The following is a 56,490-nucleotide window of genomic DNA, read 5'->3' on the forward strand; positions in this document are numbered from 1 at the left end:
ACTTGTCGCCGACCTTGGCGACGAGTGCCGGGTCCGCGACGAGATCCATGCCGAGTGCCATCGCGTATCCGGTCTGGGAGTTGCCCTTCACCGTGCCGTCGGCTGCGACGTAGGCCTGGGTGAAGGCGTGACGGATGTCGGCGGAGAGCTTGCGGTAGTCGGACGCCGCCGATTCGTCGCCCAGGGCGTCTGCGACTTCCGCCATCATGCGGGCGTTCTCGGCGTAGTAGGCGGTGCCCAGGACGCCCTGCTCGGTCGGGTCGTCCAGATGCAGCCAGTCGTTGGTGAAGAACGTCGTGCGGCCGGGCTCAAGGAGGTCCGCTCCGGCACTCTCGCGCACGAACTGGAAGAACTTCCGCATGGCGGGGTAGTTGTCGCGCAGGATGCGTGTGTCGCCGTAGGAGCGCCACACGTGGTACGGCACGGTGATCATCACATCGGACCAGCCGACGCCGCTCTCGGCGAACTGGCCCTGGGGGGTCGGTACGACCGCCGGGAGGTCGCCGTTGGGGTGCTGGGAGCCGCGGACGTCCGCCATCCAGTGGGAGAGGAACGCGCGGGTGTCGACGAGGTAGTTGGCTGTGGGCGCGAACAGGCTGATGTCTCCGGTCCAGCCCAGGCGTTCGTCGCGGGCCGGCGTGTCGGTGGGGATGGAGAGGAAGTTGCCGCGCTGACTCCAGGAGATGTTGCTGACCAGTCGGTCGAGCATGTTGTCGGAGGTCTTCAGCGTGCCGGTGGACGGGAGGTCGGAGCCCCAGACGACGCCTCGGACGTCGGTGAGCGCCGGAGGTGAGTCCACCCCGGTGATCTCGATGTAGCGGAACCCGTGCTGGGTGAAGGTGGGTTCGTACGTGACCGTTCCGGAGTCGGCGAATACGTAGCGGTCGGTGACCTTGGCGCTGCGGAAGTTGTCGGTGTAGAGAGTGCCGTCCTTGTTGAGCACTTCGGCGTAACGGATCCTGACGGTCTGGCCGGGGGAGCCGGTCAGGGTCAGCCGGGACACGCCGACCATGTTCTGGCCGAGGTCGTAGACATGGGTTCCGGCGGTGGGCTCGGTCATCTTCCGGGCTTTGAGAACCTGGGTCTCGCGCACCGGTTCGTCGCTCTGCGGGACCAGGAGGGCGGTGCGCGACTCCACCCGCGCAGCCGGTTCCCAGCGCGTGTCGTCGAATGCGGCGCGGCTCCAGCCCGTCGGCTTCAGACGGGCGTCATACGTCTCGCCGTCCTGCAGGTCGGCCTTCACATAGGGCCCCTCAGCCGCCTTCCAGGAGCCGTCCGTGGCGATCCACTGGACGGAACCGTCGGTGTAGGTGACGCGCAGCTTCGCCACGAGCGCCGGTGCGTTGCCGTACTGGCGGCTCCAGCCGATCCCGACCTTGCCGGCCCACCAGCCGTTCGCAAGGGACGCGCCGACCGCGTTCTCGCCGCTCCTGAGTAGTTTCGTCACGTCGTAGGTCTGGGACTGGATGCGCTGGTGGTAGTCGGTCCAGCCGGGGGCGAGCACCTGGTCGCCGACCGGCTTGCCGTTGATCTCCAGCTCGTAGAGGCCGAGCGCGGAGGCATAGACCCGTGCGGAGGCGACCTTCTTGCCGGGCTCGGTCGCGAAACCCTTGCGGAGCAGTGGCATCGGCCGGACGTCGGGTCCGTACAGGGCGTCCGTGGTGCCCGAGACGGCGAGGGCGGAGCCGGCGATGTCACCGCCGGAGAAAGGGTTCCGGCCGGAGGTGAAGTCGGTGTCGAGCAGAATGCTGCCGTCGGCTCCGGTCACGACGGCGTCGTACACCGTTCCGTGTTCGTCGCAGCAGGCATGGGTGCGGAAGCCGATGAAGCCCTTCGTGAACGTGGAGTCCGCGAAGGTGCTGACGAGCTTGCCGTCGAGCGTCGTCCTGATCGTGTCGCCCGCCACGTCGTAGCGCACGGTGTGCCGGTCGGCGAGGAGGGAGGCCTTGGTGAAGCCGTGGGGCGCGAGATCCACTTCCTGGACCACGCTGTACGTGCCCTTGACCTGCTTGTGCAGCCTCAACGTGGGGCTCGGCCCGGTGACGTCGAACTGCCACATGTATCCGTTGCTCGTGTCGGGAGCACGCAGGAACATGCCGAAGGCGGCGCTGTCGAGCTTGAACCGGACTGTCGCGGCGTAGTCGGTCCACTTGTCCAGCTCACTCGAAGCCTCGGCGCGCGTGATCCACTGAGCGCCGTCCCAGTCGCCGGCATGCAGCAGGCCGGTCTCGAAGTACGCGTTCGCACTCCACCTGCTCACGGCTCCCTTGTCGTCCCAGGCCCGGACGCGCCAGTAGTAGCGGGTGGCCGACTTCAGATCCGGACCGCCGTACTCGATGTCGACCTGGCGGTCGGACCGCACCTTGCCGGACGACCACACGTCGGCGGCCCCTGGTCTGCGTCCGACCTGGATCTCGTAGGCCTGCTGGGTCGCCGCCCGCCGGGACGAGGCCAACAGCCAGCCGAACACCGGGGCTTCGCCGCCGATACCCAGAGGATTGACCCGGCCGTTGGTGCTCAGGCCCCGCACCTCGAGAGGCACGCCCGAGGCGGACGCCGTGGGAGAGGGGGGAGTCGGCAGTACGGCCGCGGCGCCGAGCACCGCGAGTACGACAAAGCCTCTGAGGAGTCCGAGCATGAAGGGTCGCCGGGGGAGCATGGCCTCTCCGTTCTATTGAATCGTTTCAATCGAGCGGGTCGCCGGGACACTAGCCGGGTGACGCAAACACGTCAATATGCGCGGCGCCGACCGGTGGCAGGGCCGCAGGCCTGCCACCGGTGATGGATGCGGCGCGCTTACGGGGCCATCTCGTACGTGCCGGACAGCGCCTCGACCCGCTGCCAGACTCGTTCCGTGCGCGCCTCGTCGACGACCGGCCGCCGGACCGAGGCCAGCGCCCACTCCTGCTGCCGCTCGGTCGCCGAGTCCTTGCCGTGCAGTTCGACGGCGTGCCCGGAGAAGTCCCTTACGAGGACGGCGAAGAGTTCGTCGAGTACGTCCTCGTCGAGTCCGGTCAGGCCGGCCTGCTCCAGGACGAGCTGCCCGTGCACGACGAGCGCGAAGAGCTGGCCGATCGAGAGGACGAGGTCGAGGTCGCGGCTCTGCTCCGCGTCGGGGGCGGCCGTGCCGACGAACTCGCAGAGCGCGTCGGCCTGTTCGCGCAGGCGAGCGACGTTGGGCAGATGCGCGTACGCCTCGAAGGCCGGGCGCCAGTCGTGGAAGCGCACCGAGCCCAGGCCCCGGGCCGGTCCCTGCCGGAACAGGAAGTCGTCGTCGGCCGCGTCGAGACGGGTCGGCACACTCGGGTACTCGGCCGGGTCGAGAAGATGGTTGCGCATGAACTTCAGGATCAGCGCGAGGTTGACGTGGACCGTGCCCTCCAGCTTCGGCAGGCCGCGGATCTCCACGGCCGCCTGGCTGAAGTAGTTGTCCTTCTCGAAGCCCTTGGCGGCGATGACGTCCCACATCAGGTCGATGACCTTCTCGCCCTCCGTGGTCACCTTCATCTTCGTCATCGGGTTGAAGAGCAGGTAGCGGCGGTCGTCCGGGCCGGCGGAGCGGAAGTAGTCGACAGCGCGGTCGCTGAACAGCTTCATGCCGACGAGCCTGACGTACGCGTCGGTCAGCTCGCGCCGCACGTGCGGGAAGGCGGTGACGGGACGGCCGTACAGGACGCGGTTGTGGGCGTGGGTGACGGCCTCGTACATCGCGTGTTCGCAGATGCCGATCGAGGCGGTGCACAGGTTGAACTTGCCGACGTTGACCGTGTTGAGGGCGGCGTCGAAGGCCGCGCGGCCGGTGTGCAGGACGTCATCGGACGTGACGGGATAGTCCTCCAGGCGGAACTCGCTGACGAACTTGGACGAGTCGACGACGTTCTTGACCAGGTGGTAGGCCGGATGACGGCTGTCGGCGGCGAAGAAGACGTACCCGTCGGGGCCCTCGACGTCGGTACGGCGGCCGAAGACGGAGACGAGTCCGGCGGCGTTGCCGTTGCCTATGTAGTACTTGGAGCCGGTGGCGCGGAAGCCGCCGTCGCCGTCGGGCTCGAGCAGCATGTCGGTGGAGTAGATGTCGGCGCCGTGGGCCTTCTCGGACAGGCCGAACGCGAACACCTCTCCCTGGGCGAGGAGTTCCGCGGCGCGGGCGCGGGCGGCGGTGTTGCCGCTCTGCCAGACCGGGCCGAGGCCGAGGATGGTGACCTGCCAGGCGTACCAGTAGTCCAGACCGTAGAAGCCGAGGATCTCGTTGAGCGCGGCGATACGGGCGGTGTCCCACCGCTTGTCCGGCTCCCCCTCCCCTGCGGCGGACGACGGCGTCAGGAAGGTGGCGAACAGGCTCTCCTTCGCGGCGAAGGCCAGGAAGTCACCGAGCCACGCGCGGGTCCGGTAGTCCTCGATCAGCCGCCGCTTCCCGCGCTCCTCGAACCAGTCGACGGTGGCACGCAGCAAGCGGCGCGTCTCGGGGTCGAAGTGCGCGGGGTCGTAGGTGCGCGGGTTGAAGAGCAGTTGGTCAGCCATGGTGAGGACCCCTTTCGGCTGGTGGACGGATGGGAATCGAGAGGTATGGCGGCCGGAGAGGAGGAGCGGTGTGGCCGGTGCGGTGGCGCGGTCGGTCAGGCCGGTCAGTGGCCCGGGCCGAACCGGGCCAGCGTGGCGAGCACGTCGTCCAGCCAGCCGATCATCATCCGCTCGTACGCGATGCCGCCGCGCAGTACGACGTGCTGGAGCTCCCGCTCCGCGTCCAGCGGCGCTTTCTGGGCGGCCGCACCGGCTCCGGGCCCCGTGAAGTCCCGTTCCTCGCCCGCCAGATAGTGCGCCAGCCGGTCCCGGTGCGCCTGCCGGTGCCGCTCCACCTCGCGGATCAGGGCGGCAGGGTCGTCGAAGGCGGCACCCCGGATCTTCACCGCCAGGTCGTGGCGGACGCTCTCCGGCTCGATCGGATCGTGCAGCCACGAGGACAGCGCGGCCCGGCCGAGGTCGGCGACGGAGTACTCCTTCTTGTCCGGCCGTCCTTGCTGCGGGACGTCCCGGGCTTCGACCCAGCCGTCGTTCTCCATGCGCTTCAGTACGCGATAGATCTGCTGGTGGGTGGCGGTCCAGAAGTAGCCGATGGACCGTTCGAAACGCCGGGCCAGCTCATAGCCGGATCCCGGCTTCTCCAGGAGCGACACCAGGATCGCGTGTTCGAGCGCCATGACGGCGATGGTGCTATGCAACTCGTTGCATAGCAAGTCCCACCCATTTCGATGCGACACGGCTCACGCCCGCAGGTGCTCCCTGCCCCGGGCGGCTGACGGCTCCGTGCTCAGGGCAGGTGCGGGGAGCGGCGGACGGTCAGGACCGCGAAGTCGTCGTGGCGGCTGTCGTGGTCGGTGAAGGCGCGGGCGTCTTCGAACAGGGCCCGGGGGAGCTTGGTGGGGGAGACCCCCAGGTGGCTCGTCAGCCGCTCCTCGACCGGGTAGAACGTGCCGTCGGGCGCACGGGTCTCGGTGAGTCCGTCCGTGCCCAGCAGCAGCGTCGAACCGGCCGGGAAGTCGAACCAGTGCACGGTCGTGGGCTCGGCGGCCAGCCCGGCGAGACCGAGCGGCACACCGGAGTCCAGCGGCGGTGTGGTCACTTCGAGGTCGTCCATCAACCAGGGCGGAACGTGCCCGCAGTTGACGAGCTGCGCCTCGGGGCCGTCGTCGACACCGATGATGAGGGCCGTGACGAACCGTTCGTCGTCACCGGTCTGTTCGGCGTAGGAGTTGTGGCGGACGACCGCGGTGTCCAGGGCGTCGACGAGAGCCGTGAGCGTGGGCTCGCGGTGCGCCGCCTCGCGGAAGGCGCCGATCACGGCGAACGCCGCGCCCACGGCGGCCAGCCCCTTGCCCTGCACGTCCCCGATCAGCACCCGGGTCCCCCAGGGAGAAACCACCACGTCGTAGATGTCGCCGCCGACGAGACGGTCCTCCTGCACGGGTTCGTAGACACCGTTGACCAGAACGTCGTCGGTGACCAGGGGGAGGGGGCGCAGGATGTGCCGCTGCATGGCCGCGGCGGTGGAGCGCAGGCGGAGCATCTCGTCCTCACGCCTGATACGCCGCTCACAGGCGTAGACCGAGGTCGTCCCCAGCGCGAGGGTGAACAGCACCAGCAGCGTCCGGTCGAGCCATCCGCCCCCTTCGTCGTGGCGGAGCAGCACGGTGAGGGTGACGACGAGCGTGGCCCACGCGGAGACGAACCTCGTCTGCCGGACCGTGCACAGGGCCGACGCCGTGCCCGGCAGGAAGACCAGCAGCCCGAGGAGCCACACCGGGGACCGGGACAGGGCGCCGAGGAGCTCGACCAGGACCGTCACCGCCAGCACGCTGACGACCAGCTCGGCGTTCCCCGGTGGCTCGATGGCCTGCGGGGCGTGAGCAGGCCTTCTCCGGCGGGCGCGGAGCAGGTGGGTACCGGTCATGGGGACTCCCGGGCAGGTGGTCCTCTCTCTGTTCTACAGGCCGTGGGGCACACCGGCCTTTCGTGCCGGCGGCGGGAGCCGGGGACGCCGTGCCGGGACGCCGGTCTGCCGGTCGCGGGCGGCACCGTGGGGGGGGGGAAGGTCCCTTCGACAGACGTACGAATCCGGCCGTGAGTCTTCAGACAGCCGGACGAGTCGGCCCCCCGTGGGGGAGTGGTACAAAAAAGACCGCTTCGGCACCCGTACAGGGTTCCTCGACCGTGCCCCACCCCTGCGCACGCCTCGATCAGGCCATCCGCCGCGCCCTTGCCGATCATCGCCGATCACGGGGTACTCCGGGCCCCGGCAGCCGTAGAAAGGCCGAAGGGTTGAGTCCACGGACACCGCACGACGACGCCCACCCGCACGCCCCAGCCTCTGCCGCGGCTGCCGCCCCGGCCCCGGCACCAGGGCAGCGCGTCGTCATCATCGAGGACGACGAGGCCCTGGGCGGCTCGGCCGCCGCGCGCATCAGCCGTTGGGGCAGCACCGCGGACCGGCTGAGCCGCCCCGACGACGACGCCCTGCGCAGGCGCCTGCGGGAGCCGGCCGACGGCATCGTCATCGTCTCCCGGGACGACATCGTCGCCCTGCGCTACGCGCTGCTGGCCGAGCATCTCAAGCCGGGCGTCCGCCTGGTCGTGACCATCTTCGACCGCACGGTCGCGGACGAGGTCTCCCGGACGGTCCCGAACTGCACGGTGCTCAGCACGACCGACGTCATCGTGCCCAGCCTCCTCGCCAGCTGTCTCGCACCGCGGTACGCCGTGCTCCTGCCGGCCGGCGACGACGTGGTCGGGGTCCGCCGCGACGGCCGGACGACCGTCGTCGAGCGGGTCCCCAGGCGAGCCCTCACCGCCGGCGGGCGCTCCCGGCCGCGCAGCACGCTCCCCGCCTGGTTCCGCTCGCTCGGCACCTCGGCCAGGGCACTCGTCGCGAGCTTCGCCGCCCTGCTCACGGTCCTCGCCGTGGATGTCACCCTGGGCGTCCTCGTGCTGCACGAGCACTGGACCGACGCGATCTGGCACGCCGCCCGTACGCTCACCACGATCGGGTCCTCACCGGCCGCCGAGCACGGACCCGGGTGGTACAAGATCTTCTCCGCCGCCTCCATGCTCCTGGCCCTGGTCCTGGCGGCCGTCTTCACCGCCAGTGTCGTCGACCGGTTCACCGGGCACCGCATGACGACCATTCTGGGAGCCCGCTCGATCCCGCGCCGGGGCCATGTCGTGGTGGTCGGACTCGGGCAGGTGGGCCTGCGCCTGTCGGCCCAGCTGCGCCGACTCGGGCTGCGCTTCGTCGCCGTGGAACGCAATCCGCACGCACCCTGTCTGCCCCTGGCCCGCGCCCTCGGCATCCCCGTCGTCCTGGGCCGTGGCGGCGACCGCTTCCTGCTGGAACGTCTCTGTGTCCGGCGGGCCCGCGCACTGGCGGCCGTCGCCTCCGACGGGCTGGAGAACATCGCGGTCGCGGTCACCACCCGCGCGGTCGCCGCCGACCAGCGCATCGTCCTGCGGGCCGGGGGAGACGAGGTCACCACGGAGTCGCGGTCGCTGTTCCGTATCGGTGCCGTCTGCGACGTCACCCACATCGTCGCCACGTCCGTGGCCCTGTCCGTGCTGGACGCCGCCCCGCTCAGCGTCTTCGTGGCCGACGGCCGGACGTGCGCGCTCTTCCCGGACGACCGGGTCGTGGACCTCGCCGCCTGGGACGCCGACCGCGAACGGGAGCTGTCCCTGGACTGACCCCCGGGCGGGCCGCACGCCTCCCCGGCCTCCCTGTCATTCCCGGCCGGGCAGCGCCTGCTCGAACCAGACGACCTTGCCCGTGCTCACCCTGGTCGCCCCCCAGCGTTCCGCCAGCTGGTCGACCAGGAACAGTCCCCGGCCGCCCTCGTCACTCAGCCCGGCGTGCCGCATCCTCGGCACCTGCGGGGAGTCGTCGCCCACTTCGCAGCGGAGGACGTCCGTGCGCAGCAGGCGCAGGGTGATCGGCCGGGACGCGAAGCGTACGGCGTTCGCCACCACCTCGCTGACCAGCAGTTCGGCCGGCTCGACCATCGCGTCCAGACCCCAGTGGTGCAGTGTCCTTCGCGTCAGCCGGCGTGCCTGACCCGCGGTCTGCGGCCGTGGAGCCATGTACCAGTACGCCACCGTCTCCGGCAGGATGCCCTCGAACCGGGCCGCGAGCAGCGCGATGTCGTCGTCCCGGTCACGCGTGCCCAGCGTGCCGAGTGCCTGGTCGCACAGCACTTCCAGCCCCGGGGATTCCGGACCGGCGGTGGCAGCGCGCAAGTGTGCGCACAACCGCTCCACGCCGGACAGCACGTCCGAGTCGCGGGACTCGACGAGCCCGTCGGTGTACAGCAGCAGAGTCGCTCCGGACGGCGCGTGCATCTCGGTGGACTCGAAGACGCCGCTGCCGACGCCGATCGGCGCCCCGGGCGGGATCGGCAGCACCTCCTCCCGGCCGTCCGAGTGGAGGAGCACAGGGGGCGGGTGACCGGCGTTGGCGACCAGCAGCCGATGGAGTACGGGGTCGTACATCGCGTACAGACAGGTCGCGATGTGCTCGCTGCCCAGCCGCTCCGCCTGCTCGTCGAGGTGGTGCAGGACCTCGTCGGGAGGAAGGTCGAGCCCTGCCAGGGTCTGCACGATGGTGCGCAGCTGGCCCATGATGGCGGCCGACGTCATGGAATGACCCATGACGTCGCCGATCACCAGCGCGACACGGTTGCCGGGCAGGGGGATCGCGTCGTACCAGTCGCCGCCCACCTGGGAGGTCCGCGAGGCGGGCAGGTAACGGCTCGCCAGCCGGACTCCGGTCGGCTGGGGCAGCGCGGGAGGGAGCATCGTGCGCTGCAGCGCGGCGGCGACCGATGTCTCGCGGAGGTAGAGGGCGGCCTTGTCGACGCCGAGTGCGGTGTGGGTGGCGAGCTGGGAGGCGACGAGCAGGTCGTCTTCGGTGAAGGCGGGCCGGTCGGGACGGCGTATGAGGACGACGCTGCCCATGACGTGGCGGCGGCCGTGCAGCGGGGCGATGATCAGCCGCGGTCCGGGTCGCGCCGCTCCGGGAACACTCACCGGTCCCAGCAACTCGGTCAGGGCGGGAACGACCCCTGGGGCGTCCCCCGGCACGGGCTGCCCGGCTTGCAGCAACTCGGTCAGCCGGCCGTCGGCGGCCGGACGTATGACGTCCGGCGGTCGCCTGTCCGCCGAGGTCTCCGGGGGGAGCGGGGGCCCGTGGGCGGCCGGATCCCTCGAGGGCGCCCGGTCCGTGCTGTGCAGCCGCAGGATGATGGGGGCGCCAGGACCTTCGTCCCCGACCGGCAGCGGATCGGACAGGTGGACGAAGGCTGTGTCGGCGAAGGCGGGCACGGCCGCCCGGCACAGTTCGTGCAAGGTCTCGTCGAGATCGATGCCGCGGGCGATCCGGCGCGTCGCCTCGTCGAGGTAGCGGAGCCGGTCGGTCTGCGGTCCGAGGAGCTGTGGCCGACGCGCGGGCGTGACATGTTCGCTCGCCCTGGCCTCCCTGCCGGGGTGTTCATGAGCTCCCAGGTGCCTGGTCACAGTGTCGCTTCCGTCTGGGCGGGCTCCTGCCGGTGCGGGCGGAGAGGGAGCCGTCAGCCGTGCCGCCTGCAGCGCAGGAAGATCTGCACTTCGGGTGGTACGTCGGCGCTCGCGGGTGCGTAGGTGTAGGAGGCCTCGTCGACGATCTCGAAGCCGGTCGCCTCGACGGTCTCCCTCAGCTCGTCCCGCAGGTAGCCGGACACCCGGATGGTCCTTCCGAGGAACGGGATCGAGAAGTCGTCCACGTCGGCCTCCACCATCGACAGCACGAACATGCCGTCCGGCACCAGGAGACGGTGGACGGTCCGCAGCGCGACGGGGATCTCGGCGCGCGGCAGCATGAGCAGGGAGAAGAAGGCGGCCACCGCTTCGAACCGGCCGAAGTCGCAGGGTCCTCCCGGCCGCAGGTCGGCGATGTCCACCTGGTGGAAGGTGCCGTCGGGCACGTGCTCGCGGGCAAGGGCGACCATTCCGCCCGACAGGTCGACGCCGATGACCTCGAAGCCCGCCTCCGCCAGCTGCCGGGCGGTCGGGAGCCCGGTGCCGCACCCCAGGTCCAGCACGCGGGACCCGGCCGGCAGGGAGTCCACGAGCCACTCGGCGGCCGCGACCTGCCCTTCCTTGTGCGGGAAGGCCTCGTCGTAGTGGTCGCCGATGGCGTCGAAGGCCTCGGCCTGGCCGGTGCGGTCAGGCAACGCGTCCTCGTAGCCCAGCTTGCCGGGAGGGCTGCTGCTCACAGGCGTTCCCCCTTGCTCATCCTGCGTAATTTTTCCATATATCCTCCCCTGCCGGGTCAGTGTCGACTTCCCGCATGCGCTCGGTGTCCCCGTTCTTCGGTGCGACTGGGGTTGTGGAGCCGGGAGTCGGGGTCGGCCGCGTCGGAACGTGCTCAGGCCAAGACCGGGGGAGGCCCGCGACGTAGGGCTGGCGGCCAGGAAGCTGGTGGACCGACGGCCTGACGGGCTGCCGGCCTGCACAACCATCGCCCGACCGGGCCTGCCCCCGCTGAGCTGTGGTGATGTCTCTCATTCGCTCCGGTTGCCCTGGAGAGCCTCATCGGCAACGTCGCGGCCCTCGCGCACAGCGATCCGGGCCAGCTTGGTCAGCATCATGCCGTTGCGGATCGAGACGATGTAGTCCACCGGGAGCCCGTGCATCCGGATGCCGGGTCCCCGCAGGGGATGCCAGTCGAGGACGAAAAGAGTGTTCTCGCCCCAGGGGATCAACTGCATGGCGATGCGGGCCGCGCCGAAGGGGTCCGCCTTCGCTTCCAGTTCCAGTCGGCGTCGCGGCTCACAGATGCGTACGACACAGATGTCGTCGAGGACCAGTGGGCCGACGCCGACCCGGACCCGCAAGCGGGCGCCCACGTCCGGCCAGTGCGGGTCCGCGGCGATGATCTGCTGCGTTCCGGAGACCCACTCCCCGTAGCGATGGCCGTCGGACAGCAGGTCCCACACCTTGGACGGCGAGCTCAGGATCAACCGGCGACTGCGGGCCACACCGACCACGCTCCTTCTCTCCGTCGGGACGGCGAACGCCCACCACCACACCGTCAGGTGTGGAAAGCCCCCTCGACACTAACCGCGCGGCACACTTCCAGCACCCGCAACGGCGGTCGTTCCCCGCGATCCGCGAAGGGCTGCTCGACATGGCCGGCATGGTGCGGGCGCACATCATCACGTCGCCGCTCAGTGCCACATCTCCGCGGACCGCGAGGACGAGCAGGGCGCCCGCGTCGAGGATGCCGCACAGCACCGCACGGCCCAGCGAGCATCACGGCCAGGGTCTGTCAGACGGGGCACCGACGGCGACGCCGCGGGCGCGGCCCCGGACGGAAACGGGCTTCACGCCGGCCACCGTGAGCCGGCGCGTCGGCGACGGCACCGGCCGAATGGCCGAGGGGACCGGCCCGCGCCCTGACCGTTCGGCCGAGGCGCGTGCCAGGGCCCGCGGGCGAGGGTGGAGCCGCATCCTCACCACGGACCTCAGGAGTACGCGATGCAGCGCAGCAAGTTCCTCGTCGGCGTCGTCGGCGGTGCGACCGCCGTGGTCGCGCTGGGCGGCCTCGGCACGTATCTGCTCTCCGGCACCGAGTCGACCAGCCGCCTGGACGAGTACAGCACGGCCTCGGTGGACGGCCACAGGGCGCTCGCGGCGAACATCGTCGCCGGCCGCACCGAGAGCAAGTACCACCCGCTGCCCTGGGTCGGCGACAAGGTTTCGAACGTCACCTGCCCGACCGGCCTCAAGGCCGTGGCCGGAGCCGCCCTCACCTGCACCGGCGACAAGAGCGGCGGCGGGACCGTCGAGATCCCCGTCCGTGTGACCGATGCCGACGCCAAGAGCGTCACCTGGAAGTTCGAGCGCTGAGAAGGGCCACGACACACCATGAGCACCGTTCTGGCCGGACACGGCCTCGTCAAGAAGTACGGCTCCACCACCGCCCTGGCCGGCGTGGACGTCGAGGTCGGTGAGCACGACTCGCTGGCGATCATGGGCCCGTCCGGATCCGGCAAGTCCACGTTGCTGCACACCCTGGCCGGCATCATCCGCCCCGACGAGGGCCAGGTGCTGCTGCGCGGCGACCGCATCGACACGCTCGGCGAGAACCGGCTCAGCGCACTGCGCCGCAAGCGGTTCGGGTTCGTGTTCCAGTTCGGGCAGCTGCTGCCGGAACTCCCCGCCGAGGAGAACGTCGCCCTGCCGCTGATGCTGGAGGGCGTGCCGCGCAGGCAGGCCGTCGAACGCGCCCGCCGCTGGTTCGCGCCGCTCGGCCTGGAGGGGCTGGAGCACCGCCGCCCCGGCCAGCTCTCCGGCGGACAGGCCCAGCGGGTCGCCATCGCCCGCGCGCTGGCCGTCGAGCCGAACGTGGTCTTCGCCGACGAGCCCACCGGCGCCCTGGACCAGCGCACCAGCACGGAGGTGGTGCAGTTGCTGACTTTCGCCACCCGGGAGACGGGTGCCGCCCTGGTCATGGTCACCCATGACGCCGACGTCGCCGCCCACTGCGGCCGCATCCTCCAGGTCCGCGACGGCCGGATCAGCGGCCATTCCCAGTACACCGTCGCCTGAGCCGCAGGAGCAGCCGCCATGCGTTCCCCCGTCCTTCCCCTGACCTGGCACCTCGCCAGGTCCTCCGGCCGCCGCGGTCTGCAGTCCCAGCTGCTCGCGGCCGGCGCCGCCGCCGTCGGCTCGTTCCTGCTGCTGGTGATGATCGCCGCCTCCCTCGGCGCCGGTGCCCGCGCCGGCCACACCACCTGGCGTACGCCCGACGCCGTACCGGCGCAGCGGGCGACGGCCGTCCAGGTCACGACCACGACGCACGTCCGCCAGGAACCCGTCACCGTCGTGAACCTGGCCCAACTGCCCGGCCGCGAGCAGACCCCCGCGCCGCCCGGCCTGAGCGGCTTCCCGAAGCAGGGGCAGGTGTACGTCTCGCCGGCCCTGGCCGAGCTGCTGCACAAGCTTCCCGCCGGCCAACTCGCCGACCGTTTCCCGAAGGTGACGTCCTACGGCACGATCGGCGCCGCCGGTCTCGCCTCGCCCGACGAACTGGTCGCGGTGGCCGGGCGGGCACCCGGGGACGCGGCCGTCTCCAAGGCCGCCGGGGAGCAGAACTACTACGACAAGGACCTGACCGAGCGCGCACTGGTCTCCGGGTTCACCGCCACCCGGGCGAGCGTGTTCACCGGCATCGACCAGGCGACCGTACTGCTGGGCGTGGTGCTGCTCGTCATGCCGGTCGTCGTACTGGCCTCGGCCGCCGGACGACTCGGCGCGGCCCGGCGCGAACAGCGGCTCGCCGGACTGCGGCTGGCGGGCGCCACCCCGCGGCAGATCCTCGCCATGACCGCCGTCGAGGCGGCGGGAGTCGGCGCGGCCGGGGCCCTGGCGGGCGCGCTCGCCTACGCGACGCTCCTGCCCGTGCTCGCCGAGCTGCCGTACGGCGTGGGCTCCTGGTACACCGGCCGGTTGTGGGTGGGGCTGCCGTGGCTCGCGGCGGTGGTGCTGGCCGTCACCGCGCTGATCACCGTGAGTGCGGTGACGATGCTCCGTCAGGTGGCCACGTCGCCGCTGGGCGTCGCCCAGCAGGCCGACCCGCGGCGAACCCGTGCGATCCGCCTGGTCTTCTTCCTCGCGGTCCTCCTCTACATCTGGATGAGCACGGGCGACGGCGGCCAGCTGAAGACCCGGCAGCTCATCGCCCTGCTGGTGCTCTTCTACGGCGCGTTCTGGCTGTTCGGTCCGTGGGTCGTGGACCGGCTCGGCCGGATCGTGGGCCGCCGCGCCAAGGGCCCGGTCACTTTGCTGGCCGCGCGCCGGCTCAGCGACGACCCGCGCGGGGCCTGGCGTACGGTCAGCGGCCTGGTGCTCGCGGGGTTCGTGGCCGGCTTCTTCTCCGTCAGCACGCTGGGGTCCGACGGCCCGAGTCACCAGGGCCAGGTGGCGGTGATCACCGCGAACGCCGCCGACGCCCGGCACGCCGCCACCGAGGCCCGCACGGCGCTGAACCGGGCGGGAGTCACGGCGACCGTCGCCGTCACGAGCGAGGACGATTACGACAGCCTGCTCGGTGGCGTCGACGGCGTGATCGCCCAGGTCTCCGGCGGACAGAAGGGCATCGACACCGCCGTCACCGCCCTGACGCCCCTCGGGGCGGGCCGGTACCCGTTCACGCAGGAGTACGTCTCCGCGCCGGACGACACGGCCATGGCCCGCGTCGCCACGGTCAGCACCGCCACCCTGGTGCTGAGCTTCCTCGTCGCGGCCGCCTCGGCCGGTCTCACGGCAGCCGCGAACGTCCTCGACCGGCGCCGGGTGTACGGCCTCCTCCGGCTGTCCGGCACCCCGCTCGAGGTGCTGGACCGTGCCCGGATCCGCGAGACCGTCATCCCGTTGGCCGTCCTGGCCGGCGGCACCACCGCGATGGGCGCCTTCGGCGCCACGCAGCTCAACAAGGCCGCCGGCACCACGATCAACACCTCCGGTGCCGTGCAACTGGTGATCTGCGTGGCGATCGGCGCCCTGGCCATGCTCGCCGCGATCGGCGGCAGCAGGCCGCTGCTGCGGAAGGTGACGCAGGGTCCGGCACAGACGGCGGACTGACGTTCTGCGGCGGCCGGACGGGACGGCACCCGGAGAGGTCCGTCTGCGGACAACTGGTGGTACCCGGCCGTTCCTACGCGGGCGGCGTTCCGGCCGATCTCGCTTCCGGCCCGTCGTCCTTGCTGGCCCTCCTCGCCCTGCGATCCGCTGGTGTGGGCGAAGCGGCCCCGGGTGTTATTGAATGAGGTGTGCGGTCAGGAATCTCGGGGCCCTGTCGCCCGGGTTCTGGCACGGCCCCGGCGCTGTGCCGGGGTTGGCGAGCGAGCTGAGAGAGTCGCATGGACTCCACCCCCTCCCCCTCGTCCGCGTCGCCGTTCGACATGGTCAGCGGCGCCTTGGGGCAGTACATCCCACGGGGCGGGGCGGCAGCGGGCGCCGGTTCTGCCGACCCGCAGGGCGACAGCGCCGCTCGCCAACGCATACCCGCCCATCCGGCCCCCGGCCGTCAGGAGCAGATCCTCGGCGCGGTCAATCTGGACCGGGATCTGAGAATCACCCGCTGCAATCTGGGCGCCCCCGTTTTCACGGGGGTGGAGGCCGCGACCGGGAGCTCTTTCGTCGATCTTCTGCCTCCCTGGGACGTACCGACCGTCACGCGGCGGTTGCGGCAGGTCCTGGAGACCGGAGAGCCGCACGTCGCCAGGGTCCAGCGCCTGCGGCGCCGCGACGGGTCGGAGCTGGTGGTCTCGATGAGCATCCTGGCCGCCGCGCCGCCGCAGGAGGGCCTGACCGTCTCCCTGATCGCCATGGCCAGGAGGCTGCACCTGTACGCCGCCGAGACCGCGATCGGCACCTCGCTGGACATCGGCGAGACCGCACAGTCGCTGGCGGAGTCACTGCTGGCCTGGGGAGACGTGGCCGCCATCGACCTCGACCTCGCCGTGTGGACGGGCGAGGTGGTCACCGAGGAGCCGCAGCGGCGCATCCGGCTGCGGCGTGCCGCCCTGGTGCCGGACCGGGCGTGGCCCGACGGCTATGTGATTCCGGGCGACGATCTTCCCAGCGACGCGAGCCGCTTGCTGTCGCAGGCGATACGGCGTGACGATGCCGCGCAGGCCATCGTCATACCCGACCGGGAGGCGATCGAGCGGGCGCTCGGCAGCGCGCGACTGGTCCGTGCCCTGGTGCCAGGCGACCGGGCGGCTGGGGTGGCGTACATACCGCTGGTTCTGAACGGAGCGCCGCCCGTCGTTCTGGGTGTGGCGGAGGTCTGGCGGCGGACGGACCGCCCCTTCCACGAGGGCGAGCTGCTCGACCTGCAGGAGCTGGTCGCCAGGACCTCCCATCACGTGGACCTGGCCCGCCAGCACCAGCGCGAGCACACGCAGGTGCTGGCGCTGCAGCGCCGGCTGCTGCCACGCTCCGGCGGGGACACCATCGAGACCGCCAGCGTCTACCAGCCCGCCACCCCCGACAGCGCGGGCGTCGGCGGTGACTGGGTGAACAGTTTCCCGCTGCCGGACGGCCGCACCGCGCTGGTGGTCGGTGACGTCGTCGGGCACGGCCTGGGAGCGGCGGCGACCATGGGGCAGCTGAGCATGGAGGCCCGCGCGCTGCTGTCCGCGGGGCTGGCGCCCAACGAGGTGCTGGAGCACCTGGACGAGACCGTGACGCTGCTGGACGACTCGGAGTCCGGGCTGGTGGCCGGTTACAGCGCCCTCGGCTCGACCTGCTGCATCGTCGTCTACGACCCGGTCAGCCACCAGGCGGCGCTGTCCAGCGCCGGCCACCTCCCCCCGGTCCTGGTGCCCCCGGACGGGCCCGCCGGCTCCATCGCCGTACGCCCGCACCCCGGGCTGGGCGCCGAGTTCGCGCTGCGGGAGCCGTTCGACGTGCACGTGTTCGACGTCCCCCCGGGCTCGCTGCTCGCCCTCTACACCGACGGCCTGGTGGAGGACCCCGCCCTGTCGATCGACGAGGGCATCGGCAAGCTGGCGGACGTCGTGTCCACCGTGCACCCCTGGGACGCCCTGCAGCAGGCCGCGCGGCGCGTGGTCTCCGAGCTGGCGCCCGTGCGCCGGCGCGACGACGTGACCCTGCTGCTGGCGCGCATGATCGGCTACCGCAAGGGGGACACCGCGACCTGGCGGCTGCCCGCCCGCGGCGACGCGGCCGCCCGGGCCCGTGTGCTGGTCTCCGCGCTGCTGGGGCAATGGCGCATCCGAGCCGACACCCGGGACAGCGTGCTGCTGGTGGTCAGCGAACTGGTCGCCAACGCGGTCCGCTTCGCCGAAGGGCCCCTCACGATACGGCTGATCAGGGCCGGTCACGGTCTGCTGTGCGAGGTGGGCGACACCGGCAACGGCAGGCCCCGGCTGGGCCGGGGCGCGCTCCTCGACGACGGTGGCCGTGGCCTGCACATCGTGCATGGACTCACCACCCGGTGGGGGGTGCGGTGGACCGACACCGGCAAGGTGGTCTGGGCGTCCGTGGCGACGGCCGCGAGGTGACGCGGCTGCGGGTGAGCCGGGTCACTCGCGCCCGTCGAGCGGCGTCACCGGCGGTAGGGGCGCCCCTACCGTCGGTACGGGTTACAGCCACTCCCCTTCCAGAGCGGTGGCCGTGAGGCCCGGGGCCGCCGCGTACAGGACGGCACGGCTGCCGCGTTCCTGCCCGGCGTCGTGCGCTCTGCGCAGGATGTCGAACACGGCGGCGCCTCCGCGGTTGCCGCTGGTGTAGCTCTCCCGGCTGTAATCCAGCAGCCCCGCCGGCCACCCGTCGGGCATCGTCTGCTCCATGTACTCCAGCACGCGCGTCCCGCCCGGGTGCGCGAGCAGGACGTCGGGGTGCCAGGAGCCGGGGTCGTCCTGGTAACGGACGCGCAGCCACTCCCACATCGCGGTGACCGTCTCCTGCACGGCGCGCGGCCCGCGCCGGTCCATCACGAAGTGGGTGCCGTCCTCACGGGTCTCCAGACGGTGCAGGTCCTGGGTGCCGGGCAGAGTGTGGTGCCAGGCGGCGTCCAGTCGCAGCACCGACTCGGGCCTCGGGCGGCCCGTGACCACCGCGGCGACCGCGGTGTCGGCGAACAGCAACCGGACGATCAAGGACTCCAGAGTGTCGTCCGCGGGCTGGTAGGTCGTGCTCAGTGCCTCCGCGATCACGACCAGGACCACCCGGTCGGGGTCGGCGGCCACGAGATCCGCCGCCAGCGCCAGGGAGCGGGTCCCGGCGACGCAGGCCCACTGCGTGGCCGGCAGCAGCATCACGTCGCCGCGGAGCGGGAGCTCGTTGGCCAGGGCGACGTCCAGCCCCGGCAGCGCCGGGGTGGTGGAGTTACTGGTGATCAAGCAGTCGACGTCCGCCGCGTCCAGCCCGGCGATCTGCAGGGCCCCGCGCGCCGCACGCTCCCCGCCGGACCGCACGGCCGCCCAGGCCGGCGCGGTGCGCTCCTGGACGGTCTGCGGCGCGGGTATCGCCTCGAGGGCGGCGATCACGCGATTTACGTCCTGTTCGGTGAAGCCCTCTCCGGCCAGCGCCTCTCGCGCCGGCCCGATCCCGGCAGCCGGCAGGCCGCTCCCGTCGCCGGGCGCGACGGCGGTCTCCAGCGGCAGCATCCATCCGCGGTTCTCGATGCCCGTACTGGCCGCGATGGCGTCGATCCGCGGCGCCCACGCCGCGTGCGGGTGCCGGTCGCGCACCTCCGCCACGATCTGGCTGGTCTTCACGGTGTGCTCGCCGTGGATCACGGCGGGCGGGCACAGGTATGCGGCCATGATGGGCACCTTTCTCGGGGGGAGCGAGGTGGAGCATCACGAACGCTGTGTCCTGGATCACTTGGACGCGGTGTGTCCAAGTCCATTTGGGCGCGCTCCACTTCGGGCTTCGGTAGCCGCTCCGAGAATGGGCGTAAATGGACATTTGTGCTGTGATCTGGGCAACTTAGGCCGCTTTTGCCATGCGTGACATGGCGCACATTGCGCTGCCCGCCCCCTCCCCCCGAAGGCCCCTCAGTCGAGACAGAACTCGTTTCCCTCGATGTCCTGCATCGAGATGCAGGACTCGTTGTCTTCATCGGCGAGCAGGAGCTGCACGCGCACCGCGCCGAGAGCGACCAGTCGTGCGCATTCGGCCTCAAGCGTGGCCAGGCGTTCTTCCCCCACGAGTCCGGTGCCGACCCGTACGTCGAGATGTACCCGATTCTTGACGACCTTGCCTTCGGGAACGCGCTGGAAGTAGAGGCGCGGTCCCACTCCCGAGGGATCGACGCACGCGAACCACGCACCCTGATCCGCAGGAGACAGAGAACTGTTGTATGCGTCCCAAGTGGCGAACCCCTCCGGGGGAGGCGGTACGACGTACCCCAGCACCTCGCACCAGAAGCGAGCGACGCGCTCGGGTTCCGCGCAGTCGAAGGTGACTTGGAACTGCTTGATCGATGACATCGGCGCACCATAGCGCTTTGTCGGCCCGGCCGCCGCGAAATTTGTTGGACATGTCCTCGGCTCTCCATGACCATTCGCGCTGTGACAGACAAAGCCGAGCGCGGCACCCCAGTCCCAGCGAGCACCAAGTCAGTGCGATTCGTCGAGTTGTCGACCACGGCCATGAACGCCTTGCTGAAGGACGACTTGGCGCAGGCCGGTTCGGAGGCCGGTGTCGCCCTCCCCGAGTACTTCGTCACCAACAGGGCGAAGTGGGTGTGGCGGTATCGGGTCGGTCAGCTGAACTCGGACCCGGGCTGCGCGGGGTGGCTCACGCAGATCGTGGTGGCCGAGCCTGAGGGTGCCGTCGTGGGATATGCCGGGTTCCACGGCCCGCCGGACGACGCGGGCATGGTGGAGCTCGGCTACTCGGTGGTCCCCGCCCACCGTCGTCAGGGCTACGCCAGGGCCATATTGACCGCATTGGTGGAGCGGGCCGCCGCCGAAGCCCGCGTCAGGATCGTGCGGGTGACGATCAGTCCGGACAACGCGGCGTCCCTGGCCACGATCTCCGGGTTCGGCTTCGTGGAGGTCGGAGAGCAATGGGACGAGGAAGACGGCCTCGAACTCATCTTTGAGGTTCCCGCCTGATCGCGGTGCTGTGCGGGGAGGTCACACGGCTCGACGAGGTCGGAGTGTGGCGCCCTCGGGCAGCTCGGCGTGGGTGGTGGGGCGCTCGGCGGTGGGGCGCAGTCCCAGCGGCATGGACCGCGCTCCGGTGAGGTAGCCACCGGCTTCCACCGCGGCGAACAGGGCCGACATCAGCGCCTCGGCCACGCCGACGCCCGTGTCGCCACGTTCTCCCGGCCTGCTCTGCACCCCACGTATTCTGCCCGCCCCGTCCCGACAAGCCTCGCCGACAGTCACCACACACCGAGGAGTCCTTCCATGTTCCGCGGCCTCAGCGCCTTCCCCCTCACGCCCACGACGGAAGACGGCATCGACGAGCGGGCGTTCAGCGCCCTCGTCTCCCGCCTCGCCGCCGCCGGCGTCGACTCCATCGGCGCCCTCGGCTCCACCGGCGGCTACGCCTACCTCACACGTGAGGAGCGCGCCCGCGTGGCCAGGCTCGCGGTCCAGGCCGCCGACGGTGTGCCGGTCATGGCCGGCATCGGGGCACTGCGCACCTCACAGGTACTGCGCGTCGCCGAGGACGCGCAGCGGGCGGGCGTGTCCGCGGTCCTGCTCGCCCCGATGACGTATCAGGCCCTCACCGACGACGAGGTGTTCGGCCTGTACGAGAGCGTCACGCGTGAGCTGTCGGTGCCGCTGTGCGTGTACGACAACCCGCGCACCACCCATGTCCACTTCAGCGACGAACTTCACAGCCGTATCGCCGAGTTGCCGAACGTGGCCGCGGTCAAGATCCCGCCGGTGCCCGAGGACCCGGAGGCCGCCCGACAGCGCGTCGCGGCATTGCGGGCGCTGCTCCCGGACACGGTCGGCGTCGGTGTCAGCGGCGACTGGGCAGCGGCGGCCGGACTGAACGCCGGGTGCGACGCGTGGTACTCGGTCGCCGGCGGCCTGTTCCCGGCCACCGCCCTCACCCTCACCCGGGCCGCCCAGGCCGGCGACGCGGCGGGGGCCACGGCTCACTCCGAGCGGCTGGAGCCCCTCTGGGAGCTCTTCCGCCAGTACGGCGGACTGCGCGTGATGTCGGCGGCGGCCTCGCAGCTGGGCCTCGTGACCGAGCCGAATCTCCCGCTGCCCCTGCGGGGCCTGCCCACCGACGCCCGACGCCGGCTGGTCACCGTCCTGGCGGACCTCGCCCTGGATACGAGCGCGTGACCGTCCTGCTTGAGCTCGGCGGGGTGACTCACGCACAATGCCTGGCATGACCGCTGCCGCCGACATCCTCGTGGGACGACTGCACGTCGATCTGTGCCGCCAGTCCAGCGCGACCTGTCGAGGCTGACGACCAAACGCCCGTGAGTTCCCCGGCGGCGTAGGGCCACCGGGTCGTCAGCCTTGGCGCGTCCGCGTCCCCCACAACACCATGCGCACCGGCCGAGGCTGCGGCCATCCCCTTTCACACGCCCTTTGCGTGCCCCGACGCGTCCGCGTCCCCGGACGTACGTCCCCGCGTCGGCATGCCCGCACGCCGTCTCCGCACCCCACTCGGAGCCATATGTACGCGCATGCCCCTTCCCTGCAGGACGCCCCCGCTCCCTCCCGGCTGAGGAGCGTGGCGCTCGCCAGTCTGCTGGGCACCACCGTGGAGTGGTACGACTTCTTCCTCTACAGCACGGCCGCCGGGCTCGTCTTCGACAAGCTGTTCTTCCCCACGTCCAACGGCACGGTCGGCACGATGCTGTCCTTCGCGACGTTCGCCGTGGGCTTCGTCGCCCGCCCCGTGGGCGGTCTGCTCTTCGGGCACATCGGGGACCGGATCGGCCGTAAGCACACCCTCGCCTTCACCATGGGGCTGATGGGCGTTGCCACCGCCCTGATCGGTCTGCTGCCCACGTATCAGCAGGTCGGCATCCTCGCGCCCGCGCTGCTTCTGGTCCTGCGGGTCGCGCAGGGCGTGGCGCTGGGCGGGGAATGGGCCGGGGCGGTGCTGCTGGCCGTGGAATACGGGCCCGACGGCCGCAAGGGCCGGTTCGGCAGCTGCCCGCAGATCGGGCTGGCCCTCGGACTGGCACTGGGGACCGGCGTGTTCGCGCTGCTGAGCGACGCGCTCAGCGACGAGGCGTTCCTCGCCTACGGGTGGCGGATCGCCTTCCTCGTCAGCCTGGTGCTGGTCGTCGTCGGGCTGGCCGTACGGCTGAAGATCGACGAGACGCCGGCCTTCCGTGCCGTACGCCGCCTTCAGGAACTGCCGCGTTCCGCGCCGCTGGTGGAGCTGACACGGGCGCCCGAGGCCCGCCGGCACGTCCTGCTCGGGATGCTCGCCCGCTGGGGTGAGGGGGCCGCCTTCAACACCTGGGCCGTCTTCGCCATCACCTACGCGACCGGAACGCTGAAGCTGGACCGTACGCCGGTGCTGCTCGCGGTCACCGCGGCGGCGCTGGTGATGGCCGTGCTGATACCCGTGTCCGGGGCGGCGGTCGACCACCGCGGGGCCCGCCGGGTCTACCTGACCGGCATGGCAGCCTTCTCCGTCTCGGTCTTCCCGGCGTTCTGGCTCTTCGGCACCGGCGGGTCCTGGGCTTTCGCGGCGGCGCTGATCGTGACACTCGGAGTCGTGCACGCCTGGTTCTACGGCGCCCAGGGCACCTTGTTCGCCGCCCTCTTCGCCACCCCCGTCCGGTACACGGGCATGTCCTTCGTCTATCAGGTGTCCGGCGTCTTCGCGTCCGGCATCACCCCGCTGATCATGACCGCCCTGCTGGCACTCGGTTCGGGCAGTCCGTGGTGGGCCTGTGGCTATCTGGCGCTGACCGGCCTGGTCAGCGTGTGGGCGACCGGCCGGCTGCGGGACGAGGACCTGCGTGTCCCGACCGGACCGGCGTCCCTGACGCGGTCATCGGCCCCAGGGGGAGCGAGGGCCGCCTAGTCCTCCCGTGCCCACGGCCGTAGCTTCTCCGGGTTGCGGATCGCCCAGATCCGGGTGACGCGTCCGTCGGAGACGTCGAACGCGGCCACGGTCATGACGACGCCGTCGCGCCGGGCCACCAGGCCCGGCACACCGTTGACCGACCGCTCCAGGAGTTCGAGCCCGGGAGCCTTGTCGGCGATGGCGACCATGTACTGGGCGATGCGGGCGCCGCCCTCGACCGGGCGCAGGACGGTGCCGACCATGCCGCCGCCGTCGGCGGTCATCACGGCGGCCGGGTCGAGGAGTCCGACGAGGGCCGCGATGTCCTTCGTCTCCCAGGCCTCTTTGACGTGCCTCACCACGTCGGCCCGGCCGGTCGTCGGCACCGGAGCACGCGTGACGCCCACCCGTCGGCGGGCGGAGGCGGCCAGCTGCTTGCAGGCCGCGGGGGTACGGCCGAGAACGCCGGCGATCTCGGCGAACGGGTACCGGAAGACGTCGTGCAGGACGAACGCCACCCGCTCTGCGGGCGTCATCGACTCCAGGACGACGAGGAAGGCCATGGCCACCGACTCGTCCAGGACGATCTGGTCGGCGGGGTCCGCGGGGTCGGCGCCGCCCACGCCGTCCCACTCGGCGCGGTCGGGCAGCGGCTCGGGCAGCCACGCGCCGACATAGCGTTCACGGCGGGCCCGCGCCGAGCCGAGCAGGTCCAGGCAGATGCGGCCGGTCACCGTCGTCAGCCAGGCGCCGGGGGACAGGATCTCCTCCTGCCGGCTCGGTGACAGCCCGTACCAGCGCGCGTAGGCATCCTGTACGGCGTCCTCCGCCTCGGTCACCGAACCGAGCAACCGGTAAGCGACATTGATCAGTTGGCGTCGCTCGCCGGCTATCCCGTCCGTCCTCGTCCCGACACTCCCCATGCCTCCGGCCGCCCCCTCGCCTTACCTTTCGCGGACCCGCGTCGTCGAACCGGTGAGACCTTATCGATCTACCGCCCGACGGCGGGAAAAGGGGATTGCGACATGGCCACTCAGGTGACGGCAGCGGCGGACGCCCGGCGCACTTCCTCGTTCCTGCGGATCGCGATCGCCCTGCAGACCCTGACCATCTTCCTCCAGGCGGTCTCGGCCGGACTGCTGCTGACCTCGTCCTACGGGGCGATGCTGCATGACGTCGGATCCCGGGTGATGTACGGGGCGTCGATGCTGTACGTGCTCGCGGCGGTGCTGGCGTGGAAGCCGGGCGGCGGCTCGCTCCGGCCCGTCCTGCACGCCACGGGCTTCCTCGTACTGGCCTCGGTCCAGGTCGTGGTCGGCATCGCGCACGTCCCGTCGGTCCATCTCCCCCTGGGCGTCCTGATGTTCGGTCTGAGCCTGCTGGCGCTGGCCAGGCGCTGAGGCCCGGCGCGGGGCGGCACCCGGTCACCGGCTACTCGTCGGACAGCGTGAGGTCGGGAACCCGCCAGGCCGCGATCACGAAGGCGACCAGGGACACCGCGGCGCCCGTGAGGAAGACGAGGCGCATGGAGGCGACGTAGCCCTCCAGGAACGGCCACGCCGCGCTCGGGTCGAGGGTGCGCAGGAACGCGGAGTCCTCCAGGTCGACGCCGCCGTCGGGGCGGAGCACTCCCGTCAGGGCGTGCGCGTTGTCGGGCTGGGCCAGCAACCGGCGGTAGGCCGGCTCGTGGCGGGCCTCGGCCAGCCGGTCGGCGATGCTGCCGGCCGCCGTGGTGAACAGGACCGACAGGAACGCGGCGGTGCCGACCGTGCCGCCGTTGGAGCGGAAGAAGTTGACCGACGCCGTCGCCGCGCCCATGTCCGTACGGGGCACCTCGCACTGCGCGAGTGTGGTGAGCGTCTGCATCGACGCACCGAGCCCCGCGCCCATCAGGGCCATGCCGAGCGCCGGGTGCCACAGTGGGCTGTCCGCCCGCAGCGTCGCGAAGACGAGCATCGCCGCGGTGAACGAGCCGACACCGGCGACGAGATGGACCTTGAACCGGCCGGTCCGGGCGATCATCCGGCCTGTCAGCAGCGTCACCGCGAGGTTCGCGGCGACCGTGGGCAGGGTGGCCAGGCCCGCCGCGATGGGGCTCATGCCGCGGACCAGCTGCAAGTAGAGCGGCAGTGTCGTCATCGCGCCGAACATGCCGATGCCGACGACGAAGTGCAGCCCGACCCCCAGCCGGAAGGTCCGGATGCGGAACAGCCGCGGCGGCAGCAGCGCGGCGTCGCCCGTCCGCCGCTCGACCACCAAGAACACGGCCAGACCTGCCACTCCGATCGCGTACATCGACAGGGCCAGGGGCGAGTCCCACCCCCAGGTGCGGCCCTGCTCCGCGACGGTCAGCAGCGGCACGATGCCCACGGCCAGGGCGAGCGCCCCGGCGTAGTCGAGCCGGTGCCCCACCCGCCGGTGCGGGAAGCGCAGCACCCGCATGATCGTCACCGCGGCCGCGGCGGCGAGCGGCACGTTGATCAGGAAGATCCAGCGCCAGCCGGCGATGCCGAGCAGCTCGGCCCGGTCCGCGAACGCACCGCCCACCAGCGGTCCGGCGATGCTGGCGCCGCCGAACACGGCCATGAAATAGCCCTGGTAGCGGCCCCTTTCCCGCGGGGAGGTGATGTCCGCGATGATCGTCATCGCCAGGGACATCAGCCCGCCGCCACCGAGGCCCTGAACGGCGCGGAACGCCGCGAGTTCATAGATGGACGTGGCACAGCCGCACAGCAGTGAGCCGGCGGTGAACAGGGCGATCGCGGCGAGGTAGACGGGTCTGCGGCCGTGGATGTCGGAGAGCTTGCCGTAGAGCGGCGTCGCGAGGGTGGCGGTGATGAGATACGCGGTCGTCACCCACGCCTGGGCCGTCAGCCCGTGCAGGTCGTCGGCGATGGTCCGCAGCGCGGACGAGACCACCGTCTGGTCCAGTGCCCCCAGGAACATGCCGAGGACCAGCCCGGACATGACGGTGGTGATCTGCCGGTGACTGAGCCGCGGGGGTATGTCCCCGGACGCGCCCTGTTCTTGGGTGTCGGAGAAGGTCACGTGTCGTCCTCGGGGTGGGGAGCGGGCAGGGGCCGCCCCGGGTGTTCCGGGGCGGCCCGTACCCGGGGAACCGGGCAGTCAGCCGGCGATCTTCGCCAGGTCGCCGACCGCCTGATCGATCTCGGGCAGCGTCAGCATCGCCAGCTGGGCCGACCGGGCCCGCGCCCGGGGCCCGGGATCGGCGAGGAGCACCCGGCACGCCTCGGCGATACCGCCCGGGCCGCGGTCCGTGATGTGCAGGCCGAGCCCCAGCTCCGCCACCCGGTCCGCGTTGGCGGGCTGGTCCCCGAAGTGCGGCAGCACCGCCAGCGGCGTACCGGTGCGCATGGCCTCGCGGATGCTGTTGAAGCCGCCGTGGGTGATGAACAGGTCGACCGACTCCAGCAGCAGCGGCTGCGGCACCCGCTCGGTGACATGGACGTGCCCGGGAAGGCCCTCGGTGTCCACCGGAATCCCGGACGTCGACACGACCACCGTGCAGTCGTCCAGCTCGGCCGCCGCCCCCACGATCGCCTCCAGGCTCTCGGTGGGGTCCGGCAGCTTCACGGGCAGAGACGTCCCCCGGTCCGCCATGCGCTCCCGCACCACCGGCAGGGCGGTGCCGATCGCCGCGTACACCAGCGGCCGGTCCGTGGGCAGCCGGGCGAGCCAGTCCGGCAGCACACCGCCCCGCTCGACGTCCACCGTCTGCCGGTAGGCCCACGCCTTGCGCAGATGCCGGGCGAAGGAGAAGGCGGAGGGGACGTAGTCCACGCGGCCGTGCGGAACGAGGGACAGCGGGTCGTCCGGCACGGGCAGCCCCAGCTCCTCGCGCCGCTCGTTCAGCCGCGGCAGCACCTCGCCGGGGTCCAGGATGTTGGTGAACCCCGAAGGCGTCGGCAACTGCGGTACGCCCAGCAGCTCGGCGGTCAGCACCGCGCCCATGTCCATGCCGTCCCGCAGGATCACATCCGGCCGGAAGTCCTTGGCGAGGGGAAGCAGGATGTCCAGGTGCGGCTTGACCCCCGGCCCCGCCAGGTGCCGCATCAGCAGCCGGGTCAGTGCGTCCGTCGGCTCCGTGAGGTCGGTCTCCTGGAGCTCGGCGAGGTACGGACCCATCGCGGCGAGCGGATCGAACTCCGGCAGAGCGGCGTTCACTTGGACGTCGTCGTCACGGAAGACGGGCGCGAGGGCTTCGGTGGTGACCACCAGCACCTGATGCCCGGCCTTGGAGAGGGCGCGCAGCAGCGGCAGTTGCGCACGGCCGTGGGAGGGACTGCCGAGCGTGGTGCACAGAACCCGCATGGGGGGTGAGCCTTTCTCTCGGTGTTGGTTCGGTGGCAGGGAGAAGTGGGCAGGGGGGGGGCGGGCGGCACCGGCCCGGGCGTCACGCCACTCGCGTCGGCGCCTCGGCGTGCCCGATGCCCCGCCGGCTCAGTCCGGCCCGCGCGAGGCGGTCCGCGTCCAGCAGGTTGCGGAAGTCGTGGACCTCGTGGCCGGTCATGCGCGCGGCGATCGCCGCCCAGTCGAGGTCCCGCAGCTCCGGCCACTCGGTGAGGACGAGACAGGCCGCCGCGCCCTCCGCCGCCAGCACCGGGTCGTCGGCGAGCTCGAGCAGATCGCTCAGGTCGGGCCGCTCCTCACGCAACGCCGGGTCGTACGCCGTGAGTTCGGCGCCCCGCTCGCGCAGCAGCCGGGCGACGGAGAGCGCGGGCGAGTCGCGCAGGTCGGAGGTGCCGGCCTTGAAGGTCAGTCCGTACAGCGCGAGCCGTACGCCGTGCAGCGAACCGTCCTCGGCGCGCCCGCACGCGGCGGCGACCCGGTCGACGAGCTGCCGCTGATGGGCGACGTTGGTCTCGATGGTGGCGCGCAGCAGGGGGAAGTCGACCCCGGCCAGATCGCACACGGTCAGCAGGGCGTGGGTGTCCTTGGGCAGACAGGAACCGCCCCAGCCGGGGCCCGGCCGCAGGAACGCGGAGCCGATGCGCGGGTCCCGGCCTATGCCCTCGGTGACATCGGCGATGTCGGCGCCGAAGCGTTCGCAGACGGTGGCGAGGTTGTTGGCGAAGGACAGCTTCATCGCGAGGAAGAAGTTCGCCGCGTACTTGGTCAGTTCGGCGCTGGCGGCGTCGGTGAGCACCAGCGGCGCGTCCAGTTCGGCGTACAGCTCGGCCACGCGCCGGGCGGTGTCCCGGTCGTCGGCGCCGATGACGATCCGGTCGGGGTGCAGGAAGTCCTGGACGGCGCGTCCCTCGCGCAGGAACTCCGGGTTGCTCACGACGGCCACGTCGTCCCGGCCGAGCAGCGCGGCCACTCGCTCGCACGTACCGACTGGCACCGTCGACTTGTTGACGACGACACAGCCGGGCGGCAGTACGTCGCGGATCTGCGACGCCACGGCCTCCACCGCGGCGAGATCGGCCGCGCCGCCCGCCCCCATGGGCGTGGGCAGGCACAGGAACACCACCTCCGTCTCGGCGACGGCGGCCGCGGTGTCGCCCGTGAACTCGAGCCGGGCCGCGTCCAGGGCGTCCCGGACGGTCTCGGCCAGCCCGGGCTCCAGGATGTCCACCCGGGCCTCGCGCAGCCGCTCGACCTTGTGCGGGTCGGCGTCCGCGCACACCACAAAGTGCCCGAGAGAGGCCAGACAGGCGCCGGTTGTCAGTCCGACGTAGCCGGTTCCGATGACGGCGACGCGTCGAGCAGGCACAGAAGATCACCTTTTCCGGTCGGTGGGGGTGCCCGGGTGCGCCGGCTTCGGGAGGTGCGCCATGGCGTCCTGCGGGCAGACCTGGAAGGGCCGACTCCGTCGTACGGCCCGGGAACAGCGAGGACTCAAGTCACCAATCGTTGACCTGAGTCAGGTATGTCATGCGGCGAGAAAGCAAGTCAACGATTGATGACATCGGTCGGTGACTTTGAGACAGCCGCCGCAGACTGGAACATGGGCGGAACGGCCGAGGGGCCGTGGACCACGGAGGTGCGGTACGTGACCGGAGCACACAAGGGCGAGGCGTCGAAGACGGCGGCCTGCCGGCCCGCCCACAAGCGCTCGGCGTCGGGGACGCGTACCGCGCTGCGGGCCGCCGCGGCCTTCCGCTTCGGCAAGTACGGCTACGAGGGCACCAGCGTGCGCGACATCGCGGGCGATGTCGGTGTGGACGCGGCCCTCGTCTACCGCTACTTCGGCTCGAAAGAGGCGCTGTTCAACGACGTGTCGGGTACGGGCAAGATATTCGAGCCGCTGCTGAACGAACCGGTCGAGGCGATACCCGACTGGTTCTGCGCGCTGCTCATGGGCCCGCCGAGGGAGGGCGACTTCCCGCATCCGGTGCTGTCCGTGCTGCGCTCTTCCGGCCGGGACGAGGCGGTGGCGCGGCTGCGGGCGGACTTCACGGAGGTGTTCTCCCAGCGCCTGGCCGCCCGGCTCGGCGGCCCCGACGCGGATCTGCGGGCGGAACTCCTGGCGGCCTGGATGCTCGGGACCAGCCTGATGCGATCGGAGATCCGCCCACCCGCCCTGGCCTCGGTGCCGGACGCCACGCTGGAGCGCTACCTCCGAGCGGGCATCGAGGTGCTGCTGGGCCCGGGGCCGGGGGACGGCGTGGGGACGGCCGGAGCCGGAGACGAAGGTCCCTGCACCGGCGGCAACTGCCCCGATGCCGGGTGAGACACGGGGCCTCAGACGGTGGCGTGGGGCCGGTCCGGGGTGAGGTAGCACCCGGCGGTCCCCGTGGCGTGCGGGGTGAGAAGGTCCAGCAGTTGAGCGGCCGCGAGCTTGAGGAGGTCGCCGTCGCGCTCCGCGTGGAGGGTTTCCAGGACGAAGGCCACGTGAGTGGAGTCCTCGGTGACGCGGGTGCGGTGGGCGTCGCGGTGGTTCCAGTGCCGTGTCAGGACCCCGGTGGCGTCCGCGTAGACGATCTCGCCGGGCTTGGGGTGCTCGACGGTGCCGGGTTCGCCCAGCGGGGTGAAGGACTCGGTGCCGTCCGCGTGGCGGATGCCGACGTCGCCGGCGACCTGGTCGAGGTCGAAGGCGCCGGCGGGCATGCCGTGGCGGACCGAGACGGCGTTGTAGGAGTCGACGGCCGCATTGATGCGCGGCAGCGTTCCCTTCTTCGCGAAGCGACGGCCGAGCGCGTCGACGCTGGGGCGGATGCGGCGGGGGTTGGTGCCGAAGGAGCGGTAGGCGGTGTGCCAGGCCTCGATGCGGGGGTCCGTCTCGTCGGCCGGGCGCCAGGCGCCGGCGGCGACCTCCCGCTCCAGCTCCTCCAGCGCCGCGCTGGTGTGCGGCCAGGGCTCCCGGCCGCGCAGGCCGGTGGCGGTGACCAGGGCGATGAGGGTGCCGGGGAAGGCCTCCGCGACGGCGGGGGAGAGGTGGAAGGAGGTCATGGTCGCACTTCCGTTTCCTGCGTAGTGGGAGGGGGAGGGGCTTCAGGGCTGCTCAGGTCAGTGCGGGGAGGCTGACGGCCACGGCGGCGGTGCCCAGGCCGACGAGCTGACCGCGGTGGATGCGCTCGGCGAGTACACCGCGCGCGAGGAGCACCCTGCCGGCCGGGTAGTCATCGGGCCGATCGCCGGTGTGCGGTGGAGCAGGACGAACGCGGCGGCCGAGGCGACCCCGGACGCGGCACCCCAGCCGAGGGCGCCGGTGCCGAACGAGGCGCCGGACACCGGCCACAGGCCGCCGAGGAAATCGGCACAGATAGGCGAGTGAGCTGCCCAGGGCCGGCAGCAGAGCGATCACGGCACATCCCTTACCATTCAGTGGAACGACCAGACCGTACAACGTAACGACCGGCCGATGTCAACCAAACGACCGTACGGTGCATTGAAATGGTCGATGGTCAGGAGGGAGATCGCATGGTCGAGACAGCCGCGGCCCTGCGGACGGTCGCGCACAACGTCCGGGCGGCACGCACCCGGGCCGGCCTGTCCCTGGAGGAGCTCGGCCGCCGGGCCCAGGTGAGCAAGGGGGCCCTGGTCGCCCTGGAGAAGGCCCAGGGCAACCCCAATCTGGCCACCCTGGTCCGACTGGCCGACACCCTCGGCATCTCGGTCTCCGCCCTGATGCAGGGGCCACCCGAAGGCCGCGTCCGTGTCGTGGCCGCCGACGCCGTGACACCCCTGTGGACCGGCGAGCGGGGCAGCGAGGCCCGCCTCATGCTGACGACCTCGGGCCCTGCCCCCGTCGAGGTCTGGCGCTGGCGCCTGGAGCCGGACGAGGAATACCCCAGCCACCCCCACCAGGCGGGAGTCGTGGAAACCGTCAGCGTCACCTCAGGCCGCATGACCCTGATCGTCGACGGCGCGGAACACACCCTGGAAGCCGGCCAGACCGCCACCTTCGACGGCGACGCCTCGCACGCCTACCGCGGCTCCGGCACGGAACCCTGTGACCTGATCATGACGGTCCACCTGCCGCCCGCGCCCTGAACCGCCGCCTCAACTCGGGAGAGCCGCGCCCGATGCCAGGTGTCCCCGCAGCCACTGCTCCGTGTTGCTCACATGCAGCAGGGCGGCCGCCTGGCTGAGGGCGGAGTCACGGGCGGCCAGGGCTTTGAAGATCGCCTCGTGCTCGGCGAGGGTCCGGCCCGCGGCCTGGGCGTCGACCAGTCCGCGCCAGATGCGGGCCCGCAGGGTGCGGCCGGAGATGCCCTCCAGCAGGGTGAGGAGGCTCTCGTTGCCCGTGGCCGAGACGACGGCGCGATGGAAGGCGGCGTCATGGGCGTTGAGCCGTTCGACATCGTCGCGGGCTTCGCGCATGGCATCCAAGTGCCGCTCGACCTCGGCCAGTTGGGCGTCGGTGATCCGGGTGGCGGCCAGCGACGTGGCGACCGGTTCGAGGAGCCGTCGTACCTCCATGAAATCCTGGAGCGCGGCCGAGTCGCCCTGCAGCAGTTCCACCGCGCCGCCGAGCCCTCCGAGGAGCAGGCTCGGCTGCAGGCTGGTCACATAGGTGCCGTCGCCCCGCCGAACCTCCAGGACCCGGGCGACGGCCAGCGCCTTGACGGCTTCGCGCGCCAGATTGCGGGACAGGCCCAGCTGGGCGGCCAGGTCCGCCTCCGGAGGGAGCTTCGAACCGGGAGGCAGGGCGCCGGTCCTGATCAGCTCACGGATCTGCTCGATGGCCTTGTCCGTCAGAGACAACGCGCACTCCTCACCGGCCGGATGGTGCCGGGAAACATACCATGTCTGGTCGATCGGTAAGACCGGTAAATGGCGAAATGCCGGACCCAGTACATGGTTTGCTGGCGTTTTCCATTCCGTCGTACCCGTTGACATCCCATGACTCAGGGTCGATCTTCGTGCGTAACGTCTCCTGCCCCCTCATTCCAGGGATGTCTTCATGCCGAGGTCTTCGATCAACAGACGCCAGTTCCTCGCCAGTGCCACCTGCGTGGCCGCGGCGGCGGGTGCCGGAGGTGTGCTCGGTGCCGGCGGCGCGCAGGCGGCGCCCCGGAGGTACACGCCCGACTGGGGTTCGGTGGACCGGCACCCGCCGGCCCCGGAGTGGTTCCAGGACGCCAAGTTCGGCGTCTACTTCCACTGGGGCGCCTTCAGCGTTCCGGCCTACGACAGCGAGTGGTACCCGCGCAACATGTACGCGGGCGGCAGCAACGCGAACAAGCATCACATCGCGACCTACGGTCAGCCCTCCCAGTGGCCGTTCCACAACTTCATCGACGGCGCGCGGGACCTGGCGGGCAACACCGTGAAGTTCGCGCCGAAGCTGAAGTCGGCGGGCGGGAGCTTCGACCCCGACGAATGGGCACAGCTCTTCGTCGACGCGGGCGCCAGGTTCGCCGGCCCCGTGGCGGAGCACCATGACGGCTTCTCCATGTGGGACAGCCAGGTCAACGAGTGGAACTCCGTGGACAAGGGCCCGGGCCTCGACCTGCTGCGGATCTTCACCACGGCCATCCGCGCCAAGGGCCTCAAGCTGCTGGTGGCGATGCACCACGCGTACAACTACAACGGCTACTACGAGTACGCGCCCGCGCAGACGGACCCCAGCCTGAAGAAGTTCTACGGGCAGTTGAGCGCGACGAAGGAGAACCAGCTCTGGTACGACAAGCTCAAGGAGGTCATCGACCGGGCCGAACCCGACATCCTCTGGCAGGACTTCAAGCTGGACGCCGTCGACGAGACACAACGGCTGAACTTCCTGGCGTACTACTACAACCAGGCCATCGGCTGGGGCCGTGAGGTCGTCGCCACGTACAAGGACGGCATGAACGGCAAGGGCGAGGTCTTCGACTACGAGCGCGGCGGCCCGGCCGACCTCACCGCACCGTACTGGCTCACCGACGACAGCGTCTCCAGCAACAGCTGGTGCCACACCCAGAACATCGGCTACTACAGCACCCGGCAGATGCTGCACTCCTTCATCGACCGGGTCAGCAAGAACGGCAACATGCTGCTGAACATCGCGCCGATGGCCGACGGCACCATTCCCCAGGTCCAGAAGGACATCCTGCTGGGCATCGGAGACCATCTGAAGCGCTTCGGAGAATCGGTGTACGCGACCCGCGCGTGGACCGCGTACGGCGAAGGGCCGACGAAGATGGGCGGCGGCTCCTTCACCCGGCCCACGGCCGGCACCGCACAGGACATCCGCTTCACGCGGAACAAGGCGAGCACCGTCCTCTACGCCACCGTGCTCGGCTGGCCCGGCAGCTCACTCACCATCAAGACGCTGAACTCGGACCGGATCGACCTCTCGTCGCTGACCTCGGTGAAGCTGCTCGGCTCCACCGCCGGCACCTGCACCGACCTGCCGAAGCCGGCACAGAACGCGTCGGGGCTGACGGTCACCCTGCCGTCCACGGCTCCGTACAGCGCCGACGCCTACGTCCTGAAACTCGTGTTCTCCGGCCGCATCCCCGGCCTGCGCCCGCTGGCCGGGGCCGTGGGCTACCGGGATGTGAACCACTCCGGCGTCGTCGCCGTGCTCCCCGTCGGCGACTACACCGCGGACGAGCTGACCGCGGCCGGACTGGGCACCCGCACTCTCTCCTCCCTGCGGCTGGCCCCCGGCTACCAGGTCATCGGCTGGTCCGGCGACGACTTCACCGGCACCTCCTGGACGTTCACCGCCGACAACGCCGACCTCCGGGGCACCGGCGGCAACGACCGGATCACCTCGCTCCAGGTCCAGTTCAGGCCCTCGGCGTACTTCCGCATCACCAACGTCACCGACGGACTGGCCCTCGACAGCGGCGGCGACGTCGCCTCCGGATCCGACCTCAAGCAGTGGAGCTGGGACGGCAGCCACAACCTGCAGTGGCAGGCGGTGGAGGTCAAAGGCGGCTACTACAAGCTGGTCAACCGCGCCAATGGCATGGTCGCCGACGGCTGGGGCGCCACCACCGACGGTTCCGCCGCCCGGCAGGCCGCCTGGAACGGCGGGAACAACCAGCAGTGGACGATCACCCACCGGGGCGACGGCCGCTTCTCGATCGCCAACCGGACCACCGGCCTGGTCCTCGACGGCGGCGGCGACGTCGCCTCGGGATCGGTCACCAAGCAGTGGACGTACAACAGCAGCACCAACCTGCTGTGGACGTTCACGGCCCTCTGACCGCTGCCCGTGCGCCGTCAGGGGCGGCGGCTGATGACATCGGCCAGCCTCGCCAGACGGGACTCGCGCCGGCGGCCGGCGAGTTCCTTGCGGTCCGCACGGCTGTAGGCCAGGTACATGGAGCGCACGCCCAGCCACCGCAGCGGTTCGACCTCCCAGTTCCGTGAGGTGTGGCCCACCCAGGGCAGCCGGGTGAGTTCGGTGTCGTGGCCGAGGACCAGGTCGCGCAGGGTACGGCCGGCCAGGTTGGTGGTGGTGAGGCCCTGGCCGACGTATCCGCCGGCGTGCCCGAGTCCGGTGGCCGGGTCGAACACCGCGCTGGAGCACCAGTCCCGGGGGACGCCGAGGACGCCGCACCAGGCGTGCTCCACCCGGTGGCCGCGCGTGGCGGGGAACCTGCGGTGCAGGATCGAGGTGAGGGACCGGACGGTGGCCTCCTGCGTGGCGCCGTCGCGGTCGGTGGCCGAGCCGAAGCGGTAGGGGACGCCCCGTCCGCCGATCGCGATCCGGCCGTCCGCCGTGCGCTGGCCGTACATGTGGGAGTAGCACTTGTCGCCCAGGGTCTCGCCCCTGCTCCAGCCGATCTCGTCCCACACGGACCGGGGGAGGGGCTCGGTGACGATCATCGAGCTGTTCATCGGGAGCCAGGTGCGCCGTTCCCCCGCCAGGGACGCGGTGTAGCCCTCGGTCGCCCGCAGGACGACGGGGGCCCGGACGACACCCCGGTCGGTGTGCGCCCTGCCGCTCTCGATCCGGGTGACGGTGGTCGACTCCCGGATCGTGACACCGAGGGACTCGACGACGTCCGCCAGGCCGCGGACGTAGCGGGCCGGCTGCATCCGGGCGCAGTGCGGGGTGTAGGCGGCCCTGACCGCTTCCGGGACGCGGAGGCGCTCACGCAGTTCGCCGTCGTCCAGCAGCCGGGACTCGCTGACGCCCCACTTGTGGTCCTCGGTGACTCCGGAGGTCAGCCGCTGCACCTGCGACGGGGAACAGGCGATGCGGAGGGTGCCGCCCTTGACGACATCGGCCTCGATGCCCTCCGCCGCGCCGACGGCGACGATCTCGTCCACGGCCTCGTGCATCAGCCGCTGCTGCGCCTTGGTCGCGTCGACGCCGTACAGCCGCGCGAACCTGTCCCGGGAGCCGGCGAGCAGCCCCGATGCCCAGCCGCCGTTGCGCCCGGAGGCGCCGTAGCCGGCGAACTCCCGCTCCAGGATGACGATCTGGAGCAAGGGGTCGGCCTTCTTGAGGTAGTAGGCGGTCCACAGCCCGGTGAACCCGGCGCCGACGATGCACACATCAGCGGTGGTGTCGCCGGGCAGCGCGGGGCGCAGCGGGGGCCGGCCGCCGATGGCCTCGAACCAGAACGAGACGTTTCCGTTGACGGGTTCCGCCCGTGGTGTGGTGGCAGCGTCCATGGCCGTGTTCACATCCCCAGCAGCGCGGGGAGTTCGGACAGGTCGCGGATCTCGTCGTAGGGCTGGTAGGCGTCGCTGCCCTTGAGGCCGTAGCGGTTCACCCAGACCCGCCGGGCGATGCCGAGGTCCTTGGTGGGCATGATGTCGTAGTCCCAGCCCTGCGCGGCATGGGTGATCTGGTCCCTGCTCTGCGGAAGCACCTCGAAGAGCTTCTCGAAGGCCTGGCGGCGGGGCTTGTAGGCGCCTGCCTGCTGGGCGGTGACCACATGGTCGAAGGGGACGCCGATGGTCTCCAGGTGATACGGGATCAGGTCGTCGTCGCTGTTGGTGAGGATGGCGATGTCGTAGCGCTCTTTGAGCCGGCGGAGCGCGTCGGGGACGTCGGGGAAGACCGGGAACCTCTCGGCGGCGGCGATCAGCCGGTCGTAGTCCTCGTCGCGGTACTCGATGCCGTGCAGCAGCATGCAGTTCTCGAGGCTGTCCCGCACGATCTCGCGGTAGCGGCGGTAGGGCTGGACGACACCCTGGAAGCGCATGACGCGCAGGTTGTCGAGGAAGACCTCATGGTCGACGCCGACCTCGTCGAGGCGGTCCCGGACGATGGGCAGGGTGGCGCGGTTGAGGTCGAAGTCGATCAGGGTGCGGTAGCAGTCGAAGGAGACGACGGGCCTCGGAGCCATGGGCGTTCCTCAGTGTCGTGCCGCGTGCGAGCGGCGGCGGGACGTGGTCTTCGCTCTGATGTCCTCACTCTGCGCCGGGGCGTCCCGGGGAGACAGGAACAGACTGTCAGCGCATCGCCGTTCCGCTTGACACGGCGTCGTGCGGCCGGGGACCGGCGGACCCGCTGAGCAGCGCGTACGCTCACCAGACGAGCGGTTCCCGGTCCCGGAAGAAGCCGCCCGTGGGCCCGTCGCCGGGCAGCATCGCCAGCCAGATGGGGGTGTCGGCCCCCTCGGCCGGGCCGCGTGTCGCGGTCGGGCTCATGTCGGTGCGCACCCAGCCGGGCGACGCGGCGTTGACCAGGACCCCGGTACCGGCGAGCTCCGCGGCGAGCAGCCGGGTCAGCGCGTTCAGCGCGGCCTTGGAGACGCGGTAGCCGGGTTCGGACGGCCGGTCCATCAGGGCGAGGGAGCCGAGCGTGCTGCCGATGTTCACGATGCGGCCGTAACCGGCGGCGACCATGCCCGGGACGACCGCCTGCGCGCACCGCCAGGCACCGAGCACATTGGTGTCCCACACCCGGGCCGCGACAGCGAGGTCGGCCGTCGCCGACGCCTGCTTGCCGTCGGTGATACCGGCGTTGTTGACGAGGATGTCGACGCGCCCGTCCTCGTCCGTGATCCGCCGCACCGCCGCGGTGACGCTGTCCTCGTCCCGTACGTCCAGCCGCACCTCGCGTGCCGTGCCTCCGCCTTCTCGTACGCCGCGCCACACGCGGACACCCTGGCCGGCCAGGCCTTCGGCGATGGCGGCACCCAGTCCTCGGTTCGCGCCCGTGACCAGCGCGGTTCTCTGTTCCATGGCGACCAGATGTACCGCAGCCGACAGGCCGCGCGATACCGGCGGGCGAGGAACGGAACGCCGTGTCAACCGGGCCCGGGACCACCTGACACTCTGTATCTGTCGGCCCCGGGTGACCTGTCCCACAGTGTCTGCACCCGGCCGTTGCCGACGAGAGGCGCACCACCATGACAACCACCCTGGACGACGTTCCCGTCAATCGGTTCCATCGCCGCCTGGTCGCGGTGGCGATGGGCGGCCCGTTCTGCGACGGCTATCTGCTCGGCATCATCGCCATCGCACTGAGCCAGATCACCCCCCAGCTGCACCTGGGCTCCGTCTGGTCCGGACTGCTCGCCAGTTCCGCGCTGATCGGCGTGTTCGTCGGAGCGATGGTCTTCGGCGCGATCACCGACCGGGTCGGGCGACGGCTGATGTACGTCCTCAACCTCGTGGTGTTCGTCGCCGCGTCGATCCCGCAGTTCTTCGTGAACGAGGCCTGGCAGCTCTTCGTACTGCGCCTGATCATCGGGATCGCCGTCGGCGCGGACTATCCGATCGCCTCGGCCCTCACCGCCGAGCTGGTCCCGAGGAAACTGCGCGGCAGCGCGTTGTCCGGGCTGGTGCTGTCCTGGTGGATCGGCTACGGGGTGAGCTACTGGATCGGGCTGGCCCTGATGGGTGTCGGCGACGACGCATGGCGCTGGATGCTGGCCTCCGGGGCGGTCCCGGCGGCGATCTTCCTGCTCATGCGGGCGGGACTCCCGGAGTCACCGCGCTGGCTGGCCAGCCGGGGCCGGGTGGACGAGGCGACCGCGATCGTACGGCGCTACATCGGACCCGACGTCCGGGTCGACGAACTCGTCGAGGAGAGCAGGGTGCCGCGGCGCACCGGGTCGGGCCTGGGCAACATCGGCGAGGTGTTCCGCCGCGGCTACACGAAGCAGGTGGTGTTCTGCTCGACGTTCTTCCTGTGCCAGGTGGCGACGGGCTACGCGATCCGGACCTTCCAGCCGCAGATCCTCACCTCGATGGGTGTCGGCAACGCGACCACCAGCGCCGCCGTCATGATGCTGATCCCGATCCTGGGCGTGTCGACCGGTCTGTTCCTGGTCAACCGCGTCGGCAGGAGGCCGTTGCTGATCGGCAGCTTCGTCGCGATCTTCGTCTCGCTGTTCTGTCTGGCGGTGCTGCCGCTGCACCTCGCCCTGCCGATCATCGTCCTGTTCCTGGTGTTCCACTTCGCCGAGGCCGCCGGCAGCGCCCTGCAGTTCCTCTATCCCAGCGAGCTCTTCCCCACCGATCTGCGGGCGACCGGGGTCGGCTTCGCCTCCGCCATGAGCCGCATCGGATCGGCCGGCGGCACGTTCTGTCTGCCGCTGCTCATCGCCGGGGTGGGCAATTCCGGAACGCTGCTGATCGGAGCGGGCATCACACTCGTCGGCCTGGTGGTCTCCCTGGCCCTGGCGCCGGAGACGAAGGACCGCCCCCTCACCTCCACGACCAGGACCGAAGCCGTGCCGGTCCGGCAGCCGTGACCCATTGCGTGGTGGCTCGAAAGCATGCAAGTTGTCAGAGTGAGCGACGGCGGAACAGTGACGGTGGCCGAGGTACTGGCCCTTCCCGTGCTGGTCCGCGGACTGCCGAAGGTCCTCGCGGGGCACGACCGGCTCGACCGGCCCGTGCGCTGGGTGCATGTCACCGAGTGGGAGCACCCGGCTTCGGCCCTGCGGGGCGGCGAGCTGGTCCTGACCACCGGGTTCGGCTTCCCCAACCGGCTGGAGGAGTGGGCCGCCGAATTCGCGGACATCGGCGCCGCCGCCCTGGTCCTGGAACTCGGCCGCCGCTTCCAGGAGGCGCCTTATGAGCTGGTCGCCGCGTGCCGGGCGCGGGGCGTGCCGCTGATCGTGCTGCAGCGGGGTATCAAGTTCGTCGACGTGACCCAGGAAGTGCACGCGATGATCCTGACCGGCCAGGTCCGCACCCTCCGGGCCGCGCAGCACGTCCACGACACCTTCACCGCGCTCTCCCTGCGCGGAGCCGGAGCCGACGAGGTCGTCCGGGCCGCCGCGACGATGACCGGCCGCGCCGTCGTGCTGGAGAACCTGGCCCACCAGGCCCTGATCTGCGCCCCCGGCGAAGCCATGGTGGAGGACGCGCTCAACCGCTGGGAGGAGCGGTCCCGGGTCACTCCCTCGCCCACCGAACGGACCGAGGTGTGCGGACAGGAGGGCTGGCTGGTCACTTCGGTGGAGTTCCGCGGTCAGCGATGGGGACGGCTGGCCATGCTGCCGGGCAGCACCGCGGAGCAGCGGTTCCACACCGACCATGTGATGGTCCTGGAGCGGGCGGCCATCGCTCTCACCCTGTCCCGGCTCACCCATGAGACGCGCTGGGAGGAACAGGCCCAACGGGACGCGCTGCTCGACGTCCTGGAACAGCGGCACCTGTCCTGGCGCGACACCCGGACGAAGATCACCGCGCTCGGGGTGCCGACTCACGGGCGCAGACTCGCCGTCGTACTGGTCTGCGCCGCCGACCGCGACGCGCTCCTCGACAAGCTGCGCGCACGGCTGGAGGGCAGCGCCCTCGTGGGAGACCTGGGCGAGCGCGGAATCGGCGTGCTCCTGGCCTACCGGGAGCCGGGCGGCTGGCGCCCGCTGGCCACCGACATCAGCGAACTGGCCGGTGCGCCCGTCCATGTCGGTGCCGAGGTGGGCGAACTGTCCGAGGTGGCCCGCTCCGCCGCCGAGGCCGAACAGGTCGCCGACGCCGTTCCGCCCGTCGGCCCGGCGGCCGTCCACACCATCGCCGACATCGGCCTGCCCCAGCTGTTCTACTCGCTGCGCGACGACCCGCGGGTCCAGGCCTACGCCGAACGCCAACTGGCCGCACTGCTCGCCCATGACCAGGACCACGGCACGGACCTGCTGACCACCCTGCGCCACTACCTCGCGTCCGCGGGCAACAAGTCGATCGCGGCCCGGCGCAGCCACCTGTCACGGCAGGCGCTCTACCAACGCCTGCACCTCATCGAGGACATCCTGCGCGCGGACCTCGAGTCCGGCGACTGCCGGGCGCAGCTGCATGTCGCGATCGCGGCCCTGGACGCACAACGGGCACGCCACCGCCCGGGCCGGGCGTGAACCGCGTTGTCAAGCCCTGTACGTCGTCCAGGGCGCCCTGAACTCCGCCGGGAACGGCGGTCCTGGCGGTGTCTGGGCCTGGCCCGCGGATGCCGACGGCGTCGTCTCGCTGCTGTTCACCGGCAGTTACCCCGCCCTGACCTGGATCCCCTTCGTCATCGCCGGCATGGCGGTGGCCCGCCTGGACCTGGCCGCCACCGCCGTACGCATACGTCTGGGCCTCACCGGCGTCGCGCTCGCCCTGCTCGGGTACGGCGGCTCCTGGCTGGCCCTGCACCTGGTGCCCGGAGCCCTGCCGGCGATCAACGCCTCCGCCTGGGGCGAGGGCGGTTCGGCCGCGTCCGCCTGGTGGTCCGACACCTGGGGCTACCCCAGCGGCGACACCCCGGCCGCACTCCTCGTGGCCTCCCCGCACAGCGAGACCACCCTCTCGGTCATCGCCAACGCCGGTGTGGCGATCGCGGTGCTCGTCGCCTGTATCGCGGCCGTGGACACGTTCCCGCGCTTCCACCGGCCCGCCCGACCGGTGATCGCGGTCGGCACGATGTCCCTGACCGCGTACGTCTTCCACGTCGTCGGCATCCGGCTCCTCGGCATCGGGGAACTCCCCGGCTCACCGCCGCACGTGCTGCTCGGCTTCATCGCCGCCGTGACCGTTTTCGCGACGCTGTGGTCCCGGCTCTTCCGGCGAGGCCCGCTGGAGTGGCTGCTCGGCAAGGCCACGAAGCCGGCCGAACTGGTGCGGTGAGCGGCCGGCGCCCGAGTGGGGGAGGCCGGTCAGTGCTGCCGGGCGACGTCGCCGGGCACCGCCGGACTTCCCGGCAGAGGTGTCCGGGCGGGGCGGTCGGCCAGGACGTCGAGGAGATTGTCGACCGCCAGATCGACCATGGCGGCCCGGGTGGCCTCGGTGGCCGAGCCGATGTGGGGGAGCGTGACCACGTTCGGCTCGGCGACCAGCGGTGACAACTCCGTTCCCATCGGCTCGCGTTCGAAGACGTCGAGTCCGGCGGAGTGCACTCGCCCCTCCCGGACGGCGTGCAGCAGGGCCTCCTCGTCGACGACACCACCGCGGGAGGTACTGACCAGCGTGGCCGTGGGCTTCATCGCGGCCAGTTCGCGGGCGGAGATGAGGTGCCGCGTCTCCTCGGTGAGCGGCACGTGCAGTGACACGATGTCGGACTCCGCCAGCAGCGTGGACAGTTCCACCGAGGCCGACAGGTCGTCGTCCGGGGCGTAGGGGTCGTGGTGGAACACCCGCATGCCGAATCCATGCGCCCGGCGGGCCACCGCACGGCCGATCTGGCCGTAGCCGACCAGGCCGAGGGTGGCGCCGTGGATGTCCAGACCGAGGTAGTCGTGCATCCGGAACAGCCCCCAGGAGCCCGACGCCAGACTCGCTCCGGCGGCGCCGATCCGCCGGCGGGCGGCGAGGATCAGGGCGAAGGTGAGGTCGGCGGTGGTCTCCGCGAGCACACGCGGGGTGTGGGTGACGACGACGCCGCGCTCGGCGGCCGCGGCCCGGTCGACGTTGTCGAAGCCCATGCTCGCCAGTGCGATGACCCGCAGGGAGGGGCCGGCGGTGTCCATCAGCGCGCCGTCCACCGGGTCGTTGCCCAGGGCCAGAATGCCGGCGACTCCGGGTGCGAGCGCGGCCAGATCCGTGGGGCCGGGCTTGCCGTCGCCGGGCCAGGCCACCACATCCGCTGCCCCGGCCAGACGGTCCAGGCCGTTGCCGGGCAGGTTTTCACGGGTGGTGAGCACACGCTTCTGCATTCATGTCTCCAGGGCAGGGATTTTCGCAGAAAACTAGCTGCGCATGTCGCCGGAGACAAATAGAGGTTTCGTGTGACGCTATTGCGGTTTCTTATTCTTCGTGCGGTGTCTCGTCAAAGGCCGTGATGAGTTCGAGGAACAGGTCGTGCACCGCCAGGGCGGGTTCCGAGAGGGGCTGGTTGTCCGAGGTCACCAGGGACAGCTTCACCTGGATCACGGGATGCACGATGCGGCGCACCGAGAGGGAGCGGACGTCGAGGATGGCGCGCGCGGCCGACCAGGGCAGGACGGTGGCGCCGAGGCCCGCGTCGACGGCGTTGACGAGCGTCAGCGCGGACTCGACCTCGCCCGCCACGTTCGGCAGGAGCGAGGCCTGCTGGAAAGCGGCGTCCACCACCTGCCGGATCGTGTGGATGCGGCTGGGCAGCAGCAGCGGCACGTCCTTGAGCTCGTCCAGGTCCACCTCGCCCGCCCCGTGCGGGGCCGTGTCCCCGGGGGCGCCGATCAGGAACAGGTCCTCCGTCCGCAAGGGCTCGAACTGCACACCCCGCAGGGGGCCGGCCCCGTAGATGAACGCCATGTCCATCCGTCCGGTCATGATGGCCTCGCTGATCACACCGCCGAAGTTCTCGTTGACGTGCAGCAGGATGTCCGGGTAGCGCTCGCGCACGCTCTTCAGCAGCGGCAGAGCGAGCGCCGCGCCCAGGCTGTACGGCGCGAGACCCACGGACACGCTGCCGGCGGGGGCCCGGCCGGAGACCTCCACGGCGGCGTGCGCGAGATCCACCTGCCTCAGGATCAGCTGGGCGTGCCGGTACAGCGCCCGGCCCGCCTCGGTCGGGGCCACCCCGCGTTTGCTGCGGATCAGCAGCTGCTGCCCGAACTGTGCCTCCAGTGCGGACAGCTGCTGGCTGAGCGCGGGCTGGGCGATGTGCAGGATGTCGGCCGCGCGCGTGATGCTCCCCGCGTCAATGATCTTGATGAACGAGTACAGACGCCTGGTGTCCATGCGGGGCCTTCCACGGGGAGCGGAGCCTCATCGTAGGGAGGGCCCACCTCGAAGCACACCCCCGAGAGAGGCCGGGGTGTGAGGCAGGTCATAACGGTTCGCGATAACGCCAGATCGAACGCATATTGGCGGTCGAGCGAGCAGGGGATTAAGTTGAGCGGAACATCCAGCCAGGATGCATTTCGGGAAATCACCGAGACGTGATCGCATTCCCCTTCCTCGCATGGCCCTTCCCTGCATTGTCCTTCCCTGCACTGTCCTTCCCTATATTCTCCCGGAGGACTTCATGACCCCCATGGTTGATCTCGTCGCCGATCTCGGCGAGGGATTCGGCGCCTACACAATGGGCGACGACGAAGCCCTCCTGGAAATGCTGACGTCCGCCAATGTCGCCTGCGGATTCCACGCCGGCGATCCGCGCATCATGGACGCCACCGTCCGGACCTGCGTGGCGAACCGGGTCGCCGTGGGCGCCCACCCGAGCTTTCCCGACCTGGTCGGCTTCGGCCGCCGCGCCATGGACCTCACGCCCGAGGAGGTCCGCACCGACGTGCTGTACCAGATCGGCGCCCTCCAGGCGTTCGCCGTAGCGCACGGCACCCAGGTGCAGCACGTGGCCCCGCACGGACGCCTGGGCAACCTGGTCGCCGTACGCGCCGACTACGCCCGTGCCGTCGTGGACGCCGTCGCCTCCCTCGACGAGTCGTTGATCGTCCTCGCGCAGGACGGTGAACTCGCCGACGCCGCCCGGGCCCGCGGACTGCGCGTGGGCATCGTCGGCATCGCCGACCGCGCCTACCGCGACGACGGGACCCTCGTCCCCCGCTCGGAGCCCGGAGCGGTCATCCACGACCCGGACGAGGTGGCCCGGCGGACCCTGCGCATGGTCACCGAGGGAGTCATCCGCAGCGCCGACGGCAAGGACATCCCCGTCGCCTGCGACACCGTCCTGCTGCACGGCGACAGCCCCGGCGCCATCGCCCTGGCCGGCCGCATCCGCCAGGAACTCCTCGCCGCCGGTGTCGAGATCACCTCCCTCGACAAGGTGCTGAGCGGGACGGGCGCCTGACATGAACGGCAACATCACGATCACGGACTGCGGTGACTCCGCCCTGACCGCCAGGGCCGTGGGCCTGGACGCCGAAGACGCCTGGCGGCTCGTCCATGCCCTGGCCGACGCCCTGGACGCGGTCCAACTCGCCGGAGTCCAGGACGTGGTGCCCACCTACGACGCCCTGCTCGTGGAGTTCGACTGCACCGGAACCGACCACGACACCGTCCGGCGGATCGTGGCGCACGAGGCCGCCCGCCTCGGGCCGCACCCCGCCCCGGCCACACCGCCACGACGCTTCGTCGTGCCCGTCGTCTACGGCGGCGAGCACGGGCCCGACTTGCCCGAGGTCGCCCGCCGACTCGGCCTGACGGAGAGCGAGGTCGTCGCCCTCCACTCCGGGAGCGACCTCACCGTGCGCTGCCTCGGAGCGCCCGCCGGGGCGCCGATGACGGACGGCCCGCCCTTCCCCGAACCCGTGCCGCGGCTGGCGTCACCCCGTACCCACGTCGATCCCGGCTCGGTCGCCGTCGCCGGACGGCAGGCCGTCATCTGCCCGATGCCCTCGCCCGGCGGCTGGCCGCTCCTCGGACGCACCCCCGTGCGCGTCCTGGACCTGCACAGCGACCCGATCACCGCCTACCGGCCCGGGGACACCTTCCGCTTCGTGCCCATCACTCCCGACGAGTGGGACGACCACGCCGGCACCTCTCTGGCGGCCTGCCATGGCTGACACCCTCACGATCCGCACCCCCGGCATCGTCACCGTGCAGGACCTCGGCCGGGTCGGCCGCTCCCGCTACGGTCTGCCCGCCGGCGGAGCAGCCGACCAGCACTCGGCGCGCGTCGCCAACGTCCTGTGCGGCAACGACGAGCGCGCCCCGCTGCTGGAGATCACGGCACTCGACTTCGCGTGCGTGCCCTCCGCCGACATCCTCGTCGCCGTGACCGGCGCCCCCGCCGACGTGACCGTCGAGGGAAGCGTCCGCCCCCAGTGGGAACCGGTCTCCGTGTGCGCGGGCGAGACCCTTCGCGTCACCGGCATCCGGCAGGGACTGCGCGTCTATCTGGCCGTGCTCGGCTCGTTCGAGGCCGACTACTTCCAGGGCAGCTGCGCCCCCGACACCATCCTGGGCTTCGGCCCCGCCCTGAGCGGCGGCGACGAACTCGTGCTGCGCTCGGCCTGCCCGCCCCTCGACCACCCCTTCTCACGGATCCCGCTGTTCCGTCTGAACGCCCCCGTCCCCCCGTTCCCCGGCACCTGGACGATCGACGTCACCGACGGCCCCGACCGGGCCGAGTTCGCAGACACCGCGACCCGGCTGTTCGACGCCCCCTTCACGGTCAGCCCGCGCAGCAACCACATCGGCCTGCGACTGCAGGGCGAGGTGCCCCGCCGCGTCACCCAGGGCGAGATCCTCTCCCGCGGTGTCCCCATCGGCGCCGTCGAAGTGCCGGCGGGGGACGAGCTCCTCGTGCTGCACCGCGGCCGCGGCGTCACGGCCGGCTACCCCGTCCTGGCCGTCGTCACCGCCACCGGTCTGTCCGCCCTGGGGCAGGTGCGCCCCGGGCAGACCCTCCGCTTCCGCCACCGCACCCTCGAGCAGGCGGTCACCGCCCACCGTGCCCAGCGGGGCGCCGTCGACGCACTGCGCACCCGCGTCCGCACCGCCTTCGACGCCCTGCGCATCCGCGCCCCCGACCCGGCCTGACACCCGGCCACCTCCCCAGCCGCCCTCTCTCGCCCACCCGCACGGAAGCCCCCCGCCCCTCGTCCCCAGCCCGCCGCAAGACAGGAGACGCCATGACCACCATGGCCGCTCAGCCAGTCCCCAACACCGTCGACCCCAGAACAGCCCGGAAGGTCACCCTCGCGGGATGCGTCGGCATCTTCGCCGAGCTCTACGACAACGGCATCTTCGGCTTCATGGCCGGAACGCTCGCCGCCGTCTTCTTCCCCGGCTCCGACGACGCCATCATGCTCGTCTTCCTCGGGTACGCCGTCTCCTTCTTCTTCCGCCCCCTCGGCGGCATCATCTGCGGCCACCTCGGCGACCGCATGGGGCGCCAGCGGATGCTGGTCTTCGTCATCATGCTCATCAGCGTCGCCACCGCGGCCATCGGCATCCTGCCCACCTACGCGAGCATCGGCATCGCGGCCCCGGCCCTGCTGATCCTGCTGCGCGTCGCCCAGGGCTTCTCCGTCGGCGGCGAGGCCTCGGGCGCGATGAGCTTCCTCGCCGAGCACGCCCCGGAGGGCAAGCGCGGCCTCTACACCAGCTACGCGCAGATCGCCTCCTTCCTCTCCCTGCTCACCGGCACGCTGGTCGCCGCCGCCATGACCAGCGGACTCGGCGACGAGCGCATGGAGTCCTGGGGCTGGCGCATACCGTTCCTGCTCGCCGTGCCGCTCGGCATCACCGGCATCTACATCCGCAAGCGGATCAGCGACACGCCCAACTTCAACCGCCTGAAGGAACAGGGCGGCCTGTCCAAGAACCCCCTGAAGGAGGCGTTCACCTCCGCCGAGCACCGCCGCGCCATGCTGCTGGCCCTGTTCATCCCGCTGATGAACGGCTCCGGATACTACGTCCTGTTCAGCTACATGCCCACCTTCATGAGCAGCGAGCTCGACTTCGGCAAGGTCCAGGGGCTGCTCGTCACCGCCTCCAGCCTGGTCGCGATCTGTATCGCCATCCCCTACATGGGCCGTCTCTCCGACCGGATCGGACGCAAGAAGGTCATCGCCGGGTCGGCGATCGCCATGGCCGTCGTCGGCATCCCCTGTTACCTCCTGATCGGCACCGGCAACCTCGCCCTCGCCGTCGTCGGCGCCTGTGTCATGGCCGTCGTGTTCGCCGGGCACACCGGCGTCATCCACATCCTGCTCGTCGAACTGTTCCCCACCCGGGTGCGTTACTCCGCCTACGGTCTGGGCTACAACATCTCCTCCGCGCTCTTCGGCGGCACGGCCCCGCTGCTGATGACCTACCTCATCGCCCGGACGGGCAACGTCAACATGCCGGCCTTCTACGCCGTCGTCACCGCCCTCGGCACGCTCATCGCCGTGTCCCGGGTGAAGGACCGCGCCCATCTGCCCCTGCGCGACGCCTGACAGACCCACGCACCCGCACCACACCCCCCCACTCCCCAAGGAGCACAGCAGCATGCCCATCTCCGACTACAGGACGGCCCTCGTCACCGGAGCGTCGACCGGCATCGGAGCCGTGGTCGTCGAGCGACTCACCAAGCGCGGCCTCGAGGTCCACGCGGTGGCGCGCAACGCCGAACGGCTCGACGCCCTCGCCCGCGACACCGGTTGCGTCCCGCACGCCGTCGACATCACCGACACCGAGGCGCTCACCGCCGCACTGGACGGCCTGGAGATCGACGTCCTCGTCAACAACGCGGGCGTCTCACGCACCGGCAACATCCTGACCGCCGACGAGTTCGCCGTCGACGAGCAGGTCGCCGTCAACATCCAGGCCGTTCTGCACCTGGTCCGTCTGCTGATGCCCGGCATGGTCGAACGCGACCTCGGCCACATCGTGAACATCAGCTCCATCGCCGGCGTCTACAACTTCGGCGGCAACACCGTCTACCACGCCACCAAGGCCGCCGTGCACACCCTCTCCCGCCAGCTGCGGGTCGACGGCTACGGCCGCCGCGTCCGAGTCACCGAGATCTGCCCGGGGCGCGTGGAGACGGAGATCTTCGGCCGTCTGCTCGGCGACATGGAGGAGGCCCAGCGGCGCTTCTACGACGGCTACGAGTCCCTCAAGCCCGAGGACATCGCCGACTCCATCGAGTTCGCCGTCGACTCGCCCCGGCACGTCAACATCGGGCACGTCGAGATCCTGCCCACCTTCCAGGTTCCCGGCGGCCTCAACTTCGAGCGCAGGGAGGGCTGATCACATGGACACGGCAGAGCGGGTACGCCGTATCAAGCCCTCGCCCAGCACCGCGGCCGCCCAGCGCGTACGCGAACTCAAGAGCCAGGGCCACACCATCCTCGACCTGACCGTGGGCGAGCCCGACTTCGACACCCCCGACCACGTCAAGGCCGCGGCCATCGAGGCCATCGAGGCGGGCGAGACCAAGTACACCCCCGTGAACGGCACGCCGCGCCTGCGCGCCGCGATCACCGGCAAGCTCCGCGAGCGCCACGGACTGGAGTGCACCGACGCGCGGATCGCGGTCGGCGGCGGAGCCAAGCAGGTCATCTTCCTCGCCCTGATGGCCACCCTGGACGAAGGGGACGAGGTCATCGTCCCCGCCCCGTACTGGGTGTCCTATCCGGACATGGTCCGCGCGAACGACGGCACCCCCGTCGTCGTCGACTGCCCCGAGACGGACGGCTTCAAGCTCACTCCGGAGCGGCTCGGGGCGGCGATCACCGCCCGCACCCGCTGGGTCGTCCTCAACACCCCCGGCAACCCGACCGGATCCGCCTACACCACCGCCGAACTGCTGGCGCTCGCCCAGGTGCTGCTCGAGCATCCGCGGGTGCGCGTCCTCACCGACGAGATCTACGACGAGATCTGGTACCGCGAGGAGGACGCCCCGTCCCTGGCCGCCGTCGAACCCGGCCTGGCCGAGCGGGTGTTCCTCACCAACGGCGTCTCCAAGACCTACGCGATGACCGGCTGGCGCATCGGCTACGGCGTGGGCCCGGCGGACCTGGTGACCGCGATCAACACACTGCAGTCCCAGACCTCCTCCTGCCCCTCCTCCGTGAGCCAGGCCGCCGCCGCTGCCGCGCTCACCGGACCGCAGGACTTCGTCCGGGAGACCGTGCGCGTCTACCGCGCACGCCGTGACGCCACCGTGAAGCTCATCAACGACATTCCAGGCCTCAGTTGTGCCGTCCCCGACGGAGGCTTCTACCTCCTGGTCAACTGCCAGGGCGTCATAGGGCAGTTCACCCCATCGGGAAGCCGGATCGAGAGTGACGAGGACTTCGCCCGCCACCTCCTCGACAGCCGGCAGGTGGCGGTGATCCACGGAGCCGCGTACGGCGCGCCCGGCTACTTCCGTATCTCGTTCGCCACGTCGACGGACGTGCTCACCGAGGCGTGCGCGCGCATCGCCGCCGCCTGCACCACTCTGTCCGAGAGGCCGTCATGATCCGCGTCAGCACCAAATTCGACCGCCCCGCCGCGGAACTCGTCGAAGGCCTCGCCGCCTACTCCTCGGCCACCATCCATGAAGCCCAGGGCAGGCTGGGCGCCCTCGACTCGACCATCAAGCCGGTCGACCACCGCATGTCCCTGTGCGGCCCCGCCTTCACGGTCCAGTGCGCTCCCCGCGACAACCTGATGCTGCAGACCGCCATCGCCTACGCCCGCCCCGGGGACGTCATCGTGGTCTCCGCCGGCGCCTACGAGGAGGCGGGCTCCTTCGGGGACGTCCTCGCCAACGCCTGCCAGTCCAAGGGGCTCGGTGGCCTGATCACCGACACGGGCGTCCGGGACACCGAGGACCTGCGCGCCCTGGACTTCCCCGTCTTCTCCCGCAGCATATCCATCAAGGGCACGGTCAAGGAGACCGTCGGACCGATGTGCGAGCCCGTCACCGTCGGCGGCGTCCTGGTCCGCCCCGGTGATGTGATGCGGGCCGACGCCGACGGCGTGGTCGTCGTCCGCCGCGAGGACGCGGCCGAGGTGGCCGTCGCCGCACAGGAGCGGGTCGACACCGAGGCCGACTACATCGCCGCCTACCGCGCGGGCAGGACCGTCATCGACATCTGCGGGCTCGAGCCGCTGCTCGCGGCGAAGGGGCTGGTGATCGAGGAATAGGGGCGAGGGGCGTGCCGGTCAGGGCCTCGTGTCCGTCAGGGAGATGCGGGCGGTGATGCGCTTGCCGACCGGCTGCCGCTCGATGTCGAGGTCCTGGGCGACGGCCTTGACGATCTCCAGGCCGTGCTGGCCGACGCGGTCGGGGTCGGCGGGCTGGGCCGTGGGCACCGCCGGGTCGCTGTCCCACACGACGACCTCCACCGCGGCGCCAGAGACGCCCAGTTCCATGAGGACGGGCCCCGGGGCGTACTTGCGGGAGTTGGTGACCAGCTCGCTGACGACCAGCTGGGTCAGGTCCATGGCACGCGCCGAGACGTCCAGGCCGTGCTCGTCCCGGAGCCGGGTGAGGAAGTCGGCCGCGTGGTGGCGGGCCCGCGCGATGCAGCCGTCGTCACCGCCCAGGGCGTAGCCGACCTGGGTCGGGCGGGCGCCGGGCTCGGTACGGTCCCCGTCGGGTTGCGGCTCCAACAGCATCGTCCTTCTACTCCCCGTTCACGCGCGTGCGTGTACCCCTCACTTTGTCATGCATGCCACGGGCGTGTTGTTCGGCACAGTCGATTGGATGCGTCCGGCCTGGAGAGTGCGGCACAATCGTCGGCACAGACGTTGCACGGGGCAGCCCAGGGGCAGTTGAGGAGACGGTGACCGACAACCAGGGGACGGGCCGGCCGGACCGGCTCTCCATCGAACACTCCACCGTCGACGGCATCCGCGTCGTGACCCTGCGCGGCGAGATCGACCACGGAGTCAAGGACGCACTGCAGCACGCCCTGCTGGCCACAGACGGCGACGGCGGGGCGCCCCGGATCGTGGCGGACCTCAGCGGGGTGACCTTCATCGACTCCAGCGCCATCAACGTCTTCATCCACACCCACCAGCGTGCCGACGCCGCACAGGGATGGCTGCGCCTGGCCGGGATCCGGGGACCGGTGCTGCGGGTCGTCCAGCTCGTCGGCCTGGACGCCGTCGTCGCCTGTCACTCCACGGTCGAGGAGGCTCTGGCATGAGCGGACAGCAGCAGCCGACATTCGTGCTGGTGCACGGAGCCTTCGCGAACTCCTTCTTCTTCGCACCGCTCCAGGCCGAACTCGGCCTCCTCGGGCACCGTTCGGTCGCCGTCGACCTGCCCGGCCACGGATTCGGGGCTACCTACACCCGCGCCTACCAGGCCCCGCAGGATCTTGAAGGGCTCGCCGGAGCGCCCGGCTCCATCAAGGGTGTGACGCTCGCCGACAACGCCGCGCACCTGATCGGGATCCTGGAACGGGCCAAGCGCAACGGCCCCGTGATCCTCGTCGCCCACAGCCGCGGCGGCATCACGGCCACGGCCGCGGCCAACGCGCGGCCGGACCTGATCGACCGCATCGTCTACGTCGCGGCCTGGTGCCCGGTCGATCTCGACGTCGGCGCCTACTACGCCGAGCCGGAGATGGCCACGGTCGACGTCGACGCGCTGGGTGCGGCGATGGCCGGAAACCCCGCCGAACTCGGCCTGCTCCGCGTCAACTTCCGCACCGCCGACCCGGACGCGCTCGCGGCTTTCAAGGCGGCCTTCCTCGCCGACGGCACCGACGAGGAGTTCCTGGGCTTCCTGAACACCTTCCAGCCCGACGAGAACCTGGACGTCGGCGCCGCGGCCGACCGGGCACAGGCCGCGACCTGGGGCCGCGTCCCCAAGACCTACGTCCGCCTGGCCGACGACGCGAGCATGCCTCTCGCCCTGCAGGACCGGCTGATCCGTGAGGGCGACCGGCTGACGCCGGACAACCCTTACGACGTCCGCACCCTCGAGGGCAGCCACCTGAAGTGGCTGGTCGACCCGGAACCGGCGGCCCGGGTCCTGGGTGAACTGGCCGTGCTTCCCGACGCCACGCCGTCATGAGTACGCGTACTCAGCAGGGCCCGCGAAACCACTGATCCGCTCGGCCGGCCGAGATGAGAGGGTCGTCGCATGCCCTCCTCAACGACCTTCCGCCGGGCCCCCGTTGCCGCCGTGGGGCTTGTCCTCGTCGCGGTCCTGACCCTCACCGCTTGCGGTGATCTGCACGCCTCGGGCGCGACGGCCGGCGCCGCTCCCAGCAGGTCCGCCGGGTCCTCGCCCAGTGCCGCCAGCCCCTCGCCCAGCGCCGTCGGCGCCTCGCCGTACGTGGAGCCCGGGGCCGGTGACGGGGCCCCGCACTACAACGAGAACAACGGCCACCGCCGTCCGGGAGAGATGTCTCCGGCCCACGCGAAGGATGCCGAGCGGGAGGCCGATCGCATCAGGCCGGTCCTCGAACGGCTGTGGAAGCGGCGGACGTGGGATCCCGCGACGGTGCGCGAGGCCCTGCTCCGGCTCGGTTACGAGGAGGAGCGCGTCACACCGGACGGCAGGCGGCTCGGCGGGACGCTCACCGTCGCCAAGATGTCCTCGCGCTGGAAGGGCGACGGATACGTGACGCCGGAGGGGGCGCAAGTCGCCCTGCGCGTCCACGACGACGCCTGCGTCATGGCGTTCGTCCAGAAGACGAACTTCTCGGCGGTGGCCAACGGCCCGTACCCGGAGAGCGGCTGCTTCGCGCCCCCCTTCGCCCACTGAACGCGCGACTCACCCGTCCGCACCCGCTGAGCAAGGCGTGGCCCGGACGCGCCGTCCAGGATGGAGGAGCCCGGGACAGGCGTGTGCGTGCGAGGGAGAGGTATGACCGAGACCGACAGGGCCAGGATCTTCCCCGCCGAGGACCACAGCGGGCGGACCTCGCCGCACCCCGACCCGGGTACCGGCACGGCCGACCTCCGGCGCGTCGGCGCGCACCCCGATTACTGGTACCCGGTCGCACTGTCCCGCGGCGTCCGGAGCAAGCGGGTGGTGGCGACCGCCTTCGCGGGCGAGCGCATCGCGCTCTACCGAGGGGAGAGCGGCACCGTGCACGCCCTGGAGGACCGGTGCGCGCACCGGCAGGTGCCGTTGAGCATGGGCGTCGTGGAGGGCGACACCCTCCGCTGCTGCTACCACGCCTGGGCCTATCGCGGCGACGGCCGCATCTCGCAGATCCCGTACCTGTCCCGCGACGACGGCCGGCCGCCGCGCGGCGTGCGCGGCTACCCCGTCCGCGAGGCCTACGGCTTGGTGTTCGTGTTCCCGGGCGACCCGGACAAGGCGGCCGGCACCGCCCTGCCCGAACTGCCGGCCTTCGGCTCACCGCGCTACAAGACCATGACCTACTCCCGGACCGTGCGCTGCCACTACTCGTTCATGCACGAGAACCTGCTCGACATGAACCACCAGTTCCTCCACCGGGGCGTCGTCGGCAAGCTCCACCCCGAACTGCTGGAACACCGCACCGACGCGCGGTCGGTGGAGGCCCGCTACCTGTTCACGCACGCCGGGGGGAAGCGGAACCGCGGCGCCGGCCTGCTGGCCGCCGAGGGGATCAGGGGCAGCGACTCCAGCGACGTCATGACCATCCGCACCGTGTACCCGTACCAGACGCTCGACCTGGTCCCGGAGAACGCCGAGCGTCCGGCCTTCCGCCTCTGGGCCGCCTATGTGCCCGAGGACGCCGAGCAGCGCGTCTGCCACACCTACGGTCTGCTGATGATCGAGAAGCCCCGGGTGCCCGGCGCGCTTCAGCTGGCCTGGCCGTTCATCAGGCGCTTCACCGAGCGTGTGTTCGCCGAGGACCGCATGGCCGTCGAAGCCGAGCAGCGGGCCTGGGACGAGCAGGGCGAGGACCGCAATCACGAGGTGTTCTCCCTGATCCTGGACGTCCGCGAGGTGCTGCGCTCCAACGGCGTCCCCATCCGGGCCCGGGCCGCCGCGTGCGGCACTGCCCAGGCGTGCGACGGCCGGGCACCGGCGTTCGGCTCTCACCCGGCGGGCTGACGCAGGATCCGCCGTTCCTTGCAGGGCGGCGTACTGCCACCCGCAGGTCACAGGGTGTGCCGCAGGTCAGCCGGCCGCGTGGTCGACGCGCAGCCGCACCTGCTCCTCCAGCCGCTCGAGGCTGGTGTCCAGCGCGTCGCCGACGGCCCGCTCGCCGGGATCGTGGCCGGCGTCGAAGAACGACAGGTGCACCGTCACCTCACTGGCTCCGCTGCCGAGACCCGCGACCTGGAGCCACCCCGCATAGCTTCCCTGGTCCCGGGTGCCCCACTCGATCCGCATCTGATCGGGCCGGGCGCGCAGCAGGGCGGAGGTGTCCTCGTCCGTGCGGTCCTCGTGCACCGTGACGGCGGGCAGTTCCTCGGCCCGCACATGCAGGGCCTCCGGCAGCCAGGTGTCGAGCCGTCCGACGTTCGCCGCCTCGTCGAAGACATGCTCGGGCTGTGCGGGCATCGTGCGTGAACGTTCGTACTCGGTCATCGCGGTACCTGCCTTGCCTCGGGGGCGTACAGCGCACCGCGTTCCCGGCCTGCCCGGCCCCAACCTCGAAAGGCCCCGGCCGCATCCCGCGGACGGGGCCTTTCAGGCCGGTCAGAACTTGGGCCGGGGCGACTGCGCCTGGACGAGTTCCGTCGCCTCCGCCTCCGTCTCCACGGACGGCGGCGAGCCCGCCAAGGGCTGGTTGGCGGTCTCCCGCATGCACAGGACGGCGATGACGCCGATGACGGCGGCGCCCGTGGCGTAGTACGCCGGCATGAGGGTCGAGTCGAAGGCGCTGATCAGGGCGGTGATCACCAGGGGTGTCGTGCCGCCGAAGAGAGAGGTGGCCAGGTTGTAGGCGACCGAGAGGGAGCCGTAGCGGACATGCGTGGGGAAGATCGCCGGGAGCGCCGCCGACATCGTGCCGAGCATCGTCACCAGGGACAGCCCCAGCAGCAGCAGGCCCAGGGCGATGAGGGGAACACTTCCCTGCCGGATGAGCCAGAAGGACGGCAGCGAGAGGAAGAGGAAGCCCAGCATCCCCGTCATCAGCAGCGGCTTGCGCCCGAAGCGGTCCGACAGCCGCCCGACATAATTGATGACGCACATCTGCAGGACCATCACGATGAGCAGGATCAGCAGCCCGTGATTGGTGCCGTAACCCAGCTCGTCGGACAGGTACGTCGGCATGTACGACAGCAGCATGTAGTCGTTGATGTTGTACGCCGCGACGAGCGCGAGGCACAGCAGCAGCGGCCGCCAGTACCGGGTGAAGATCTTGCCGAGGTCACCGGTGGCCGAGGTCTCCACGGAATCGGCGGCCTCGCTCGCCTTGACCTGGCCGCCCTCCAGCTTCTGGAAGGCGGGCGTCTCGTCCAGCTTGAGCCGCAGATAGAGGCCGATGAACCCGAGCGGCGCCGCGACCAGGAAGGGGATGCGCCAGCCCCAGGCCAGCATCTCGTCCGCGCTGAGCACGCTGTTGAGGATGACGACGAGGCCGGAGGCCCCGACATAGCCGCCGAGCGTGCCCAGCTCCAGGAAGCTGCCGAAGAAGCCGCGCCTCTTGTCGGGCGCGTACTCCGCGATGAACGTCGAGGCGCCCCCGTACTCCCCGCCGGTCGAGAAACCCTGCACCAGCCGGAAGAAGATCAGCAGGGCCGGGGCCCACATGCCGATGACGTCGTGTGAGGGGACGAGACCGATGGCGAAGGTCCCCACCGCCATCATGATCATGGTGAGGGAGAGGATGCGCTTGCGGCCGACCTTGTCGCCCAGCGGCCCGAAGACCATGCCGCCGAGCGGACGCACCAGGAAGGCCACCGCGAACGTCGCGAAGGAACTGAGCAACTGCGCGGTGTCGTTCCCGGACGGGAAGAAGACCTTCCCGATGGTCACGGCCAGATAGCTGTAGATCCCGAAGTCGTACCACTCCATCGCGTTGCCGAGGGCGGCGGCCTTCGTGGCGCGCTTGACGGACGCGTCGTCGGTCACGGTGATGTCGCTGCGGCGCAGCTTCGGGTGGCGTCGTTTCTCGATCGCGCGGAACAGAACCCGGTGTCGTCTCACAGCCGCGGGATCCACCGACTCGTCATTGTCGGGCGCCGCCATTACGTCGTTCCTTTCGCCGGTCGTTTTCCCAAGCACATCGCCTGCACAGTTCTCGCGCGCTCAAACGCCCGTCCACGTCACAGACGATCTTCCCGGCGTGCGGCCGGTTCCGCTTGCGGGCCGTGGCGTGTGCCCGTCCCCTGGTGGGGGAACGTGATTTC

The 56,490-nt window shown here is 71.0% G+C and carries 51 protein-coding genes and 1 pseudogene (1 of these 52 only partly in view); 28 read left to right on the forward strand and 24 right to left on the reverse strand.

Annotated features, from left to right (window positions below; genetic code table 11):
* The 4 genes from AC07DF_RS07995 to AC07DF_RS08010 all read right to left on the reverse strand — a co-directional run.
* A protein-coding gene (locus AC07DF_RS07995) for a family 78 glycoside hydrolase catalytic domain (protein ID WP_478968071.1) crosses the window boundary here: on the reverse strand, positions 1-2,659 show its 5' portion. Its footprint begins 626 nt before the window's first position; 2,659 of the gene's 3,285 nt are visible here — the first part of the coding sequence; its start codon is at positions 2,657-2,659; its stop codon lies beyond the left edge, outside the window.
* Between the two features lie 137 nt (positions 2,660-2,796).
* On the reverse strand, positions 2,797-4,521 hold the full coding sequence (locus tag AC07DF_RS08000; RefSeq protein WP_478968073.1) for an acyl-CoA dehydrogenase family protein: 1,725 nt from the start codon (positions 4,519-4,521) through the stop codon (positions 2,797-2,799).
* A gap of 104 nt (positions 4,522-4,625) precedes the next feature.
* Positions 4,626-5,198, reverse strand: a complete 573-nt coding sequence (locus AC07DF_RS08005) for a PadR family transcriptional regulator (protein WP_478968074.1) — start codon at positions 5,196-5,198, stop codon at positions 4,626-4,628.
* Positions 5,199-5,308: 110 nt separating this feature from the next.
* Positions 5,309-6,448, reverse strand: a complete 1,140-nt coding sequence (locus AC07DF_RS08010; protein ID WP_478968076.1) for a PP2C family protein-serine/threonine phosphatase — start codon at positions 6,446-6,448, stop codon at positions 5,309-5,311.
* Positions 6,449-6,816: 368 nt separating this feature from the next.
* On the opposite strand from AC07DF_RS08010, the gene AC07DF_RS08015 reads away from it, so the two are divergent.
* On the forward strand, positions 6,817-8,232 hold the full coding sequence (locus tag AC07DF_RS08015; protein ID WP_478968078.1) for an NAD-binding protein: 1,416 nt from the start codon (positions 6,817-6,819) through the stop codon (positions 8,230-8,232).
* A 36-nt stretch (positions 8,233-8,268) separates the two neighbouring features.
* Here the strand turns inward: AC07DF_RS08015 and AC07DF_RS08020 are convergent, their stop codons facing one another.
* From AC07DF_RS08020 to AC07DF_RS08030, 3 genes are all read right to left on the reverse strand, one after another.
* Positions 8,269-10,056, reverse strand: coding sequence for a SpoIIE family protein phosphatase (locus AC07DF_RS08020; protein ID WP_478968080.1), 1,788 nt, complete (start codon positions 10,054-10,056; stop codon positions 8,269-8,271).
* Positions 10,057-10,109: 53 nt separating this feature from the next.
* On the reverse strand, positions 10,110-10,793 hold the full coding sequence (locus tag AC07DF_RS08025) for a class I SAM-dependent DNA methyltransferase (RefSeq protein ID WP_478968082.1): 684 nt from the start codon (positions 10,791-10,793) through the stop codon (positions 10,110-10,112).
* A gap of 288 nt (positions 10,794-11,081) precedes the next feature.
* Positions 11,082-11,558, reverse strand: a complete 477-nt coding sequence (locus tag AC07DF_RS08030; RefSeq protein WP_478968084.1) for an SRPBCC family protein — start codon at positions 11,556-11,558, stop codon at positions 11,082-11,084.
* Positions 11,559-12,057: 499 nt separating this feature from the next.
* Between AC07DF_RS08030 and AC07DF_RS08035 the strand changes: the two genes are divergently transcribed.
* The 4 genes from AC07DF_RS08035 (at position 12,058) to AC07DF_RS08050 (ending at position 17,615) form a co-directional block, all read left to right on the forward strand.
* A complete protein-coding gene (locus AC07DF_RS08035; protein WP_478968086.1) occupies positions 12,058-12,429 on the forward strand; it encodes a DUF4333 domain-containing protein in 372 nt (123 codons plus the stop codon).
* An 18-nt stretch (positions 12,430-12,447) separates the two neighbouring features.
* Positions 12,448-13,131, forward strand: a complete 684-nt coding sequence (locus AC07DF_RS08040; protein ID WP_478968088.1) for an ABC transporter ATP-binding protein — start codon at positions 12,448-12,450, stop codon at positions 13,129-13,131.
* Positions 13,132-13,149: 18 nt separating this feature from the next.
* Positions 13,150-15,165 (forward strand): FtsX-like permease family protein, encoded by a 2,016-nt coding sequence (locus AC07DF_RS08045; protein ID WP_478968089.1) that lies wholly within the window; start codon positions 13,150-13,152, stop codon positions 15,163-15,165.
* A 278-nt stretch (positions 15,166-15,443) separates the two neighbouring features.
* Positions 15,444-17,615: a SpoIIE family protein phosphatase gene (locus tag AC07DF_RS08050; RefSeq protein ID WP_478968090.1), complete on the forward strand. Its 2,172-nt coding sequence runs from the start codon at positions 15,444-15,446 to the stop codon at positions 17,613-17,615.
* Between the two features lie 81 nt (positions 17,616-17,696).
* On the opposite strand, the gene AC07DF_RS08055 is transcribed toward AC07DF_RS08050, so the two are convergent.
* Together AC07DF_RS08055 and AC07DF_RS08060 are read right to left on the reverse strand one after the other, a co-directional pair.
* A complete protein-coding gene (locus AC07DF_RS08055; protein WP_478968091.1) occupies positions 17,697-18,881 on the reverse strand; it encodes a type III polyketide synthase in 1,185 nt (394 codons plus the stop codon).
* A 234-nt stretch (positions 18,882-19,115) separates the two neighbouring features.
* Positions 19,116-19,550 carry a VOC family protein gene (locus AC07DF_RS08060; RefSeq protein WP_478968092.1) on the reverse strand — a complete coding sequence of 145 codons (435 nt, stop codon included), beginning with the start codon at positions 19,548-19,550 and terminating at the stop codon, positions 19,116-19,118.
* 162 nt (positions 19,551-19,712) lie between these two features.
* Here AC07DF_RS08060 and AC07DF_RS08065 point away from each other — a divergent pair, with 162 nt between their 5' ends.
* On the forward strand, positions 19,713-20,180 hold the full coding sequence (locus tag AC07DF_RS08065) for a GNAT family N-acetyltransferase (protein ID WP_478968093.1): 468 nt from the start codon (positions 19,713-19,715) through the stop codon (positions 20,178-20,180).
* Positions 20,181-20,201: 21 nt separating this feature from the next.
* On the opposite strand, the gene AC07DF_RS08070 is transcribed toward AC07DF_RS08065, so the two are convergent.
* Entirely contained in the window at positions 20,202-20,408 is a 207-nt protein-coding gene (locus tag AC07DF_RS08070) for a hypothetical protein (protein ID WP_478968094.1), read from the reverse strand.
* A gap of 69 nt (positions 20,409-20,477) precedes the next feature.
* Between AC07DF_RS08070 and AC07DF_RS08075 the strand changes: the two genes are divergently transcribed.
* From AC07DF_RS08075 to AC07DF_RS08085, 3 genes are all read left to right on the forward strand, one after another.
* Entirely contained in the window at positions 20,478-21,377 is a 900-nt protein-coding gene (locus tag AC07DF_RS08075) for a dihydrodipicolinate synthase family protein (protein WP_478968096.1), read from the forward strand.
* A 46-nt stretch (positions 21,378-21,423) separates the two neighbouring features.
* The gene (locus AC07DF_RS08080; protein ID WP_359890358.1) at positions 21,424-21,504 is read left to right on the forward strand and encodes a putative leader peptide; all 81 of its coding nucleotides are present in this window, start codon (positions 21,424-21,426) and stop codon (positions 21,502-21,504) included.
* A gap of 270 nt (positions 21,505-21,774) precedes the next feature.
* A complete protein-coding gene (locus tag AC07DF_RS08085) occupies positions 21,775-23,088 on the forward strand; it encodes an MFS transporter (protein WP_478968098.1) in 1,314 nt (437 codons plus the stop codon).
* On the opposite strand, the gene sigJ is transcribed toward AC07DF_RS08085, so the two are convergent.
* Positions 23,085-23,993, reverse strand: a complete 909-nt coding sequence (sigJ, locus tag AC07DF_RS08090; RefSeq protein WP_478968100.1) for an RNA polymerase sigma factor SigJ — start codon at positions 23,991-23,993, stop codon at positions 23,085-23,087. The genes AC07DF_RS08085 and sigJ overlap by 4 nt on opposite strands.
* A 102-nt stretch (positions 23,994-24,095) precedes the next feature.
* Between sigJ and AC07DF_RS08095 the strand changes: the two genes are divergently transcribed.
* Positions 24,096-24,470, forward strand: a complete 375-nt coding sequence (locus AC07DF_RS08095) for a hypothetical protein (RefSeq protein ID WP_478968102.1) — start codon at positions 24,096-24,098, stop codon at positions 24,468-24,470.
* A gap of 31 nt (positions 24,471-24,501) precedes the next feature.
* Here AC07DF_RS08095 and AC07DF_RS08100 read toward each other — a convergent pair whose 3' ends face one another.
* The 3 genes from AC07DF_RS08100 to AC07DF_RS08110 form a co-directional block, all read right to left on the reverse strand.
* Positions 24,502-26,118 carry an MDR family MFS transporter gene (locus AC07DF_RS08100; protein ID WP_478968104.1) on the reverse strand — a complete coding sequence of 539 codons (1,617 nt, stop codon included), beginning with the start codon at positions 26,116-26,118 and terminating at the stop codon, positions 24,502-24,504.
* Positions 26,119-26,196: 78 nt separating this feature from the next.
* On the reverse strand, positions 26,197-27,402 hold the full coding sequence (locus AC07DF_RS08105) for a glycosyltransferase (protein WP_478968106.1): 1,206 nt from the start codon (positions 27,400-27,402) through the stop codon (positions 26,197-26,199).
* Positions 27,403-27,484: 82 nt separating this feature from the next.
* The gene (locus tag AC07DF_RS08110; RefSeq protein ID WP_478968108.1) at positions 27,485-28,807 is read right to left on the reverse strand and encodes a UDP-glucose dehydrogenase family protein; all 1,323 of its coding nucleotides are present in this window, start codon (positions 28,805-28,807) and stop codon (positions 27,485-27,487) included.
* Positions 28,808-29,086: 279 nt separating this feature from the next.
* Here AC07DF_RS08110 and AC07DF_RS08115 point away from each other — a divergent pair, with 279 nt between their 5' ends.
* On the forward strand, positions 29,087-29,767 hold the full coding sequence (locus AC07DF_RS08115) for a TetR/AcrR family transcriptional regulator (RefSeq protein ID WP_478968110.1): 681 nt from the start codon (positions 29,087-29,089) through the stop codon (positions 29,765-29,767).
* Between the two features lie 11 nt (positions 29,768-29,778).
* Here the strand turns inward: AC07DF_RS08115 and AC07DF_RS08120 are convergent, their stop codons facing one another.
* Complete coding sequence (locus tag AC07DF_RS08120; RefSeq protein WP_478968112.1) at positions 29,779-30,486, reverse strand: B3/B4 domain-containing protein; 708 nt, start codon at positions 30,484-30,486, stop codon at positions 29,779-29,781.
* A 115-nt stretch (positions 30,487-30,601) separates the two neighbouring features.
* Between AC07DF_RS08120 and AC07DF_RS08125 the strand changes: the two genes are divergently transcribed.
* Complete coding sequence (locus AC07DF_RS08125) at positions 30,602-30,811, forward strand: hypothetical protein (protein ID WP_478968114.1); 210 nt, start codon at positions 30,602-30,604, stop codon at positions 30,809-30,811.
* Positions 30,812-30,957: 146 nt separating this feature from the next.
* Positions 30,958-31,530, forward strand: coding sequence for a helix-turn-helix domain-containing protein (locus AC07DF_RS08130; protein WP_478968116.1), 573 nt, complete (start codon positions 30,958-30,960; stop codon positions 31,528-31,530).
* 9 nt (positions 31,531-31,539) lie between these two features.
* Here AC07DF_RS08130 and AC07DF_RS08135 read toward each other — a convergent pair whose 3' ends face one another.
* Entirely contained in the window at positions 31,540-32,244 is a 705-nt protein-coding gene (locus AC07DF_RS08135) for a FadR/GntR family transcriptional regulator (RefSeq protein ID WP_478968118.1), read from the reverse strand.
* 199 nt (positions 32,245-32,443) lie between these two features.
* Between AC07DF_RS08135 and AC07DF_RS08140 the strand changes: the two genes are divergently transcribed.
* The gene (locus tag AC07DF_RS08140; RefSeq protein WP_478968120.1) at positions 32,444-34,678 is read left to right on the forward strand and encodes an alpha-L-fucosidase; all 2,235 of its coding nucleotides are present in this window, start codon (positions 32,444-32,446) and stop codon (positions 34,676-34,678) included.
* A gap of 17 nt (positions 34,679-34,695) precedes the next feature.
* Here AC07DF_RS08140 and AC07DF_RS08145 read toward each other — a convergent pair whose 3' ends face one another.
* The 3 genes from AC07DF_RS08145 to AC07DF_RS08155 all read right to left on the reverse strand — a co-directional run bounded on the left by AC07DF_RS08145 (position 34,696) and on the right by AC07DF_RS08155 (position 37,620).
* Positions 34,696-36,099 (reverse strand): NAD(P)/FAD-dependent oxidoreductase, encoded by a 1,404-nt coding sequence (locus AC07DF_RS08145; RefSeq protein ID WP_478968122.1) that lies wholly within the window; start codon positions 36,097-36,099, stop codon positions 34,696-34,698.
* Positions 36,100-36,107: 8 nt separating this feature from the next.
* Entirely contained in the window at positions 36,108-36,779 is a 672-nt protein-coding gene (locus tag AC07DF_RS08150) for an HAD-IA family hydrolase (RefSeq protein WP_478968124.1), read from the reverse strand.
* A gap of 181 nt (positions 36,780-36,960) precedes the next feature.
* Positions 36,961-37,620: an SDR family NAD(P)-dependent oxidoreductase gene (locus AC07DF_RS08155; RefSeq protein ID WP_478968125.1), complete on the reverse strand. Its 660-nt coding sequence runs from the start codon at positions 37,618-37,620 to the stop codon at positions 36,961-36,963.
* 167 nt (positions 37,621-37,787) lie between these two features.
* Here AC07DF_RS08155 and AC07DF_RS08160 point away from each other — a divergent pair, with 167 nt between their 5' ends.
* From AC07DF_RS08160 to AC07DF_RS08170, 3 genes and pseudogenes are all read left to right on the forward strand, one after another.
* Positions 37,788-39,137 (forward strand): MFS transporter, encoded by a 1,350-nt coding sequence (locus AC07DF_RS08160; RefSeq protein WP_478968127.1) that lies wholly within the window; start codon positions 37,788-37,790, stop codon positions 39,135-39,137.
* A 24-nt stretch (positions 39,138-39,161) separates the two neighbouring features.
* Positions 39,162-40,745, forward strand: a complete 1,584-nt coding sequence (locus AC07DF_RS08165; RefSeq protein ID WP_478968129.1) for a PucR family transcriptional regulator — start codon at positions 39,162-39,164, stop codon at positions 40,743-40,745.
* 10 nt (positions 40,746-40,755) lie between these two features.
* A pseudogene (locus AC07DF_RS08170) lies at positions 40,756-41,493 on the forward strand (DUF418 domain-containing protein); the annotation flags it as partial.
* 29 nt (positions 41,494-41,522) lie between these two features.
* Here the strand turns inward: AC07DF_RS08170 and AC07DF_RS08175 are convergent.
* Both AC07DF_RS08175 and nac read right to left on the reverse strand, forming a co-directional pair.
* The gene (locus tag AC07DF_RS08175; RefSeq protein WP_478968131.1) at positions 41,523-42,518 is read right to left on the reverse strand and encodes a 2-hydroxyacid dehydrogenase; all 996 of its coding nucleotides are present in this window, start codon (positions 42,516-42,518) and stop codon (positions 41,523-41,525) included.
* 91 nt (positions 42,519-42,609) lie between these two features.
* A complete protein-coding gene (nac, locus tag AC07DF_RS08180; RefSeq protein ID WP_478968133.1) occupies positions 42,610-43,527 on the reverse strand; it encodes a nitrogen assimilation transcriptional regulator NAC in 918 nt (305 codons plus the stop codon).
* A gap of 286 nt (positions 43,528-43,813) precedes the next feature.
* Here nac and AC07DF_RS08185 point away from each other — a divergent pair, with 286 nt between their 5' ends.
* The 7 genes from AC07DF_RS08185 to AC07DF_RS08215 all read left to right on the forward strand — a co-directional run bounded on the left by AC07DF_RS08185 (position 43,814) and on the right by AC07DF_RS08215 (position 50,376).
* Positions 43,814-44,596, forward strand: a complete 783-nt coding sequence (locus AC07DF_RS08185; protein WP_478968135.1) for a LamB/YcsF family protein — start codon at positions 43,814-43,816, stop codon at positions 44,594-44,596.
* A 1-nt stretch (position 44,597) separates the two neighbouring features.
* Entirely contained in the window at positions 44,598-45,311 is a 714-nt protein-coding gene (locus AC07DF_RS08190; RefSeq protein WP_478968137.1) for a 5-oxoprolinase subunit B family protein, read from the forward strand.
* Positions 45,304-46,290: a 5-oxoprolinase subunit C family protein gene (locus tag AC07DF_RS08195; protein ID WP_478968139.1), complete on the forward strand. Its 987-nt coding sequence runs from the start codon at positions 45,304-45,306 to the stop codon at positions 46,288-46,290. Before AC07DF_RS08190 ends, AC07DF_RS08195 begins: the two co-directional genes overlap by 8 nt.
* A gap of 92 nt (positions 46,291-46,382) precedes the next feature.
* Positions 46,383-47,693, forward strand: coding sequence for an MFS transporter (locus tag AC07DF_RS08200; protein ID WP_478968141.1), 1,311 nt, complete (start codon positions 46,383-46,385; stop codon positions 47,691-47,693).
* A gap of 52 nt (positions 47,694-47,745) precedes the next feature.
* Positions 47,746-48,489, forward strand: a complete 744-nt coding sequence (locus AC07DF_RS08205) for an SDR family oxidoreductase (protein WP_478968143.1) — start codon at positions 47,746-47,748, stop codon at positions 48,487-48,489.
* 4 nt (positions 48,490-48,493) lie between these two features.
* The gene (locus AC07DF_RS08210) at positions 48,494-49,705 is read left to right on the forward strand and encodes an aspartate transaminase (RefSeq protein WP_478968144.1); all 1,212 of its coding nucleotides are present in this window, start codon (positions 48,494-48,496) and stop codon (positions 49,703-49,705) included.
* Entirely contained in the window at positions 49,702-50,376 is a 675-nt protein-coding gene (locus tag AC07DF_RS08215) for a 4-carboxy-4-hydroxy-2-oxoadipate aldolase/oxaloacetate decarboxylase (RefSeq protein ID WP_478968146.1), read from the forward strand. The genes AC07DF_RS08210 and AC07DF_RS08215 overlap by 4 nt, the downstream gene beginning before the upstream one ends.
* 18 nt (positions 50,377-50,394) lie before the next feature.
* Here the strand turns inward: AC07DF_RS08215 and AC07DF_RS08220 are convergent, their stop codons facing one another.
* A complete protein-coding gene (locus tag AC07DF_RS08220) occupies positions 50,395-50,850 on the reverse strand; it encodes an ATP-binding protein (protein ID WP_478968148.1) in 456 nt (151 codons plus the stop codon).
* Positions 50,851-51,017: 167 nt separating this feature from the next.
* Here AC07DF_RS08220 and AC07DF_RS08225 point away from each other — a divergent pair, with 167 nt between their 5' ends.
* The 4 genes from AC07DF_RS08225 to AC07DF_RS08240 all read left to right on the forward strand — a co-directional run bounded on the left by AC07DF_RS08225 (position 51,018) and on the right by AC07DF_RS08240 (position 54,241).
* Entirely contained in the window at positions 51,018-51,383 is a 366-nt protein-coding gene (locus AC07DF_RS08225; RefSeq protein WP_478968150.1) for an STAS domain-containing protein, read from the forward strand.
* The gene (locus tag AC07DF_RS08230) at positions 51,380-52,258 is read left to right on the forward strand and encodes an alpha/beta fold hydrolase (RefSeq protein WP_478968152.1); all 879 of its coding nucleotides are present in this window, start codon (positions 51,380-51,382) and stop codon (positions 52,256-52,258) included. The genes AC07DF_RS08225 and AC07DF_RS08230 overlap by 4 nt, the downstream gene beginning before the upstream one ends.
* 69 nt (positions 52,259-52,327) lie before the next feature.
* Complete coding sequence (locus AC07DF_RS08235) at positions 52,328-52,954, forward strand: hypothetical protein (protein WP_478968154.1); 627 nt, start codon at positions 52,328-52,330, stop codon at positions 52,952-52,954.
* A gap of 102 nt (positions 52,955-53,056) precedes the next feature.
* Positions 53,057-54,241 carry a Rieske 2Fe-2S domain-containing protein gene (locus tag AC07DF_RS08240; RefSeq protein WP_478968156.1) on the forward strand — a complete coding sequence of 395 codons (1,185 nt, stop codon included), beginning with the start codon at positions 53,057-53,059 and terminating at the stop codon, positions 54,239-54,241.
* 66 nt (positions 54,242-54,307) lie between these two features.
* On the opposite strand, the gene AC07DF_RS08245 is transcribed toward AC07DF_RS08240, so the two are convergent.
* Complete coding sequence (locus AC07DF_RS08245) at positions 54,308-54,721, reverse strand: SRPBCC family protein (RefSeq protein ID WP_478968158.1); 414 nt, start codon at positions 54,719-54,721, stop codon at positions 54,308-54,310.
* A gap of 111 nt (positions 54,722-54,832) precedes the next feature.
* A complete protein-coding gene (locus tag AC07DF_RS08250; protein WP_478968160.1) occupies positions 54,833-56,329 on the reverse strand; it encodes an MFS transporter in 1,497 nt (498 codons plus the stop codon).
* Positions 56,330-56,490: the final 161 nt, after the last annotated feature.

The organism is Streptomyces sp. NPDC044719 (assembly GCF_056433405.1).

Excerpts from the sequence above, each read along its gene's own strand:
- AC07DF_RS08175 (WP_478968131.1), bottom strand. The coding sequence starts at position 42,518 with ATGCAGAAGCGTGTGCTCACCACCCGTGAAAACCTGCCCGGCAACGGC.
- AC07DF_RS08040 (WP_478968088.1), top strand. The coding sequence starts at position 12,448 with ATGAGCACCGTTCTGGCCGGACACGGCCTCGTCAAGAAGTACGGCTCC.
- AC07DF_RS08205 (WP_478968143.1), top strand. The coding sequence starts at position 47,746 with ATGCCCATCTCCGACTACAGGACGGCCCTCGTCACCGGAGCGTCGACC.
- AC07DF_RS08065 (WP_478968093.1), top strand. The coding sequence starts at position 19,713 with ATGAACGCCTTGCTGAAGGACGACTTGGCGCAGGCCGGTTCGGAGGCC.
- AC07DF_RS08210 (WP_478968144.1), top strand. The coding sequence starts at position 48,494 with ATGGACACGGCAGAGCGGGTACGCCGTATCAAGCCCTCGCCCAGCACC.
- AC07DF_RS08105 (WP_478968106.1), bottom strand. The coding sequence starts at position 27,402 with ATGCGGGTTCTGTGCACCACGCTCGGCAGTCCCTCCCACGGCCGTGCG.
- AC07DF_RS08095 (WP_478968102.1), top strand. The coding sequence starts at position 24,096 with ATGGCCACTCAGGTGACGGCAGCGGCGGACGCCCGGCGCACTTCCTCG.
- AC07DF_RS08145 (WP_478968122.1), bottom strand. The coding sequence starts at position 36,099 with ATGGACGCTGCCACCACACCACGGGCGGAACCCGTCAACGGAAACGTC.
- AC07DF_RS08235 (WP_478968154.1), top strand. The coding sequence starts at position 52,328 with ATGCCCTCCTCAACGACCTTCCGCCGGGCCCCCGTTGCCGCCGTGGGG.
- AC07DF_RS08220 (WP_478968148.1), bottom strand. The coding sequence starts at position 50,850 with ATGCTGTTGGAGCCGCAACCCGACGGGGACCGTACCGAGCCCGGCGCC.
- AC07DF_RS08190 (WP_478968137.1), top strand. The coding sequence starts at position 44,598 with ATGAACGGCAACATCACGATCACGGACTGCGGTGACTCCGCCCTGACC.
- AC07DF_RS08120 (WP_478968112.1), bottom strand. The coding sequence starts at position 30,486 with ATGACCTCCTTCCACCTCTCCCCCGCCGTCGCGGAGGCCTTCCCCGGC.
- AC07DF_RS08130 (WP_478968116.1), top strand. The coding sequence starts at position 30,958 with ATGGTCGAGACAGCCGCGGCCCTGCGGACGGTCGCGCACAACGTCCGG.
- AC07DF_RS08240 (WP_478968156.1), top strand. The coding sequence starts at position 53,057 with ATGACCGAGACCGACAGGGCCAGGATCTTCCCCGCCGAGGACCACAGC.
- AC07DF_RS08195 (WP_478968139.1), top strand. The coding sequence starts at position 45,304 with ATGGCTGACACCCTCACGATCCGCACCCCCGGCATCGTCACCGTGCAG.
- AC07DF_RS08035 (WP_478968086.1), top strand. The coding sequence starts at position 12,058 with ATGCAGCGCAGCAAGTTCCTCGTCGGCGTCGTCGGCGGTGCGACCGCC.
- AC07DF_RS08200 (WP_478968141.1), top strand. The coding sequence starts at position 46,383 with ATGACCACCATGGCCGCTCAGCCAGTCCCCAACACCGTCGACCCCAGA.
- AC07DF_RS08075 (WP_478968096.1), top strand. The coding sequence starts at position 20,478 with ATGTTCCGCGGCCTCAGCGCCTTCCCCCTCACGCCCACGACGGAAGAC.
- AC07DF_RS08250 (WP_478968160.1), bottom strand. The coding sequence starts at position 56,329 with ATGGCGGCGCCCGACAATGACGAGTCGGTGGATCCCGCGGCTGTGAGA.
- AC07DF_RS08005 (WP_478968074.1), bottom strand. The coding sequence starts at position 5,198 with ATGGCGCTCGAACACGCGATCCTGGTGTCGCTCCTGGAGAAGCCGGGA.
- AC07DF_RS08055 (WP_478968091.1), bottom strand. The coding sequence starts at position 18,881 with ATGGCCGCATACCTGTGCCCGCCCGCCGTGATCCACGGCGAGCACACC.
- sigJ (WP_478968100.1), bottom strand. The coding sequence starts at position 23,993 with ATGGGGAGTGTCGGGACGAGGACGGACGGGATAGCCGGCGAGCGACGC.
- AC07DF_RS08215 (WP_478968146.1), top strand. The coding sequence starts at position 49,702 with ATGATCCGCGTCAGCACCAAATTCGACCGCCCCGCCGCGGAACTCGTC.
- AC07DF_RS08000 (WP_478968073.1), bottom strand. The coding sequence starts at position 4,521 with ATGGCTGACCAACTGCTCTTCAACCCGCGCACCTACGACCCCGCGCAC.
- AC07DF_RS08060 (WP_478968092.1), bottom strand. The coding sequence starts at position 19,550 with ATGTCATCGATCAAGCAGTTCCAAGTCACCTTCGACTGCGCGGAACCC.
- AC07DF_RS08155 (WP_478968125.1), bottom strand. The coding sequence starts at position 37,620 with ATGGAACAGAGAACCGCGCTGGTCACGGGCGCGAACCGAGGACTGGGT.
- AC07DF_RS08230 (WP_478968152.1), top strand. The coding sequence starts at position 51,380 with ATGAGCGGACAGCAGCAGCCGACATTCGTGCTGGTGCACGGAGCCTTC.
- AC07DF_RS08160 (WP_478968127.1), top strand. The coding sequence starts at position 37,788 with ATGACAACCACCCTGGACGACGTTCCCGTCAATCGGTTCCATCGCCGC.
- AC07DF_RS08010 (WP_478968076.1), bottom strand. The coding sequence starts at position 6,448 with ATGACCGGTACCCACCTGCTCCGCGCCCGCCGGAGAAGGCCTGCTCAC.
- AC07DF_RS08080 (WP_359890358.1), top strand. The coding sequence starts at position 21,424 with ATGACCGCTGCCGCCGACATCCTCGTGGGACGACTGCACGTCGATCTG.
- AC07DF_RS08150 (WP_478968124.1), bottom strand. The coding sequence starts at position 36,779 with ATGGCTCCGAGGCCCGTCGTCTCCTTCGACTGCTACCGCACCCTGATC.
- AC07DF_RS08140 (WP_478968120.1), top strand. The coding sequence starts at position 32,444 with ATGCCGAGGTCTTCGATCAACAGACGCCAGTTCCTCGCCAGTGCCACC.
- AC07DF_RS08050 (WP_478968090.1), top strand. The coding sequence starts at position 15,444 with ATGGACTCCACCCCCTCCCCCTCGTCCGCGTCGCCGTTCGACATGGTC.
- AC07DF_RS08185 (WP_478968135.1), top strand. The coding sequence starts at position 43,814 with ATGACCCCCATGGTTGATCTCGTCGCCGATCTCGGCGAGGGATTCGGC.
- nac (WP_478968133.1), bottom strand. The coding sequence starts at position 43,527 with ATGGACACCAGGCGTCTGTACTCGTTCATCAAGATCATTGACGCGGGG.
- AC07DF_RS08165 (WP_478968129.1), top strand. The coding sequence starts at position 39,162 with ATGCAAGTTGTCAGAGTGAGCGACGGCGGAACAGTGACGGTGGCCGAG.
- AC07DF_RS08045 (WP_478968089.1), top strand. The coding sequence starts at position 13,150 with ATGCGTTCCCCCGTCCTTCCCCTGACCTGGCACCTCGCCAGGTCCTCC.
- AC07DF_RS08245 (WP_478968158.1), bottom strand. The coding sequence starts at position 54,721 with ATGACCGAGTACGAACGTTCACGCACGATGCCCGCACAGCCCGAGCAT.